We start from the raw sequence: 45,493 nt of genomic DNA, 5'->3' as shown, positions 1-45,493 counted from the left end.
CGGGGAAGCGATGCGGCGGATGATGGAGACGGTCACGAAGTACCTCTTGCGTTCGGGGATAGGGGATCGCCCGCATGGAGTGGGCCACGGGCGGTGGCCCGCATGCGTCGGCGCCGCGGCCCGCTGTGGGCTCGTGGCGCCTGGCGACGTCATCCAGATAAGCAGGCCCGGAAGATGCCCGCAATGACCCCCTTTACTAGTGGTGGCCGGATCCGTGAGGAACGCGAAGTATGTGGCGTGCGTCTCAATCCGCAGGTCAGGCGGGGTACGGGAGGGGGTGAATCGGGCAAAAGGTACTACGGTGTCGGGTCGTAGGTGACGTGGGTCATGTGGGGTCCTTCACCGACTCGCACACGACCCGTGCCCGGGTTCGCGCGCTGGGTCACTGTCCGGGGCCGTCGAATGTGACCGCGGTCTCGAACGCGGCACGCCTGGTGGCCCGGCGCGGCGCCCGCAGAAGGCGGCAGCCGATGTCGGCGCCCTGCTGCCGCGCGTCGGCATACTCTTCGCCGGCGTGGAGGAGGCCGCGATGCTGCCCGGCCGCGAGCCCGCGGCCCTCCGCCGCCGGCCGCGGACTCGCGCGTGCGCTGCGCGACGCGGGCCCGCTCACCGTCGTGGTCGCCCTGGGCTCCGACGGCGCGGTCGCGGTGTCCGCCGAGGGCACCAGCCGGACCGCCGCGCACCCCGTGCCGGAGACCGACCCGGTAGGTGCGGGCGACTCCTTCGTCGCGGGCTGTCTCGCCACCCGCCCTGAACGGCCAGGACACCACTGGCTGCCTTGCCCTGGCCGCCCGTGTCGCCGCCTGGTCGGTGGCCACCGACGGCGACTGGGAAGGACTGCCCGCACCCACCGGACTCGCCCTCGACGAGGCGCCGCCGGGGACTGTCACCCAGTGACGCCGGTCAAGGAAGGACGCCGGTCGAGGAAGTGACGGTCGCCGTTTTCCGCGGCTCAGCCGCCCGCCAGTTCGCCCAGCAGCGCGAAGGTCCGGTGCTGGTCGGCCTCCCCGCCCAGTTCGGTCGCCGTGAACACCACCTCCGTCGCTCCGGCCTCGCGATAGCGGCGTACCTCGGCGGCGACGGTCTCCTCGTCGCCGATGGCGGCGATGTCGGCGGCCCGGGTGCCGCCGGACAGCTCGATGACCCGCTGGTAGGACGGGAACCGGTCGTAGAAGGAGAGCGTCTCGGCAGCCGTCTGCCGCACCTTTTCGACATCGGAGGTGACCACGCCGGGCACGAAGGCCACGATCCGCGGGGCCGGCCGGCCCGCCGCCTCGGCCGCCGCGGTGACGGCGGGAACGATGTGCTCGGCCAGCGCGCGCGGCCCGGCCAGCAGCGGGAGGATGCCGTCCGCGAGGGCGCCGGACACACGCAGGGCCTGCGGTCCCATGGCGGCCACCAGGACGGGTACCGGCGGTTCGGCACCCGGCACGGTGGCCGGCAGCGGGGTGGTGGCGGTGAGCAGTTCGCCGTGGAAGTCGGTGCTGCCCGTCTCCAGCAGCGGTCGCAGAGCGGTCAGGAACTCTCGGAGCCGGGCGATGGGACGCTCGTACGGGATGCCGAAGCCGGTCTCGGTGAGGTGCTTGGTGCCGAGCGCGAGCCCGAGGTGGTAGCGGCCCCCGGTGGCGGCCTGGGCGGTCTGCGCCTGGCTCGCGACGATCAGCGGATGCCGGCCGAAGACCGGGATGGCCGAAGTGCCGACCTGGAGGCCGGGCACCTCGCGGCCGACGACCGCGGCCAGCGTCGGGGAATCGTAGGAGAACGTCTGCCCGAACCAGGCGGACGTCAGCCCGGCTTCATGGGCTTCCCGGGCGAGTCGCACGGTGGTGTCGATCGAGTGCAGATGAGAGAGCGCTACTCCGATGGTCATGTACAGGCAACCGGCCCACGCGTGACCGCCATTCCGGCCGCGTGTGTCGATCTCATGACAGTTCGGGTCCGCGGGCAGCGGCCGGGGGGCCGTCGGTGCGCAGGGGCGGGACGGCCGGCACCTCGGCCGCGTTCGCCAGGTCCTCCTCGGTCAGCCGGAACGCCTGCGGGTAGGCGGCGCGCCGTGTGCGCCGGTCCGGCTCGCTGGTCCGCCAGGTGTACAGGCAACGCGCGCACTGTACGACGTCCCAGACACCGGGGACGGGCGAGGAGTACAGGGTGCTTACGCTCTCGTGGGCGCAGCGGGGGCAGCAGTCGGTCATGGGGATGCCTTCCTTGGTACGAGCCTTGGTACAGCCGGATGGATGCCTCGGACGGGTCAGCCGCGGGCTTCGGACAGCAGGCGCTGGAGCCTCGCCGCCCAGTCCTTGGCCTCGGGGAGATCCTTGGTGGGCGTGGAGAAGTTGCCGCGTGTGTCGGGGTGCACGGGTGTGGTGGCGTCGATGATCATCTTGCTGGTCAGGCCCGCCGGCTGGGCGGCGGGTGCCAGTTCCACCACGGAGAGGTTGGGCAGCACCACGACGTCGTCGGCCGGGTTGACCTTCGACGACATCGCCCACATGACCTGCGGCAGGTCGAAGGGGTCCACGTCCTCGTCGACGACGATGACCGTGGTGATGTAGCCGAGGCCGTGCGGGGTCGTCATGGCGCGCATGGCCACGGCCTTGGCGAATCCGCCGTACCGCTTCCGGGTGGAGATGACGGCCAGCAACCCGTGCGTGTACATGGCGTTGACGGCCTGGACCTCGGGGAACTCGGCGCGCAACTGCTTCAGCAGCGGCACACAGGTGTTGGGGCCCACGAGGTAGTCGCACTCGGTCCACGGCATGCCCAGGTAGAGGGACTCGAAGACCGGGTTCGTGCGGTAGGAGACGCGGTCGATGCGGACGACCGGCATGCGGCGGCCGCCCGAGTAGTGCCCGGTGAACTCGCCGAACGGGCCCTCGATCTGCCGCTTGCGGCTCTCGATGACGCCTTCGATGACGACCTCGGACCCCCAGGGCACGTCGAAGCCGGTGAGAGGGGCGGTGGCGATCGGGGCGGGCGCGCCGCGCAGGGCGCCGGCCATCTCGTACTCGCTCTGGTCGTATCCCATGGGCATCCCGGCCACGATGGCCATCACCGGGTCGTTGCCGAGAGTGATGGCGATGGGAAGGTCCTCGCCCTTCTCCTCCGCCGCGCGCAGATGGAGCGCGATGTCGTGCACGGGGACGGGCTGTATCGCGAGCCGGTTCTTGCCGATGACCTGGAGGCGGTAGGTCCCGACGTTCTGCTTGCCGAAGTGACCGGGGTCATCGGGGTCGCGGGAGACGACGGCCGCCTTGTCGAGGTAGAAGCCGCCGTCACCGTCGTTGAGACGGAACAGGGGAAGGACCGAGAACAGGTCGACGTCGTCACCTTCCTGTGTGTTCTCCCGCCACGGGGCGTCCTCGCGCCGCTCGGGAGCGACGGGGAAGGCGTCCCAGCGCCGGGCGAACTCCTCCACCTGCTCCTTGACCGGGGTGTGCTTGGGCAGTCCGAGAGCGAGGGCGTGGTTGGCCCAGGAGCCGTGGACGTTCAGGGCTATACGGGCGTCGGTGAAGCCCTTGACGTTGTCGAACCACAGGGCGGGTGCGCCTTCGCCGATGCGGCCGGCGGCGTTGGCCGCCGCTGCCAGGTCGGGTTCGGGAAGGACTTCCTCGGTGATGCGCAGCAGCTGACCTTCCTTCTCCAGCGTGCTGAGGAAACCGCGCAGGTCGTCGTATGCCATGGGTACTCCGTGTGAGCCAAAAGAGGAGGGGGTGGGTTGGGTGGGGTGAAGGGGCGCCGGGGCACGCGGGTGCCGGCGGACATCAGGAAACGGGCCGCAATCAGGCCTGCGACCTCAGGAAGCGGGCCGCAGCAGGCGGGCGGCGCGCATGCCCTCCCACCTCTTGGCGGCGGGGGCGGGCAGGTCGAACTGGTCGAGGATCCGGGTCACGACGTGGTCGACGATGTCGTCCACCGACCGCGGGTGGTTGTAGAAGGCCGGCATGGGCGGCACCAGCTGCGCCCCCATCCGGCAGAGCGCGAGCATGTTCTCCAGATGGATCTCGCTCAGCGGTGTCTCGCGCGGGACGAGGACGAGCTTGCGGCGCTCCTTGAGGACCACGTCGGCGGCGCGAGCGACCAGGGTGTCGGCGTATCCGGCGCGGATGGCGGCCAGGGTCTTCATCGAGCAGGGCACGATCACCATGCCGTCGGTACGGAACGACCCGGAGGAGATGGCGGCGCCCTGGTCCTGCGGCTGGTGCACGACGTCGGCCAGGTCACCGACCTCGTTCACGGACAGGCCCGTCTCCAGCTCGATCGTCGTGCGCGCCCACCGGCTGAGGACCAGATGGCTCTCGACCTCCGGCAGCTGGGCCAGCACCTGGAGGAAGCGGACACCGAACACCGCTCCGGTGGCTCCGGTCATCCCCACGACCAGTCTCATACCGGCCTTCCTTCCCGCGCGCACCGCGCTGATCTGCCCTTACGCCTTCACGCTAGGAGCCCGGTCGCGGGGTGCGGCGGTACACTCGGGACTCGTCATGGGGAAAAACGGACAGGTTGCGCGGCGGTCGGTCATCCGGGACCTCGCCCTGCGGCGCACGGCCGGTTCCCCGCCGGGACTGGAGCTGGTCGAGCTGGCGGGACTGTCCGAGCGCGCCCGCCGGCACGGCAACGATCCGTACGCGTCGCTGCGCCCGGCCTTCCACCAGATCGTCACCGTACGGCCGGGCAGCCGTCTGACGGTGTGGGTGGATTTCACCCGCTACGAACTGTCCGGCGGTGCCTGGCTGTGGATCCGCCCCGGGCAGGTACAGCGCTGGGGCACGGATCTCCCACGGGCCCAGGGCCTGGTGATCGCCTTCCCTCCGGGCTTCCCCGACACCGGGACGGCCGCGGCCTCGGTCGCCGGCCTGGCGACGGCCCAGGCCCCCCTCCAGCCGGACGCCCCGCACGCGGAAGGCCTGCGCCGGGCACTTGAGCACCTGCGATACGAGTACCAGGCCATGGCCGAGCTGCCCCTGGAATCCCATGTGCAGGTGCTGCGGCATCTGCTGGCGGTACTGCTGGTGCGCCTGGCCAGGGCGTACGGGTCCGAGCCCGGCGGACCGTCCGCGAACGAGACGTTCCGCCGGTTTCACGCGGCCGTGGAGCGTGACTTCATGGTCACCCGCCGGGTGGAGGACTACGCGGCGGCACTGGGCTACAGCCGCCGCACCCTCACCCGGGCCACGCAAACCGCCACCGGTATGCCGGCCAAGCGCTACATCGACGAACGCGTGGTAATGGAGGCCAAACGGGAACTCGCCCACGGCCCGCTGACCATCACGGCCCTCGCCACCCGCCTCGGCTTCACCGACGCCAGTGACTTCACCACGTTCTTCCGGCAGCGCACGGGCATCACACCAACGGCTTTCCGGGCAACGGCTCGCGGCACATGACCATATGACCGCAGGACCGTGCGAGTATCGGCGTTCATGTGGTGGACGCGGACCTCAGGCGCATCGCGCGCCTCCAACGAGTAACGCAGCGGCGGCAGGTTGACGCCGACACACGCGGGGCCGCACCGGTAGCCTTCCCGCATTGGTGCATGGACACCCTCCGGATGCCGCGGCCGACCGTCCCGAACCGCCCGGCCACCGGACCGTACCCGGGTGGCCGATCCGCGAGCTGACGCGATTCCCCGGCTGCTGACCTGTGCCGGGCGGTGTCAGTCCCACCAAAGCACGACGAGGAGCTGCCGTCGGGATGCGTCACGGTAGAACTCGCGCATGGCGCTGAAGTGGCCCAGCAGGTACTTCTTCGGCCCGCCGACGATCCCGTCCGCGCCGTTGCCGATCAGAGAGGCCGCCGCCGTTTCATCTGCCGGCAGGGCGCCCAGGAGGGCCGGAAAGTCGATCTGCCCGAGCAGTTCCGCGACGCGGGCCACCTGAGCCGCCGAGAGGGCCGTGGGGTCAGGCCCGAAGGGGCCGATGGCATGCGGATGGGTGTTGAGGAAGGCAAGGTCGACGGCGGTGTCACCGTGGAGAGCCTGCTGGAGGGCATTCCGATGGACGTCATCGAGACCTCCCAGCTCACAGACCCGTTGCGGGCACATGCCGTTCTCCGTAGGGCCCGGCCTGTGGTTTTCCGCAGGGCGCGCCCTGCGGGGTTGTCCCTCCGCTCCCCCGCCGGCCCGTAGCATCTGGGGTGTCCGCTCGGCTGTCACAGATCCGGCCGCCGCCTTGTCCTGTCGATGTGCGCGTTGCCGCACCCGGTCGGGCGAGGTGTCGCCGGTGTCCGTCGGGAAGCCGGTTCAAAGAACGGAGACAGTGATGAGGATCGTGGTCGTCGGCGGTACGGGGCTCATCGGATCGCAGGTGGTCGCGCTGTTGCGCGACCGTGGTCACGAGGCCGTGGCGGCCTCCCCTTCCACGGGTGTGGACACCCTCACCGGTGAGGGTCTGGCCCAGGCTCTCACCGGCGCGGACGTGGTCGTGGACGTGCCGAACTCCCCCTCCTTCGATCCGGAGCCGGCGCTGGACTTCTTCACCCGCTCGGAGCGGAATCTGACCGGGGCCGAGAAGGAGGCGGGTGTCCGCCACCACGTCGTGCTCTCGATCGTCGGCGTCGACCAGGTGCCCGACTACGGTTACTACCGGGCCAAGGTCGCCCAGGAGGAGACCGTGCGGAACAGCGGCGTGCCCTACAGCATCGTGCGCGCCACCCAGTTCTTCGAGTTCGTCGCCCCGGTGATGGACATGACCACCGAGGGCACGGAGGTGCGCCTGCCGTCCCTGCGGCTGCGCCCGATGGCCTCCGCCGATGTCGCCGCCGCCCTTGCCGACGCGGCGCTGGGCGAGCCGTCGTACGGCGTCCGCGACATCGCGGGTCCCGAGGTCGAGCGGCTCGACCGGCTCGGTGAGATCACCCTGGCGGCGAAGCCCGACGGCCGTTCCGTCGTCACCGACGAGACCGCGGGCCCGTTCGCGGGCATGCCCGACGGCGTGCTCATCGGTGACGACACGGCCCACCTCGCGTCCACCCGCTACGAGGACTGGCTGAAGCGGAGCTGACCGGTCCCCCGCTCCTCGGAGCGGCTACGGGCCTCCCGTGGGTCCGCGAGCCGCCCTCTCGTAGGCCCTCGGCGTGTCGGGCGCCGGCACCCAGTACGACCCGTCGATGCCGTCCGGTCCCACGGTGACGCTCACCAGAGCGCCCGTGACCGACGCGTCAGCCGCTTCGCCGGGGCAGGCGCTGGTGGGCTGCTGTCGCTCGTCCATGGCGCCGATGCCTCCGCAGGGGCGGCCGTCGTCCCCCGGCGGGCGTACGCCCGGCGCGAGGACGGCCGCCCGCCGTTGATCCACGGCGGTGGACACCGTGTTCCGCGAAGTGCGCCCGGCACCGTGCCTGACCGAGTACGGGGACCGGCTGCGCCGGGCCGCGTGCGACCCCGGGGGTATCTCCGGGAGCACCCTCCATCCTGTGGACCACGCCCGGCTGTCCGGCGAGACAGGCACCGCCTGCCGTCTGGCCGTGGAGCGCCCGGCCCGGGAGTGGGAGCAGCCCTGGCCGTGGATGCGGCTCGGTCTCGCCCTGCTCAGACCGTCCACGACGGCAGCCGCCGAGGACGGCGTCCGGACGGCCGCCGGACGGGCGATCACCTACCGCCCGGAGGTCGTCAGGGCGCTCTACGCGCGGGTCACCGAGGCTACCGGCAAAGCGCCGGACCCCGTCCGGCTGGCTGCCTGGACCGGGGCTCCGGAGCACGCCGGTGACATTCCGCCGCTACCGCTCACGGGCACGATGTGAGCCACCCGGGCACCGTCCGGGCGGAGGGACGCGCATGGTGGGCGGGTCCGCACGGCCGAGAGACCGCGGTGGCGCGGCAGCGCGCCGGCTGTGGCATCCCGTCGGCCCGGCATCCCGGTCGACGCCCGCCGCGGCGGACGATGCCGAGCCCGTCCGGTCCGGACCGTCGCCCGACATACCGGTCGACGCCCGCCGCGGCGGACGGTGCCGACCGCGCCCGGCCCGGACCGTCCGCCCGGTCACCAGTCCAGCGGCACGGTGGCGAGGTACTGGTCGAGCAGTCCGGAGATGATCCGGTGGTCCTGAAGCGAGGGGTGCCAGTCGCAGCCGAGGTGGTCCAGGCCGGGATCGTCGTAGTACCAGTAGCCCACCCGGTCGTCGCCCCGCGCGTTGCGGTCCCTGACGATGCCCTGGGCGGTGTCGGCGAAGGCGGTGCCGGACACCGCGGTGGCGCTGACCACCAGGAAGGTCCTGCTGCCGTAGCGGGCCCGCAGCTTGTCGAGGAAGCCGTGGTAGGCACTGGCGTAGGCGGCGATCAACTCGCCCTGGGTGGCCCACGGTTCGCCCGGGCGCAGCGGGGTCGAGAAGTCGTTGATGCCGAGGCCGATGACGACGACCTGCGGCCGCCAGCCGCGCGGCTTGTGCCAGACGTCGCCGGCGACGTTCAGCAGGGCCCGGTCGTAGTAGGTGCGGTAATCGGTGCCGGGGTCGCCGCCGTTGTAGTTGCGGACCATGCCACGGCCGGAGAAGGCGTTCTGCTGGTGGTCGGCGCCGAGCTTCCGCGCGGTGAGGGCGCCGAAGGCGAGACCCGCGTTGCTGTTCCGGTCGACTCCCCCGTTGGCCGAGCAGTCACGCGTGCCGGAGACGTTGCCGTACCCGGCGGTGTAGGAGTCGCCGATGAACTCGATCTGCCTGCTGCGCGGCGCGGGGGCGGGGAGGATCCTTCCTCCCCGAGCGGCGACGAACCCGCCGAAGCGGCCGACGGCCCACGGGCACTCCGTCCGCTTGACGAGCCGCACGGTGTGCTCGGTGTCGGCGAGGTCCGTGACCCAGGACGTGGTGCGCCCGGGAGTCACCAGTGTGCTCACGGTCGTTCCGTCGATCTGGACGTCGTAGTCGTTGGCGGAGTCGTCGAGCGCGATCCCGACGCCCCTGCCGCGGAACCGGCCTTCGAAGACGATGCCGGGCCAGCTGTAGCGCACCCAGCCGTCGGCCGCCTCCTTGACCCGGCCCACCGTCCGGAACCCGGCGAAGGTGGGGGACGGCACGGAGCGGTGGGCGCCGGATGCCCGGGAGGGGGTGGCGGCCGCGGTGGTGAGGCCCGCGGCGGCGGCCGTGAGCAGTGCCCGCCGGGAGAGAGGGGGAGCGGTGCGCATGAGCGGTCCTTCCGGTGTCGGGAGATCTGCGCGTGCGATGAGTACGGGAGCGCTCCCATGATGGCGGTGCCGGTGCGACATGGGGAGTGGTCGGTTGGGACGGGTGTTTCGGATGAAGACCACGGCGACCAGCAGTGCGCGCGGGTGTTACTTCTCGGCCGTGTCGGGCTCCCCGCCAAGGGACTTCTGGTATGCGTCCGCGTAGGTGGGAGAGTCCTTGACCAAGTCGTCGCAGAACGCGGCGACATCGGTGCCGGTGAGTTCCAGGACTCCCTTGCCCGCGGCGACGCCCTCCTCGAAGAAGTCGAGGATGCCAGGGAGCAGGGGGCCGTCGGGCAGGTCGATCGGGCCGACCTTGAACAGGTACCTCTGCATCTCCTTGTAGACGATCTGGTAATCCTGCGGGAGGGCCTTGACCCGCGCCATGTGCGCCCGCCACTGTTTCTTGCCCTCGATGATGTCCTGGATGCTCACGTCAGCCTCCCAGCCGGCTCAATTTCCTGGCGACGTTCCTGTTCAACTGCTCGCGCCAGCGGTCGCGGCAGGTCCGGGCGCCGGCTCCGCCGGCCAACGCCGTGCAAAAGCCCCGGATGTCGTCGCCGAGCACCTCGTGGACGCTCTGTCCGTCCGCCGCCGCTTCTTCGAGCAGTGCCAGGGCGGCGTCGACGATCGGTGTCAGGTTGCGGCCGGTGAAGTCCCCGTAGGGGAAGAGGTGGCACTTGATCTGTGCCCACGCCGCCCGGTGGTCGTCCGGCAGGGTCGCGGCACGGACTTCGAATGCCTTCCAGTCCCTGGTGAGATCACTTCCTGTGACGGTCTCCCAGAAGTTCATCTTCCGCCGCTCTCCCTGAGCTTGTCGATGCGAGACGAGACGTACTGCCATTTCGCCCAGAACCTCGCGAGTTCCTCGCGTCCGGCGTCGTTGAGCGCGTAGAACTTCCGCGGCGGACCCACCGCGGAAGGCCGTTTCGCCACCTGGACGAGGCCGTTCCTCTCCAGTCGCAGCAGGACGGTGTACACCGTGCCCTCGACGACATCGGTGAAACCGAGCTCGTTCAGCTTGCGGGTGATGGCGTACCCGTAGGTTTCCTCGCTGTCGATGATTTCGAGCACGCACCCTTCGAGCGTGCCCTTCAGCATCTCCGTCAGGTCCTCCATCGCGGGTGCTCCTCAGTCCTGCCGCTCGGTACTTAGTGTTACCGAGTACCGCTACACAGTACCACTTAGTAGTGGGGCGGCAGGACTTCCGGGGACACCAGGTGGTCAGTCGTCCGACGGGACCTTCAGTCTGTCCCAGCTGGTCCGGCCGGGGACGCCGTCCGCGTCCTTGCCGCGGTAGCCGAGTTTCCGCTGCCAGGCCGCGTAGGACTCGCGGTCGGCCTCGGTCCACTCGGGGCCCGGGCCCTTCTCGTAGCGACCGCAGCCCTCGGCGACGAGGCGGCGGCCCATGGCCGTGATCAGGTGGGACTTCTGCCCTGTGTGGAAGAAACCGGCGCCGGGGAAGGGCGCGTACCTGGGCTTGGGTCCGGGCTTGGGGCCGCCCGGCTCCTTGCCGCCCTTGCCCGCGAGCCGGTCGGCTATGCGGCGCCGCATGCCGTCCATGGTGAAGCCCCGCGGGTCCTGCTTGCCGGGCTGCCACTCCTTGTGGCCGATGACGGAGCGCTCCGACCACCCGTGGTGCCGGCAGATCGCGGCGGACACCTTCTCGATGGCCTCCTTCTGCGCCTCGGGCCAGGGGTCCTTGCCGTCGCCCAGGTTGACGCACTCGAAGCCGTAGAAGTGCCGGTTGCCGTCGACGTCGGCCTGGTTGTCCGGCGGGAGCGCGGCCTCGTCGACCACCGCACGCAGTACGTCGCCGTCCCCGAGACCGGCGTGGTTGGCGCGGCCGTTGCCCACGAGGTGGACGTGCCCCTCCTTGTCGATGACCCCGTGGCAGAGGGGCCCGGGCAGGCCCGCGTAGCCGTCGTAGCAGATGTTCACGGAGTTCTCGGTGCCCGAGGTGACGGTGTGGTGGATCATCACGCCGTTCACCGGGCCCCAGGGCCCCTTGGTGTTGCGGTTGTGGTGGCGCCAGTCGCGTACCTCGTGCACCGTCAGGCCCTCCGCGCGCAGGACTTCCAGCAGCTTGGCCGCGCTCATCGGCTGTGCCATCACTCGTCTCCTTCCGCGGCGGCCCCCGCCGCCGCCGTGGTCTGGGAGGTGTCGGCCTCCGCGGTCCGTTCCTCGTGTGCGGCGCGGGCCTCGGCGTCCAGGGCCGCCCGGTCGGCCGGGGGGATGTCCGTGGCGAGCGCGCCGAAGGCCTGACGCAGGTCGGCGGTGCTGCCCTCGCCGGTGACCAGTGCCAGCGGGGCGAGGTGCCGGTCGATGCCCGCCGGGGCCTTCAGCAGCGGGCGGCGGGCGGCGTCCGTGTCCCACTCGACGCTTCCGGTGGCGGTGCGGGCGGGGATCAGCCAGTGGTCGCCGGTGCGGTAGGTGCCGTTCTCGGCGAAGTAGACCTCGACGCCGTCCTCCAGCGGCAGCCACCGGCCCTCGGCGAGCGGCACGGCGCCGCCCTTCAGGGAGTTGGCGCGGCCCTTGCGCCGGGGTGCCTCGCGGTGGTCCCAGCGGCGCAGGAAGGGGTGCAGGTGCGGCAGGCGTCCCACACGCGGGTCCGGCTCGGCGGAGAGGCGGACACGGCGGCCGGGCAGGTCCAGTTCCTCGACCCGCAGCAGGGGCAGCGCCTCCAGCCGGGAGGCGTACGCGGTGTCGGTGAGCTCGACGTGGTCGCCGACCTCCAGACCGAGCTTGGAGTCGAGGCCCAGGGTGGCCAACCGGACCCATGTGCCGTCGAGTTCGTCCACGGGGAAGACGGCCGAGCCGTTCTCCCGGGACCACTTGAAGGTGGCGTCGGCCGCCTCGCCGCCCGCGTGGATCTCCACCCGGTACAGCTGGTTCTCCGGGCCCCGGTAGCGGGCGTCGGGGCGGACCAGGCAGGGGTCGTCGTCGGCGTGCTCGGGCCGTTCGCTGCGGGCGGCGAGCCGGGCGGAGGGCGCCGCCTGGGCCTTGGCCCACTTCTCGAAGGCCTCGCGGACGGCTCCCGGGGAAGGTTGGGCGTCCTCGATGTCCAGCGCGGCCAGGGGCAGCGGCAGCACCTGCCAGACGACCTTGGTGCGGACGGCGGTGTCCGGCAGCGCGGCGCCGAGGGCGACCTCGCGCAGCGCCGGGTCCTCGGCCGCCGAGACCGCCCGCTCCCACACCTGGAGGTAGACGAGGAAGGGCGACCGGGCAGGCGAGGGCAGCCGGTCGCCGGGCCGTTCCGGGTCCCGGTAGCCGTCGGGCTGGTCCCAGTAGTCCCAGTGGGTGTCCGTCCCGGCGGGCGGCTGCTCTCCGGTGCCCTCGTCCGGTACGGGGACGCCGGGCGCGGGGCGGTCCGCCTCGCACAGGATGCCGTCCACGTAGTAGCGGCCGACGTGGATGTACAGGGTGTCGATGTCGTGCTTGCCGCCCACGTACTCGATGCGGAAGCCGCAGGCGCCGGCGGGTCCGCCGTGCCGGCCGATGAGGTCGGCGGCGAGGGTGCGGGCCTGGTGGAGCTGGATGGCGGTCAGTTCGTTGAGGTCGGCGTCCAGCTGTACCCGGCCCTGCTGGGCGAGGACCGCGGAGTAGTGCCGCTCGGGGCGGAAGGTGGCGCGGGACAGGTCGGCGTGCATGAAGGGGGTCCCCCTGGTTCGGAAGTCTGCGGGTGGGTCGTACGGCGGCACCGCTCACGTCACGAAGAAGATCCCGGCGTCCGCGATCGCGGGTGTGTACTCGGCGAGCCGCGCCCTGAGCGCGTCCTCCCGCTGGGGGCGGTACAGGTCGTGGAACGCGCCGGGTTCGCCGCCGTCGTCGGCGCCGCGCCGGATCTGTTCGGGGTTCTGGTCGGCCAACTGGCCGTACCAGGGCGTGCCGTAGCGGGTGGATACGAACAACGGCCGTACGGCGTGCGCCTGTTCGGCGCCGGCGATGTCGGGCTGGCAGCGGTGGCGACGCGGGGTGCGCGAGCCGGGCGGGACGTAGCAGTGGCGCAGACAGCCGATGCCGCGCCGGGCCACGTGCAGCCGGCCGGTGAACACGGAGTTCTCGGCGAACTCGACGGCGTGTGTGTGCACTTCCCCGATGACGGTGGTGCGGCGCAGGTGCAGCACGGCGTGCGCGTGGCGGCAGTCGGGGGCGGACAGGGCCGCGCGGTCGTCGCCGGTGGCGTCCAGGACGCTGTCGCGCAGCTGGATGTCGAGGGGGTCCTGGCTCACCTCGTCGCCGATGACCTCGATGGTGCCGAGGATGCTGTGCTCGATCCGGAGGCAGGCGGTGGTGCGTTCGAGGACGACGCTGGGTTCGTCGGGCGAGTGCGGCGCGCACCCGGGCTCCAGCGACCAGCCGGGCACGAGCGTGGAGTGCCGGATGACGACGGCGCCGACGGGGCCGGTGACGTTGATGCCGCGCCCGGCGACGAGGAGACCGTCCAGGACGATGCGCGGCCGCTCGTGCGGGGCGCAATCGGATTCCACGGCGCGGATGTTGAGGGCGTCGGGGCGGTTGCTGTACCAGTCGAGGAGCCGGATCACCGGCCGGGTGCCCTCGGCGGCGCGCAACTCGAGGCGGTCGCCGGGGTCGAGGTCGAAGTCCAGCTGCTCCTGGTAGGCGCCGCTGTGGGTGATCTCGATGATGCCGGTCCGGCCGGGGCCGCGGTGGTCCTGCCAGGCCCGGTAGGCGTCCATGATCCGCCGGTACGGCCCGCCGGGGCCGACCCGGTAGAGGTCGGCGTCGGGCCGGGCCGTACGGTCGGGGCGCTCGTACTGGCCGCCGCCCAGGTCGGCGGCGAAGGCCTGGTGGTAGTCGACCCAGACGCCCTGGCGGGGCGCGCGGCGGGCGCCGAACGCGATCCGGCCGAGCTCCGGGTCGACGGCGATCTGGCCGCGCCCGGGCCGGTAGCGCCAGTCGGACAGGTCGGCGACGACGATGTCCGCCGGCGGTACCGGCCGGTCCTCGCCGTCACGCCGGATGCACAGGCTCTTTCCGGGGCCGTAGTAGTCGGCGAGCCGGTCGTGCAGCAGCCGGCGGGTGATGAACGCGGGCACGTTGTCCACGGCGGCGATGTGCGCGGGCGAGGGTTCGGGCACCGGGCGGGTGAGCAGCGGGGTGTCGTTGCCGAGGATGGAGAAGGTGTAGAGGTTGCGGGCGCGGTCGACGCAGTAGGCCGGTGACGCGGTCAGCGCGTACGGCTTGAGCCGCCACACGAAGAGACCGACCCCGGCCGGTGTCCAGCCCCCTTGTTTTCTCGTGGAGTCGGCGCGGCGTACGTCGATGGTGCGGGACGTCGTGTCGAAGGGGCCGCCCGCGGTGGCGAGTGCCGAGCCGTCCCTGAGGTCGAGCAGCCGGCCGCGTTCGGTGCGCCGGCCGGTGCCGTGGAGTCTGACCGGCTGGGTGTGGGCCACGTGCCGGGACAGTTCCACGGCGCGGGCGGGCCAGTCGGCGACCCGGTCGGAGAGTTCCTCGAGCAGGTGCAGGGTGCCCTTGCGGCGCCGTTGGGCGACCGTGGCGGCCACGTCCCGGCGGGGGGCGACGGCCTCGGCGAGCGCCGCCCGGCCACCGTCGTGCAGCCCGGTGGTGAGGACGTGCTCGTAGCCGGGCAGGGTGCGGTAGCCGACGAGGTCGCCCAGGTAGGGCAGTACCCAGGGCGCGGCGGTCTCCACGAACAGGTCCTCGTAGCCCTGGCGCACGCCGTCGCGGACCCGGTCCAGTTGCTCGGCGATGACGGCGAGCAGGGCACGCAGCGGTTCGCCCTCCTCCGCGTCGCGCAACCGGTGCCGGCGGGGCAGCAGTTCGGCGAGTTCGTCGGGGTGCCGGTCGGCCGGCGTGCGCGGTGCGGCGTCGGGGGACATCACTTGACCTCCGTCAGGATCAGGGTGTCCGCGGCCCGCGCCGACAGCATGGCGAGCTGGGCCGGGCGGATGCCGCGGAAGACGACCACCGTCCGGCCCTTGGCCAGGCGCCGGGTGTCGGTGATGTCCGGGTTGAGGCGCAGCAGCCGGCCGAGCGGGATGCCGTGGCGGGCGCAGACCGACGACAGGGTCTCGCCGTCGGCGTCGCGGACCGTGTAGGTCTGCTCGTCGTAGGCCGCCGGGTGGGCGGGGACCGTGGGCCGCGGGGTGCCGGGGCCGGTGAGCAGGGCGGTGAGCCGGTCCGGGGTGGCGGAGGCGGGCACGCCCGTGAAGACGTCGACGTCGATGTGGTCGACGCCGGGCACGGTGTGGGCGGTGGCGAGCACCTCGGAGAGGCGGGCGGGCCGGCCGAGCTCCCGTCCCTCGTAGCCGAGGCGGCGCAGCAGCGCCTGGCGCAGCCGGGGTTCGACGGTGTCCCAGGCGTGGTCCGGGGCGAGCTTCACCTTGGCGGCGATCAGCAGCAGGACGAGTTCGCGCGCGTCGACCCGGACCGGCAGGTCCGGGTCGCCGTACTCGGTCAGGGCGCGGCGCAGCGGCCGGAGGTTGTCGTCGGCGAGGGGCACGTCGTCGGTGCCGGCGACCGTCACGTGGAGCACGCGCCGCCGTCCGTCGAACAGTTCGCGGGCGGCGGCCCGGCCGATACCGGCCCGGGAGCGGGCGAAGTCCTCGTAGTCGGCCGGGGAGACCAGCCGGTCCAGGGCGGAGACGGCGAGCGGGATCGTACGTCGGGTCAGGCCCGGCCCGTCCGCGTCCGAACCGCCGGTCGCCGGGAGCGGGTTGGTGACCGCGGTGACGCCGAGCGGGCGGGTGAGCGGCTGGGTGATCCGTTCGGCGGGGACGTCGGCGGCCTTGCCGGTGCCGAAGCGGTAGCGGGCGCGCACGTTCTCGTGTCCGCCGGGCAGCCGGGCGCCGTGGACGCCGTCGCCGAAGGTGACGGTGGTGCGGCCGTCGGCGGCGGTGCCGGTGATGTAGACGCGTTCGGTGGGGCCGCGTCCGGCGAGGCTGTCGACCTCGTGCCAGAGCAGGCCGTCCACGCGGATCTCCAGGACCGGGGTGGCGCCGAGCGGGTTGTCGGCGGCGAGCCAGGTCAGCGGGGACTGCCAGAGGGCGAAGGTCTGGTTGACGCGGTCGGAGTCGCCGCTGCCGATGGCTTCCTCGCGGCTCTCGCCGTGGGTGGCCTCGACGACATTGCCGAGGACGCGCACGCTCGCCCGGTGGTAGCGGTGGACCAGGTTCGTGGTCAGGGTGAGGCGGGTGTGGACGTGGTCCCCGGGTCGGTGGGGGTCGATGGCGGGGTCGGCGGCGGCGATGGTGACGACCTCGCTCGCGGTGACCCCGCTCGCGCCGGGTACGTCGGTGCGTTCGCCGCTCACGACGAGGGTGCGGCCGGGCCGTAACCCGTCGTAGAGCTCGGCGAGTTCGATCTCGTCGCCGTGTACGTCCTCGTCGAGCGGTTCGTCGGCCGGGCGCAGCGGCTCGCCCGCCGCGTGCACGGTGGTGTCGCGGATGTGGGAGAGCAGGACGTCGAACTCGTCCAGCCAGGGGTCGGCCAGGATGAGTTCGGTGCCGCGGCCGGTGATGCCGTAGTCGGAGTACGCCGCCGTCCGGACGGCGGCCACCTGGGTGGTGACGAAGGCGAGTGCGGCGTCGCCGGGGACGCCCGTGCCCTTGGCCGGGCGCTCGATCGCCACCCAGCTGCCGACGGTGATGGTGTCGTGGACGCTGTCCAGTCGCAGGATGCGGCGGTTGAGGGGGTCGGGCTCGCCGGCGATGACGATCTCGACGTTCGGTGCGGTGCTGCCGACCGTGTAGGTGACGCTCACCTGGTACGCGCCGTGGGTGAACTGCCTGCTGGCGCCCGGTTCCAGGGTGAACTGCTCGGTGGTGCCGTCGGTCAGGGCGATGTGTACGGTGCCGTCGTCCTCGGGCCGGGAGACGAACAGGCTGCCCTCGGGCAGGCCGGCGTGGAGGCGGGCGGTGACACCGGGTTCGCCGTCGGCGGCCGGGCGGATCGGCTGCCGGTCGCGGGCGGCCCGTGTGGACAGCTCGACCCGGCCGGGTCCCAGCGCGAAGGTGACCGGCTGGGTGACGGGCAGGTTCTCGGCGCGCTGGTCGGAGCTGCTGCCCTCGACGTACTGGAACTCGGCGCGTACCGGTGTCTTGCCCGTGGGGTCGTACACCACGCGCATGCTCGCCAGCGCGCCGCCGGTCAGCGGCCAGTCGGCGGTGCGGATGACGCGGCCGCGGGCGTCCTGGACGGGTTTGAGGGGGGCGTTCGCGCCGAAGGGGGCGGCGGTGACGCGCATGGCGAGGAGGGCGCGCAGCAGTGGGCCGGCGCCCGGGGCGGTGGCGGTGCGCCAGGCCGGGTAGAGGCCGGCCAGGTCCGGGTCGAGGGCGGTCAGCAGGTGGGCGGTGTCGGTGCCGGGGCGGTGGAGGCTGGTTTCCGGCCGGGGCGCGGGGGCCGTGGTGCGCAGGGCGGGGAGGACCCTGTTCAGCGCGTGGAGGGCGGCTTCGCGGGGGTCGGGCCGGATCCCGTGCCGTGCGGTGGCGAGGACGCTCGCCCCTTCCCCCGGGGTGTCGTCGCCCTGGGTGGCGGGCCGGGCGGGTGCCAGCGCCAGCGCCCGCCCGGCCAGTTCCGCGAGGACCGCCTCCAGCTGTGCGAACCACGCCGCGACGTCCTCGTACGGCTCCGCCAGGACCTCGGCCTCGCGCAGGCGGGCCACCGGCTCACCGAGGCGGGTGGCGAGCCTCTCCGGGGTGCCGATGGTGTCGAGGTCGGTGCGCAGGGGGGCGAGGACCTGGTCGTCGAAGTCCTCGATCAGCCGGCTGACCGGGCGCGGGTTGGGGACCTCGGGGGTCGGCGGCTCGTCACCGGGTTCGCCGGGGGTGGCCGGCTCGGCGGTCCAGCGGCGCACCTCGGCCACCAGCTCCCCCAGCGTGGGCGGGGCGGACTGGGGCAGGGTGAGCGCGGTGATCTCTTCCCCGGGGTCGGTGCGGACGCCGGCGATCGTGATCAACTTCCTTACTCCGCCCGCCTGTTCACCGAAGACGAAGAGGAGCTTGTCGCCGGTCCGCAGGGAGGCGGCCGTGCCCTCCACGAACAGTTCGGAGCGGCGGGCGAGGTCGTCGGGGGTGAGGAGGGAGGGCCGGCGGCGCCGTACCGTCAGTTCGTTCCAGTCCCAGCGGGCGGTGAGGTCCCGGGAGGTCTCGAAGGTCAGCGAGCGCTCGTCGGCGGAGGCGGGCACGCTGTGGCTGCGGGCCCCGCGCGGGATGGACACCGGCAGGGTCTCGGCGCGCGGGTCGCGTTCGAGGGTGTACGCCAGATGGGTGGTGGCGGCCACTCCGGGGCGCGGCCGGTGCCCGACGAGCCGGCCCAGCAGGACCAGGGAGCGGTGTTCGCGGGCGGTGCGGAGGTATGCCTCGTCGGCGATCCGCTCGGAGTGGAAGGTGAGCAGGTCGCCGAGGACGGCGGCGGCGTCGAGGAGTCCCACGGCCGGGTCGTCGGGGGTGCGTACGGTGAGCCGGCCGAGGGCCGGGTACGCGGGTGAGGCGAGCCGGTCGAGGAGGGCGGCGAGGAAGGTGCCGTACTCGCCGACGCGGTAGTCGAGGGCGGTGCGGCCGGGCGGATTGTGGAGGGGGGCGGGCGCGTGGCGCTCGTCGTGGCCGCCGCACGCGCCGCCGCAGGAGCAGGGGCGGTTCATCGGGCTCCTCCCAGGGTGATCTCCAGCCGGCCCTGTTCGGGCCGGTCGGGGTCGTTGTCGCAGGTGGCGATCTCCAGCGGGCCGAGCCGCAGCACGCCGTCCTCCCGCTCAGCCCGGTCCGGTTCGAACAGCCGTCGCAGCCGGGTTACTTCGACGCTTTCCACGCCGGGGACGGCCGCGGCGACCGCTACCAGGCGGCTGAGCCGTACGGGCTCGCCGAAGGTCAGGGCGTCGGGGTGGAAGAAGCCGAGCCGGCCGCCGGGCAGCCGGCCGCGGCCGAGGACGCGGTACAGGTCGGCGAGGATCCGCCCGTGCTGGTGACCGGGCAGGGCGCACACCCGCAGCGCGATGTCGACCGGCACCAGCCGGGCGGGGCCGACCACCAGGTCGTGACCGATGCGCCGGTATGTCTCCAGGGCCTGGGTCACCGTGTCGAGCAGGCGCGGCGACGGGGTGCCGCCGTACGCGTCGACGGCGATGTGGGCCTCCTGCGCGCTGCCGGTCCAGCGGAGGTCGGCGGCGGCCCGCTGGACGCCGGGCACGGTGGAGGCGAGCGCCGCGTAGTCGGCGGCGGTGACGGCGCGCAGCCGGGTGCGGCGCAGCTCCAGGGGTGCCGACTGGCGTACTTGTTCCAGGGGTTCGGGTTCGGTGCCGCCGGTGGCCGGCAGCGGGTTGCGGACGGTGGCGGCGGGTACCGGCCCGCCGGGCTCGCCCGCCGCCACGACGAGATGGTTGATGGCCTCGGCGCCCACGTTGCCCGCGCTGCCGCCGCCGAGGCGGTAGCGCACGGTCAGGCGGGTTCCGGGGTCCGGCCGGGCGCCGTGCCGTCCGTCGCCGAAGCGCAGGGCGAGCCGTCCGTCGTCCTCCGGTTCGCCGACGAAGTGCCGGTCGCGGGGCGCGCTGTCGAGCAGGTCACGGCGCGGCTCCCACACCGCCTCGCCGTCGGTGAGGCGTACGGCGGGCAGGGCCCGGCGCGGGTCCTGGGCGAGCGCGGCTCCGGCCGGGCCGTGCAGCACGGGCTCGTCGGGGTGGAGTCCGGTGGCGTACGACGGGCCCCAGCTGTGCGCGATCTCCCAGGCGATGTGGGCGTCGAGGACGGTGCCGGCGCGGGCCCGCGCGGTGAGAACGGCGATGCGCCGCCGCTTGGCGTCGAGCAGTTCGTCACCGCGGTGCAGCAGTTCGCGCAGGGCGCGGACGGGGTGGCGGCGCAGTTCCAGCCGTTCCAGCAGCTTCAGGCCGAAGAGCACGGCGAGTTCGCTGATCTCGTCCTCGGCGAGTCCGTCGGCGTCCCGGGCACTGCGCCACAGCTCGGTCAGCCGGTGCCGGGCCCGGTCCGGAACGGCGGCGATCCGCTCGGCCTGCGCGGCGGCGACGGCCGCCGGGTCGGGGAAGGGTACGGCCTGGGTGACGGGGGCGCGGCCGAGGACGGGGCGGGGGCGCGGCCGGATGCCTGGGTAGACGCTCTGGCCGAGCAGCGTCCGCAGGGCCGCGGCCTGCGCGTACGCCGTACCGGGCACCACGTGCTCGTGGCGTTGTCCGGCCCCTTCCAGACCGATGCCGGCGCGCCGGACGGCCCCCTCCCCCACGACGTCGAACAGTTCGCGGACGTCGTCGGGGCGCAGCGCCCGGCCGCTTTCGGCGCGGTCCGTCAGCGAGGCGATGAGCCGTGCCGGCGCGTTGCCCCGGGTATGCTCCGCGCAGCCGGGGCCGGGCGGGCCGCAGGGCGCCACGACGGCCGGGTCCGGCGGTACGGTGACCGTCTCGACGGTGCCGGAGCGGCCGTGGTCCACGAGGACGGCGTTGCCGCGGGCGAGGGTGACGTCCTCGACGGGCAGGCAGTCGCGTCCGCCCCGGGTGGTCAGGCACAACGGGATGCGCAGGGCGTCCTCGGCGGCCCAGGTGACCTCCAGCACCGGCTGGTCCTCGACCCGGTCCAGGCCGGGGGTGACGGAGGTGAGGCGGACGGCCTGCCGGTGGGCGGGGGCGGCGTCGCCCGGGGTGCCGGTGCGCGGGCCCTTGACCTCCTCCAGGATCAGCACGTCGCCCGGTTTCAGGGCGAGCCTGCGCTCCCGGCGGGCCGCGGGGTCCGCCCACTCGTCGCGCAGGGTGGCGGCGGTGGCTCCCACGGGCAGCGCGGACACCTCGCCGTCCCAGGTCCACAACCGGATCGCGTTGTGCGCGACCCGCAGTTCCAGCGGTTCGGTGGCGAGGAGGGGTTCGAAGACCTCCACGGAGCCGCGCTCGTCCAGGTCGCCGAGGTCGTTGTCGTCGATGACCGTGCCGGGTCCGGGGCGGTCGTGCGGGTCGAGGGTGCGTACGTCGACCGCCGCGAAGCGGTAGGTGCCGGGCGCCAGGGTGCGGTCGGCGGCGGTCTGGACGGTCACGTAGGTGCGGGCGTTGCAGCCGTCGTGCATCGCGTAGTCGATGAGCCGGACGTGCCGGCGTACGGAGACGCGGCGGCGGGCGGTGTCGAGGTAGGCCTCGGTGGCGACGGCGTCCTGCTGGTAGCTGATCTGATCGCCGGTGTAGGCGAGCAGTTCCACCAGGGTGGTGCCCAGGTCGGCGGGGTTGCGCTCGACCCAGTCGGGGGTGGTCAGCGTGAGCCGGTCGAGCAGGAGCCTGCGCAGGGAGTCGTAGTCGCGGGCCGTGTAGTCGGTCACGGGCGCGGCCGGGAGGGCGGCGTCGTCCTCGTCCGCGTCCGCGCGGTCGAAGGGGCTCGGGCAGTCGGGCCAGAAGCCGAACTCCGCGCCGGCGTACCGCTGGTCGAAGCCGTGGTACGGCTCGGTGCCCGGCCTGCCGTAGGGGTCGGCCTCCACCAGCGACAGCCGGTAGCGGGAGGTGTCGCCGGCCCGGTCGAGGGTGACGTAGAGCCGGTCGTCCAGCTCGGGATCCTCCTCGCGTTCGACGCTGACGTCCACGGCGGTGAGGCCGGTGACGCGCCGGCCGCCGTCGATGCGGACGTTCTTTGGGCCGAGGCCGCCGGGCGCCTTGCCGAGGAAGGTGACGGTGAGCAGCAGCCCGTCGTCGCTGACCTCCACGGCGTCGATCCCGTTGAGGTGGGCGGCGCGCACCCTGGCCCGCCGGGTGGCCCCCGCGCTCATGCCGCCCTCCCCTCGAAGAGGTCCTCCTGGACGGTGCCCGTGGCGCGGAGCAGGTAGGACAGCTGGACGCGTACGGTGTCGTCGCCGGCGGTGATGTCAAGGGAGACCACCTCGATCAGGTCGCCCAGCCAGCGCTGGAGGGCGGCCTGGACGGAGAGTTCGAGGGTGCTGACCACTTCGGGGCCGGCCGGTGCGAAGACCAGGTCGAGCAGTCCGCAGCCGAAGTCGGGGCGCATGACGCGCTCGCCGGGGCTGGTGAACAGCAGCTGTTCGACGAGGTCGTGGACGTGCTCGGCGGGGCGGGCGTGCGCGGTGCGGCCACGGCGGTCGGCGTGGAACGGGAAGGCGATGTCGCTGCGCGGGCGGGTGTGCGGGCTCGGCGGTCTCATCGGACGGTGACCTTTCGCTGCGCGGCCTGGACGACGGGTGGTCCCTGCGGGACGAGGGCCGCGCTGAGGCACTGGGCGGCACCGGTGTCGAGCAGCACGGGCGCGCCGTCGACCGTGACGCCGGTGCCGGCGGCGGTCCAGCGGACGGACACGCACGGCGAGGGCACGCCGTCCACGGTGTGCGGGCAGCCGGTGACGACGTAGGCGTGGGCGGTCGTGGCCACGGTGACGCCGTCGACGCGGACGCCGCCGGAGGGTGTGGTGGCGGGTGCGGCACGGCCGCCGTGCGGGCAGCCGATCACGGTGCCCGCGTGGAGCAGACTCCCGGACAACTCTCTTCCCCCGTTTGTCTATCGCTGGGACTGGGCGGTCAACTGCCCCTGGTTGATGGTGACTTCGCGGCCGCGCAAGGTGATCTCGGCGCCCGCGCCGGTGGCGATGACCACGGCTTCCTTGGTGATGCGGATGTAGGCGCCGCCCTGGGCCTGAAGGAGGATTCCCTGTTCGGCCCCGGCCGTGTCGTTGAGGACGATCTTGTGGTCGCCCGGGGTCTGTACGACGACGGGTTTGCTCGCCGCGTTCGCCCGCAGTTCACGCCGGGCGTCGGGCGGCAGTTCGCTCGCGTCGCCGTACCAGCATCCGGTCCACACCGGGAAGCTGGGGTCCCCCTGTTCGAACTCCACCCAGACTCCGGCGCCGGGCGGCGGCACCACGAACTGTCCGGACCCGGGCCCGGTGAACGGCAGGCAGGGCAGCGCCCAGGTGGACGGCTCGTCGCCGAGGACGTCCGGGACCTCGGCCGTGATCCTGCCGAGCCGCAACGGGTCGTCGTTGCTGACCACCCGGCCGCGGAACTTGCCGAGGTAGCGATTGCTGGGTGCCGCCATGGTCGGGGTGCTCTCCTCGTCGGTGGGTCGGGTGGGTCACGGCCGGACGGTGTCGCCGCGCGCTTCCAGGCCCTCCCGGGAGAGGGTGAAGTTCTGCTGGAAGGAGCCCGGGCGGAGATTGTGGGTGACGGACTTGACGAAGTAGTCGCCGTCGTACGCCCGTCCGGCACCGCGGACGCCGACGAGCCGGCGTGGCTGGAGGAGGTAGCCGTGCCGGCTGACGTCGAGCGAGCCGGAGCCGGAGATGACGTCGGCGGAGACGGCGGCGCGGGCGAGGAGTTCGGCCTCGGCCTGCTCGCGCTGCTGTTTGGCGGTGCCGGAGAGGGTCTTGCGTTTGAGCGCGGGGGTGGGCCGGCGGCCGAGCGGCGGGCGCAGGGGGCTGACCGGCGGCTGGGGCAGCAGGGTGGACTGGCGGGTGCCGGGGTCCTGCCAGCGCGCCTGGGGCTCCTCGCGGGCGGTGCCGTCGTAGGCGAAGGTCAGCTGGTCCACGGTGGACAGGGCGTCCATGTTGACGTTGAGGGCGTGCTGGCGCAGTCCGATCCGTGCCTCGGGGCCCCAGCGGGCCGAGGAATAGCCGGGGTTCGGGCCGGGCTCCAGGTAGAAGGTGTAGCCGTTGGCGCGGGCCAGTTCGGTGACGTACTGCAGGTCGGTGCCGGTCTGGTAGTGGACGCGGAGGTCCTGGTGCGGGGGCTGGGCGATCTTCTCCTGGTAGACGTCGGGGCGGATGCCGTAGTCGGAGTACCGGCGCAGGATCGCCAGTACCCGCTGGGACGGCGGCAGGTTGGGGTAGCGCGCGGTGCGCTCCTCCAGGTCCATCAGGAGCGTCAGGTCCTCACCGGTGACGGTCAGGGTGGAGTGGCCGGGGAGGTTGCTGGCGCCGACCTCCTGGCGGACGATCAGCCCGTCGAAGAGCACTTCCGGGGTGCCGCGGACGCTGACGGTGAGGATGACGCGGGTCTTGGGGTCGAAGAAGCCCTCGGGCAGCAGCCGTCTGCCGAGGAGCCCGTTCTTCGTGAGGTCGAAGGCGAACTGGAACCCGCTTCGCTCCCCCGCCGTGGTGGTGATCTGCGCGGACAGCAGCGCCTCGGCGACCTCCAGGGGGACCGGGCGGGCGAGCTTGGGTCCCATGAGGAGCTGGATGTGGACGGGGCCGTGCCCCACGGGCTGTTCAGACACGCCGCTCCCCCCGTGGGAACCCGCCGGCGAGCGGAATGCCGATGACCCGTCCCGGCTCGTCCGTCAGCTCCCTCGGGTCCAGGACGGGGTTGGCGTCGGCGATCCGCCACCACTGGCCGGGGTCGCCGAGGAACCGCTGCCCGAGGAGGTCGGGCCGCTCGCCGGCGCCGACGGTGTGCGGTTCGGTCTCCTCGTCCAGCGGCGGCAGCAACCGCCGCTTGGTGTACCGGACTTCGGTGCCGTCGGCGCGCCGGTGAACGCCGATCTCGGCGTCGTGGTACCGGCTGGTGCGCGGGTAGGGGTGGGCGCCCGGGATCGAGTCCAGCGCGCTCTCGTACGGCTCGGTCTCCGCCATTGTGTCCCTCATCCCCTTCCGGTCACGAGGCCGGCGCCGCCGAGGCCCGGTGCGCCGAGGCCACCGCCGCGCGCGGCGGCCGCGAGCCGCTCCTTCTGCGCCAGGTGGGCCATGTACAGATCCGCGCCCCTGTGTCCGGCGGGCAGATCGCTGACGGTCAGGATCTTCATCCCGATGCTCAGCGAGGCCCGGATCGGGTTGAGGTGCACGTCGAACGCCGACTCGTTGACGGACAGTTCGGTGAGCCGCACCGGCATCACGCGCTTGCTCCCCCAGGTGAACAGTGTCAACGGCATCTCGATCGGGCTGATCTCGATACTGCCCTTCTGCGTCAGCCTGGTCGCGGCGCGTAATTGCGCGGTGGTCGGCTGCACCAGCATCTCCAGCACGGCGAGCTGGGGATGGATCCCGTCCGGCGCGGCGATCTCCAGCTGATCGGTGGCGTCGATCTCGGCGGTGAACTTCCACGTCTCCTGTGCGGGCCCCTTCAGCCGCAACGCCTCGTTCCGGTCCCCACTGCCGGTCCCCCCACCACCGGCGTCCCCGCTGTCCCCGGCGGACTGGGGCGCGATGCTGCGTTCCAGGGTGTCGGGGTTGAACTGGAGAACGATGACGCGTTGCGGCGTGCCGTGGTCGGGGTCGACCACGACGAGGCCGGAGCGGATGGGTTTGGGGATGTCGGGGTAGCGGGTCATTCGTCACCCACCTCCGCCTCGTCGAACGCTACGGACATACGCTTGGCCAGACTTCTCACACTGCCGTCCGGATCCTGCTGGGAGATGGCGTCCAAGAGCTCTTGGAAGGGCGGCCATTCGGTGTACCCGATGGCCGTGATCGCGGATTTCCGGACATCCGGTGAGGCATCATTCACCGATTCGATGAACGCTCGGGAGTATCGATTGTCCGGGTTCAATGGTGCGCCGATACCGGCGCGGACAAGCGCCCGGCACTTCTCCTTGGGATTATCACTTCCCTCAACCGCACGAATAAGGTCCGCATCGGTACAGAATGACAGCCCGCTAGCAGTGATCCATGTTTCATAAGAATCCAGCCCACCAGTCATCCGACTGGTGACCAGAAGATACGAGGTGTGCAGCTTACGATCCCTGACGCACGTAAGAAAGATACCCGGAGACATCTCCCAGCTCACTCGCCCGGGCTCCGACCCAAATCGCTTGGCCGGAATATCGACTACCTTTTCCCAGCCCTGGGAACCGGCGAGTCGGACCACCATTTCATCGCCATCAGGATCCCGCAGCAGATACCGTCGGGATCGATGCGTGACTGGATGACGCGCCACCACTTGATTACCTTCCGTCAAGACGATCGCCTGATATAGGGGAAACGTTGCTCGAAGCGCTCCCTTATCTTAGCCTTCAGCTCCTCCCGAAGGCGCTCTTCACTCACCGAATCCGAGGTGTCCAGGTCGCGCGCCTGCACCTTGACCCACTCCTCGATCAGCCTGATTTCACGCTCGGCGAGCAAATTCCCATGATGAAGGTTCTCCAGCTTTACGAGATCCCTGTTCCTCTTCTCGACTCTGTTCCTCGCCCCCCGCTGCTCCTTCTTGTTTTCCCGCTGTTCCTCGGGAAGCTTGGAAATCTCGTCCTGGATCTGCCTGTCGAGTTCAGCACGGATCAGATGAGGATCGGACAGCAGGTTCTCATCGATCCCCCTGTTCATGGCCTTCCGAGTGTATTCCGCGACCTCCTTCTCGATGACTCCGATATCCTTGAGGTACTTCTTCCTCTTGAGCAGGGTGCCTCCCTTCGGGGCGCCCTGCGGCGACATCGAGTTCAGACCGAACACATAGCGGAACCACTTGCCCCGCTCGTCATGACTCATGCGTCGAGCCTGCGCGAAAAGGTCGGCCTGCATGGCGGCAATTACCATGTTCCCCGGATTTCGGTCACGCTCGACCAAATAGGATAGCGAGTTGTGCAGCGCGATGTCATCGGCTATCGAAGACGACCCCAGCGTCCGGCCCACTCCGGGAGCGCTTGCGAGTGCCTCACTGGCCTCCCCCTCGGCGCCGGCCGCATAGATCCTCTTCGCGATGTCCGCGTAGGTGGTCGTACCCTCTCCTTCCTCGGCCAGAGTCTGCCCGTTCCGGAACTTTCGCAGATACCATCCGCCCAGTCTCGTGCGGTGAATCTGCGATGCGCCCCAGTTCCAGATCTGGGTGAGGGTACGTTCCCGCTTCTGCAAAGCGATGACACGAGCGATGTCGAGATTCGTCGGAATGTCGAGGTGCCTTCTGTCCGAACCCGATGGCCCCTGGTCCGTCCTACCGTTCAGCTCGGTCCCCTTGACCTGCTCCGGCTCCCCCGCCCTGGCGAGAACCTCCCGCTCCAGATCCCGCACGTATCGAAGAATGGGTTCCGAGTCGATCGCCCGCCCGCGCACGACGAGTCGACGCGGGTTGAGAAGCGCCTCGTCCTCGAATTCATCTGCCCCCTGAACGGCCAGCGAGGTGAGCCTGTACCAGAGGCGCATCGAGGTCAGTGTGGCCTTGTGAATCGAACCGTCGACGCCTCTGGTGAGCATCCCATGGAGGCTGGGCCGGATTTTCGCCACAATTTTGTCGAGGCGTGCGTCCTTCGAATCCTTGGAATTCTCTTCCTTTTTACTGCGGTCCTTCTTCTCCTGCTTCTCCTTGTGCGGATCCTTGCCCTTCGGCCTGTCCCGCTCTTTTTCGGCCGATGATTTACGCGGACCCTTCTTCTCCTGCTTCGGCTTCGACTTTTCACGGTCGCTGCCCTTGTTGTGCTTCTCTCTCGGCTTCCCGCCGTCACCGTCCCGGTCTTTCGGGCGTCCGGGCCGGTCGCCGTCCTTGCCGGCTTCGGGCCTCGGCTGGGCGTCCTTCTCCTTGGGTTTCTTCGGGTCGTCGTCCCTGGTCCTGTTCGGCTCCGTGCCCTCGCCCTCGGGCTGCTTCGGGGCATTGCCGCCGCCCTTGAGCCTGGAGTCCTTGTCCCGGTCCCTCGAGGCAGCGGCATCCTTCTCGGACTCCGGCCTGCCCGCCGGTTCCGGCTCGTTCTTCGGCCTCGGGCGCGGCTCCGGCGCGGGTTTCGGCTTCGTGGACGGGGTGGGCCTGGTGTCCGGCTTTTCGGTGGGGTCCTTGGGGTGGCCGTTCCTGTCCTTGGCGGTGGGCTTCTCGGGATGGTCGTCCTTGGGCCGAGGGGTCTTGGGGGCACCGGGTGTCCTGGCGTCCGAGTCGGGCTTTCGGGCGGGAGGCTGTCGGTCCTTCGGCTTCTTCGGGCCCCGGCCCCCCGGGTCCTCCGCTCCCGCGCGCCCCCGGTCCCCCGGCTTGCCCGGCTTGTCGTTGGTGAGTTTCGCCGCGACGCCCCGCAGGCGGCGGCCCACCTTGGCGACGTACTTGCCGATCCCGCTGAGGAGGGCCTGGTAGAGGACCTCCAGGAGGGCGACCACGCCCGCGGCGACGGCCTTGGCGAAGAGGATGCCGGCGCCGCCCGTACGGACGGCCTTGAGCCAGGTGAGGACCGCGTCGAGGGAGCTGAGGATGGCGCTGAGGGCACCCCAGGCGGTGCGGATCGCGTCGATGACCGCCATCACCCAGCCGGCGCCGGGAATGAGCTTCGCGACGACCTTGGTGATCACCAACTCGCCGATGATCAACGGGAGTTGCGGAACTACCGCGTCCCACGCCTCCTTGACGATCCGGTCGAGGGAGAAGCCACCCTTGACGAGCTTGTCGATGATCGCCTTCGGGACGCCGATGATCTCCTGGATCTTCTCCTGGAACCATGCCTTGACGGCCGTGGACACCTCGCGGAAGAGGTGGTTCTTCGCGCCGTCCACCGCGGAGTTCTTCGCGCCGCCGAGCCAGCCGCCCGGGTCGGAGAGGAAGTCGACCGCGATCATCATCCAGGCGCCGAGCGCGTTCAGGAGCTTCGTGGCGAACTCCAGGACGGACTTCACCGCCTCGACGACCGCCTTCACCGCCGCCTGGAGCGCCTTCCTCAGGTTGTCCAGGAGGCTGCTGAGCAGCTTGCCGATGGCGTCGAGGAGGTCGGAGACCGCCTGCTTCAGCGCCTGGGCGAGCCGGTTGACCAGGGCGATCGCCGCCGAGATCAGGTCGGTGACGAACTTGCGGATCCTCGCGGCAAGTTCGATCACCGCCCGCACCATCGCCACCGCGAACTCGATCAGATCCTTGATGAGGTTCTTGATCGCGTCGACGATGTTCTTGCGGGCCTCGTTGATCCAGCGCTCGACCGTGTCCTTGAAGTTCTTGATGAAGCCGACGACCGCGTCGCGGGCCGCCCGGATGACCCGGACGATCGCGTTCTTGATCTCGATGACCTTCTGCTTGATCCAGTCGAAGGCCTTGCTGACCCAGTTGCCGGACTCCTGGACGGCGCCGTCGCGCTTCTGGTCCGCTTCGCGTTCGGCCTTGTCGCTCTCGTCCTGGATCTTCTTGTCGCTGTCCTTCTTCTCGTGGTCGACGTCGTCGTCGGTCTTCTTCTCCTTGTCCGCGACGTCCTTTCGGACCTTGTCGTGCCGCTCGCTCTTCTTGTCGCCCAGGGACTCGAGCTGCTCGTCCTGCTCCTTGCGCCAGTCCTCCCGCTGGGCGGTGACGTCGCCCATGGCCTTCTCGCGCTCGGCGGCCTGCGCCTTGGTGTTCGCCGCGATCTCGGCGTCGACCCTCTGCCGGTGCCTGTCCTGGGCGTCGCGGACGTCGCGGTCCTTGGCCTGCCGGCCCTCGGACATGCTCTTGGCGCCCTCGGTGAACGCCGCCTGGAACTGCGGGCCCCGCTCGTGCTCCGCCACCTCGGAGGCCGCCTCCGGGGGTACGGCGCCGGTCGCCCCGCCGCCGGCGGCCGCCGCGCCCCGACCGCCCCGTGCGCCGGGGACCTCGGCGGTCATCGTCTCCTTGGGCGCGTCCGGGTAGACCTGGTCCTCGCCCATCCGCCGGCCGGCGTCGTCCCGGGCGGTGCCGATCGTCTGTTGGCCCTTGGCGTCGACATGGCCGTCCTGCTCGCCGGCGGACCGCTCGGCCGCGCCGGTCATGCCGACACCCGGCGCGTCGCCCGCCCGGGCCTGCTTGAGGGCCTCGTCCTTGGTCGGCAGCCCCGCGAACTTAGCGGCCAGCGCCTGCGGATCCACCACCGGCTTGTCGGCGCCGAAGAGACTCGCGACACCGTTCACGATCTTGGCGCCGACGAAGCCGAGGGCCATCTTGAAGGTGTCCCACCCGCCGGGCTCCTCGGCCTTCTCCGCCTCGATCTGACCCTCGGGTTTCCGGGCTCCGGTGACCTCGGCGTCCTTCTGCTCCGGCGCCTGGGCTTCCTGGGGCTTGTCCTCAGAGTACTCCGCCGGGGCGTCCGTCCTCGGCTTGCCCCGCAGGGTCTGCGGGGCGCCTGCCGGGCGCTGCATCGAGGGCGGCGCGGCGGCCAGGGCCTGGTGCTCGTCGCCGACCGAGCGGTCCACCGCGCCGCCGACCCCGCCCATGGCCTGAAGTGCCTTGTGCGGCTTGAGTTTCGAGGCCGTCGCCAGGCCCGCCTCGGGGGACGCCCCGGAGAGGTCGGGCACCGGCGCGCTGTCCTTCTTGCCCTTGGGCCGGGCCGGGACGGCACCCGCGCCCCCACCGCCACCCCCACCGCCACCGCCACCGCCACCGCCACCGCCACCGCCACCGCCACCGCCCCGGGAGCCTCCCCCTCCGGCCGCCTCCGGCTCCGGTTCCGGCCTCGGCGCGGACTCCGGCTCGGCGGGCGATTCCGTGGCCGTCCTCGCCGGCGCCGGCGCGGCCTTCGCGGTGGGCGCGGGCCGCGGCGCCGCCGTCGCCGCGCGGGACCTCGGTGCCGTACGGGGCTCGGGGGCCGGTGTCTCGCCCGCCCCGTGCGCGTGCGCCGCGGGGGCTCCGGACGGCGTGCCCGGCGCCGTGGGCCCGGCGGGCGCGGCCGGCACGGAGTCCGGGGACCCGGCGCCCTGCGCGCCCGCTGTCCGCGGTCCGGCGGTCCCGGTCGAACCGGCGCCCGCGCCCGCATCCTCGGTCTCGGCGTCCTTCTGCGCCGACTGGCCGCCGGTCGCCTTCGGGGACTCCTTCTCCTGGCCGCCGGTCCCCTTGTCGCCCGCGGCGGCGGTGCCCTTCTCCTCCTTCGCGGCCGTCTCCCCCGCCGCTCCGCCGCCCTCGGAGGCCCCGTCGGCCCGGCCCGGCGCCTGCTGCACCGTGGTCTGCGCGGCGACCGGGCCCGCCTTGGGGTCGTCACCGCTCTTGGGGTCACGGGTCCCGGGGGCGGGCGGGGCCGCGGTGGCCTGTTCCAGCGCGGGTCCGGACGGTCCCGCGCCGTCCGGACCGCCCTCGGTCTCCCGCGCGGACGGTCCGGACTCGTCCGCCGGGCCGGGCACGGCCGTCTCCTCCTCCGGGCCGTCCTGTTCCTCCTCCGCGTCCTCCGCGTCGCGCTCGGCCTGTACCTGGTCCGCCCTGGTGGGCGGCGGGGCGGGGAAGGACGGGACCGACGACGACGCGGACGCGCCGGGGTCGAGGGTGTCCGCCGTCGGTACGGCGGACACGTCGAGGTCCTGCGCCGGCAGGAAGTCCTCGGGCCGGAGTTTGACGTCCCAGGCGCTCGGCTCCCCGCCCCCGACGTCGACCTCGGACTCGCTGCCGGAGCCGAAGGGGTCTTCGTCGGTGTTCTCCTCCGGGCCGTCGATGTCCTGGTCGCGTCTGCCCTCAAGGGTGCTGAACGGCCCCGGGAGCCGGGGGTCCGTGCCCGGAACCGCCGGCGAGCCGGTGGGCTGCTTCTGCCCGCCCTTGTCCTGCTGCCGCAGCTGCTGTCCGGCGACGGCGGCCTCGGCCGCACCCGGGCGGTTCCGCGCCGCGGACTCCTCCTTGCTCGCGGCGGGAGTCCGCGTCTCCTCGGTCTGTTCCCGACCGTCCGCGCCAGCCTTCCCGCTCTCTTCCCGCTCCGCCGCGGACGTCGTCTCCGTGTCACTTCGCCGTCCACCGCCCGGTGCCGCTCCGGAGGCGGCGGGCGGCGCGGCCTGCGCCTGTACGTCAGTGGACGCCGTCGTGCCCGCCGGTGCCTGACCCTGCGCCGGTCCACGTGGCCCGGGCGGCGTCTGCTTCCGCCTCCCGTGCGGCGCGTCCCCGCCCTGCGGCGTGCTCCCGTGCTCGGGCGTGCCGCCGTTCTGGGGGGTGCTGCCGGCCGCGCCCTGGTCGTCGGCCCGTTCCTTCTCCGGCCCTGGTGCGATGTCCGGCCGTTCCGCCTCGGCGCGCCGCTGTTCTTCTGCCCGAAGGGCCTTCTCCCGCTCGGTACGCACCTGTTCGGCGACGTCCGGTTCGATCCCGGGCGCGTCGTGCGCGTTGACCTCCAGGTCCTGGGCGTGGTCGTCGTACGCCCCGGTCTCCTCGACGAGGTCGAGCACCCGGTCGTGCTCCGGGGCCAGCAGACGGTTCTCCAGGCGGACCAGAACGCCGTCGAGCAACTCCTCGGGCAGGCGGGCCAGTTGCTTGCGGGTGCGCCCGGACAGGTCCTCCGGGTCGCCCCGCAGGGACCGTACGACCGAGTTGGCGAGCCGGTCGAGCAGGGTCGCGGGGTCCATGGCCTCGGCCCGGCCGCGGTCGGCGTGCACGGTGGCGTAGCGCAGCCAGCCGGGTGTGGACTGGTTCTCGGTGACCTGGGGCGCGGATGGCCCGGTCGGGGGGCGTACGAGGTCCTGGGCGGCGGACTCGGCCTCGCGTTCGATGGACTGCTGGGGCAGACTGACGGCGCCCGGTTCGCGACCGGCCCGCAAGGCGCCCAGGCCGTGCGGGTTCTGGACGGAGTGCAGCAGTTCGTGGGCGAGGAGGCGGCGGCCGTCGTCGGTGCCGGGCCGGAAGGCGCCCGCGCGGAAGAGGATGTCCTGGCCGACGGCCACGGCGTCGGCGCCGAGCAGCTCGGTGAGACGGCCGGCGTCACGGTCGGTGTGCAGGCGGACGCGGCTGAGGTCGTGGCCGAGCTGTTCCTCCAACTCCCTGCGCAGGCCGGGGTCGAGGGGCTGTCCGGCGCCGCTGACGATGTTCTTCGGTTCGGGCGTGCGGGACTTGGCGGCGCGTTCCCGGCGTTTGCGGCGACGCTGTTCGGCCGTCTCCCGGGCGGCCGCGTCCTGGGCCCTGGCGGTCATGGGGTCACCTCCCCGTGGCCGCTGAGCCCTTCGTGGACCGCGCGGGCCAGCTCCTGGCCGAGGCGGCGGGCCGACAGTCCGGCAGGCAGCGGGGGCAGGCCGGTGAGCGCCGCCACGGTCACGGCGCCGTTCGCCGCCAGCGGCACGCCGTGCTGCCGTACGAGGCGGGCGAGTTCGCGTTCGAAGGCGGCCGAGACGCGGGCCGGGTCGGCGTGGAAGCCGTCGAGGACCAGTTCGCCGATCTCCACGCGGATCGCCGAGGGCCGCCGGTTCACACCCATCCGCGCACCTCCGCGGGGGTCAGTGAGCGCTCCAGCTTGAGGTATTCGGTGCGGGCGGCGGCGAGCATGTGCCGCATCTGCAGCCGGTCGCCCTCCTCGGCGGCGAGGAACGCCCCGGACAGGGCGATGTTGCGGATGGAGCCCCCCGCGACGGTGAGCCGGGCCAGCAGGTCCGGGTCGATGTCCTTGAGCGGGGCCTGCGGCGGCAGCACGCGGCGCCAGATCTCGGCGCGCTCGTGCTCGGCGGGGAAGGGGAAGTCGACCACGAAGCGGATGCGGCGCAAGAAGGCCGTGTCGAGGGCCTGCTTCATGTTGGTGGTGAGGATGGCGAGGCCCCGGTATGCCTCCATCCGCATCAGCAGGTAGCTGACCTCCAGGTTGGCGTACCGGTCGTGGCTGTCCTTGACCTCGCTGCGCTTGCCGAACAGGGCGTCGGCCTCGTCGAACAGCAGCAGGGCGCCGCCGCGTTCGGCTGCGTCGAAGACGCGGCGCAGGTTCTTCTCGGTCTCGCCGATGTACTTGCTCACCACCTGGGAGAGGTCCACGACGAACAGGTCCAGGCCGAGTTCGTTGGCGATGACCTCGGCGGCGAGTGTCTTGCCCGTGCCGGAGCCGCCCGCGAACAGCGCGGTGACACCGAGCCCCCGGCGCAGGGTGGCGGCGAATCCCCATTCCTGCAGCACGGTCGGCCGCCGGCGCACATGCGCGACGATCTCACGGAGCACAGCGGTCTGACGGTCGTGCAGCACGAGGTCGTGCCAGCCGGCCCGGGGTTCTGTCCGGCGGCCGAGTTCGTCCATGCCGACGCGGGCCTCCTCCAGTCCGGCGCGCCAGGCGAGTCCGGCGGCGTCCGCCTCGTCCTCGTACGGCAGCCGGCGGCCCACGGCGGCCGCGGTGGAGCGGATCACGTGCGGTGGCAGCTGGAACTGGGCGACCAGGGAGCGCAGTTCGCCGTCGGCCAGATCGGCCACGCCTGTGAAAGCGTCGGCCCAGAGGGCGAGTTGTTCGTCGTCGCCCAGGCGCGGCACGGCCACGCGGGTGCCGGGCGGACGCCCGGCGGGCAGCGGGTCCTGGCTGGAGACGACGACGGGGACGGCGGCCCCGGCGAGGAACGCCTCGGTGGCCGCGCACTGTTCGCGGTCCAGGTCGCCGGCCTCCACCAGCAGGGCGGCGGGCAGCAGGATGGCCTCGCGCTGCCACAGCCGGGCCAGCCGGTCACGCTCGGCGGGGTCGGCCGGCAGGTCCTCGGCGCTCATCGCGTACAGCCCCAGCCCGCAGCGGGCGGCCGCGGTGGCCGCGAGCTCGGCGCGGCCGCGCGGGTCGCCGCCGGTCACCTCGACCACGGGTGGCGCGTCGGGGCCTCGGCCGTCGTCCCGCCAGCCCTCGGCGAGCCGGTTCGCGGCCAGGTCGTACGACGGCGGGAGCGTGGCCGGTGGGGTGGTGCGGCGGAGTCTGCCGTGCAGCCGGGCGTCGAGGTAGGGCGAGTCGAGCAGGAAGTGCAGGACGCGTTCGTCCAGCCGGATCCGGGAGACGGTCAGCCGGGTCTCGTCGTCCAGTTCCACGATCCGCCAGCGGCGCAGCGGTGCCACGGGGGTGAGGGCGCTCCAGTGCGGTTCGCCGAGGGCGGCCAGGGCGAGGGAGAAGGTGGGGTACGCGCGCCGGGGGTCGCCCGCGGCCGCGGCGCACCGTGCGCCGGTGGTGGGGTCGAGTTCGTCGGCGGCGGTGAGCAGGACCAGGTCGCGTTCGAAGGGGGTGAGTCCGAAGAGGGCAACGAGGGCGTCGAGCGGGGTGGCGAGGGCGGAAGTCGGGGCCGGCTCGGGGGCCGGGGCGGGCTCGGGGGTGAGGGTGGTGCCGGGGCCGTCCTGTTCCTCGGTGGAGTGGCCCTGGCCGGTGCGGGCGGCGTGGGCGTCTACGCGGGCCAGGACACGCCTGATCCCGGCGGTCAGCGTGGTGCCGCCGCCCGTCGTCGGCTCCTTGTCGTCTCCCATGTGTTCACCTGCCCCCGTCGGGTCGTCCGTGCCGGATCAGTCGTGGTCGGTGTGCTCGGTGCCGTCCGCGTCGCGGTTCGTCCCGCGCGCGGGCGGCCGCGCCGCCTTGGCCGCTCCAGACGTGCCCTTGCGGGCGCGCGTGGACGTCTTGGCGACGGCCTTGGGAGGGGCCTTGGCGGGGGCCTTGGCGACGGCCTTCGCCGGGCTTTTCGCCCCGGTCTCGGCCGTCTTCGCCGGCGCGGCGGCGCCCTGCGTCGCGGTCCGGTCCCCGTTCGCCGGCCGGGTGTCCGCCGCTCCTGCCCGGTCCTCCCCGGGACCGCCACCCGTCCCCGTCCCGGGCGGCACCGGCGCCCCCGGCGCGCCGTACGGCAGCACGCGTACCTCCGTCCGCTCGACCGGCTTGGCCGGCACCGGGGTCTCCTGGCCGTCGATGAAGATCAGGGATGCCTGGTAGACGACGGAGAGGGCGTAGGGGGTCTGGTAGAGCATCCCCCACAGCTTGGAGGTCTCGTCGACGTCCATCACGTTCGGTGTGAACCGCACGCGCTGCGCCGCCTCCGCGAGGTCGCTGCCCGCCAAGTAGGGCTTTTCTCCCGCGAGTTCGATGATGTCCTTGGGCAGGACCGGGATCTCGTGCAGGGTGCGCACGACCGAGCCGAGCAGCCGTTGCCCGACGAGTTCGGTCTCGTCGCCGTACGCGCTGATCACGTAGTTGAGGTCGAGCGCCGCCCGCGCCCGGCGCGTGAGCGTGCCGTCGGGTGCGCGGGTGGGCAGGTCGTCGTTGCGTCGCGAGGAGTTGGGGGTGACCTGGTAGAGGAAGACGGAGATGGTGGGTTCGGCCGGCGGTTCGGTGGGCGGCTTGCGCGGCTCCACCTTGACGGCCATGTCGATCTCCGGCTGGAGGTGGGACTCGATCAGCAGGGCGAGGGCCTGGCTGACATGGGCGATGGCGAGTGCGTTGCTCATGACGTCCGTTCCCCGTCCCTGTCGTCGTACGACTCCCTCGCGTCCCGGGGTTCACCGGCGACACCGCTCACCGGCACTCCTTTGTCCACCGATGTCCCCTGGTCCGCTGTCGGCCGCTCCCTGCCCCGGCCGGTGCTCACTCGCGCTCCCGGGCCAGGTAGTCGGCGAGGCTGAGGGTCGTGCGGGGCCGTTCGGCGGGGCGGGTGCCCGGCCGGGGACCGGTGCGGGCGGACGGCTGGGCGGCCGTCACCTCGAGCCGGCCGATCTGTACCCGCACGACCTGCTCGGGCGTCCGGCCGGCGCGACGCCCGGCGGACCGCCGTGCCGCCGTTCGGGCCGCCGTCGTGTCCGCCGCGCCGGGGCGCGCCGCCATGGGCACGACGGCGGCGGGAGCGGCGCCCGTCCCGAGGGGGGCGGGGGCGGATGCCACGGTCCGGTCCGCGTCCGTCTGCGGGTCCGGTCGTCCGGTGCCGCGCGCGGTGGTGCGGGGTGCCGGGCGGGGTCCGGTCGTCAGGGGGCCGGCGGGGCGCAGCAGCCGCGTCTCGGGCCGGGCGGCCGCGGTTGCCCGGCCCGGCTCGGTTCCCGTGCGGGCAGGTTCGGTGCGGACGACGGTCCGTCGGTGTTCCGTGTGGTGGTGGATCTCGGTGGTGGGCCGGGGGTCGTCCCGCCCGGGCGCGGCCGAGGAGGGGGTGGCCGGCCACACGGTGTCTGCGGGGTCCGGCTCCGGGGTGCGGGGCCGGACGGCCTCGACGCGTTCGAACGGGCCGGGCAGCCGCGGCCGTACCCGGACCGTGTCCGGTGCGGTGGCGGTGTGCCGGGCGATCAGCCGGTCGAGGAAGTCGGGCGCCCCGGCGGGGTCGGTCACGGAGGAGTCAGACATCCGCACACAGCTCCAGGTAGTAACGGCGGCGCAGCGGGCTCAGGGCCAGGATCTCCGGCTCGCTCCAGCCGTAGGCGGTGGCCAGCAGATGGACATCGAGGAGTGTGTCCCTCGCCCAGGAGTCGAGTTCGGTCCACAGGTAGGAGGCGATGTCGAGTTCGGCCCGGGTGGTGGTGCCGCACTCGGGGCAGCCGACGTTGAGCGTGATGTCGGCGCCGGGGTCGGCGGCCTCGACGGCCTCGGCGATCCGCCGCTGTAGCGGCGGCGGGAGGAAGCCGGCGGTGCGGGGCGCCCCGTCGTGGGCCGCCGAGACCAGGCAGCGTGCGAGCAGCGCGGTGCGCGGGTCGGCGGCGCGGGCGGCGGCCGTGAGGTCGGCCGCGGCGGGCAGCCGGAAGGCGACGTCCCAGCCGTCCTCCGTCAGCCGCACGACCTGCCGCGCGGGCCGGCCCAGGGACCGGGCGAACTCCCCGGCGTCCAGGTCGAACTCCATGTCCGCGCCGCACGCGCGGCAGTCCAGCCGCACCTGCATCCGCTCCCCGAACAGGGCACGGCGCAGGGCGAGCAGGTCGCCCTCGCGCTCGCCGAGCGGTACGGCGGGCAGCGCCGTGGCGTCGAGGTCCGGGCGTGCCGTGCCGTGCAGCAGCAGGGCGCGCCCGGCGGGCGCCTCGGCGAGGCCCGCCTCCCAGGTGGCCAGCAGCGCGGATGCCCCGGTGTCCGCCATCCGTTCCCCCCGCATCCTCTCGTCTCACCGCGCCTTGCGTCAGGCCGGGTTCACGAAGGAGGGTTCCTCGGGTTCGGGCACCTCGTAGTCCCGTTCCCAGCCCTCGCATTCGAGTTTCAGCGACTGGATGGCCACCGCGTTGGCGTTGGCGTCGAGTTCGCCGAGGACCTGGTACTCGCTGGGCCAGGTCCGGTACAGCTTGTGCGAGACGGCGACCTGCCCGGCCTCGTTGAGGACCTGGATGACGATGTCCTTGCGGAAGTCGGCCAGGGAGACCTCCGAGCCGAGGCCCGCCCCGACCTGCCAGACCTTGTTGGCCCAGCGGTCGAACTCGGGGTCGTGGGTGACACCCCGCTCCAGGGTGATGCCGTCGAACTCGGAGCGTCCCGGCGACTTGCGCGGGGAGCTGGGGTCGCCGCCGTGACGGTGCTTGACGACCTCGGTGGTGCGCTTGAGCGGGCTGATCTTGCTGATGCCGGCGACCGTACGACCGTCCCACAGGACCAGGAACTTGAAGTTCTTGTAGGGGTCGAAACGATGGGCGTTGACGGTGAACTCTGCCATCGGATTCCTTCGGCTCTCCGGAATTCCCGCGGGACTACAGCTCGAACTGGCCGGACGTCTGCTGGATCTTCACGATCACGAACTCGGCGGGGCGGACCGGTGCGATGCCGACCAGGACGTTCACGACGCCGTTCGCGATGTCCTCGTCGGTGGTGGTGTCGCTGTCGCACTTGACGAAGTAGGCCTCGCGCGGGGTGCCGCCCTTGAACGCGCCCTGCCGGAAGAGGGTGTGCAGGTACGAGGAGGCGGCGAGCCGGACCTGCTGCCACAGGTTCTCGTCGTTGGGCTCGAACACCACCCATTGCAGGCCGCGTCGGAGGCTCTCCTCGACGTGCAGGGCGAGCCGTCGTACGGGCACGTACTTCCACTCGCCGTCCAGCGCGTCGGTTCCCTCCAGGGTGCGGGCGCCCCAGACGGTCGGGCCGGTCAGCGGGAACGAGCGCAGGCAGTTGACGCCGAGCGGGTTGAGCAGACCGGTCTCCCGGTCGGTGAGGTCGACGGTGAGGGAGTGCACCCCGGCCAGCCGTGCCTCGGTGCCGGCCGGGGCCTTCCACACGCCGCGCTCGGCGTCGGTGCGCGCGATGACGCCGGCGACCGCGCCGGAGGGCGGGAAGGCGCGCAGCCGTCCGGTGAGCGGGTCGGTGAGCCGGAGGTGCGGGAAGTACAGGGCGGCGTGGTTGCCGCGGACCGCGTCGAAGGCGGCGGCGCCGGCGCGTGCCGTGTCGGCGCTGCCCCAGGTGGAGGGGGCGTCGACCAGCAGGAAGATCCGTCGCTCGGCGCACAGTCGCTGGGCGGCCGAGACGACGGTGAGGATGTCCTCGGTCTTCTCGTACGAGGCGAGTTCGGGCAGCACGAGGAGGTTGACGTCGGCCACCTGGCGGAGCGCCTGGATGCCGGTCTTGGCGGCCTCGGAGCCGATCAGGTCGCCCGGGCCGGGCGCCTTGCCGTCCTCACCGCCGGTCAGTGGGAAGACGGGCGGGTTGACGGACGCCTCCAGGCCGAGATCGTTGGCGCATTCGCCGACGAAGCGGACGACGTCCTCGGGGTCGGCGGAGCCGGCGACGACCTGGAGGCGGCGGCCGAGGACGGTGACCTCGGTGCCGGCGAAGGCGTGCTTGCCGGGGGCGTCGGGCAGGGCGCGCAGCTTGCGTTCGAGCAGCAGCGCCAGCTCGGCGACGGAGCACGGCGCCTCGCCGTCGCAGTCGGGGTCGTAGAGGGTGAACTCGCGCTGCACCTCGCCGATCTTGACGGTCAGGTCGACGGCGAGGTCGGGCAGGCGGTGGCCGAACGGCTTGGAGACGGTGCCGGAGGGGTCGGGGCGGCCCTCGCCGACCGCGTGGACGCGGATCAGCCGGGAGCCGGCGTTGACGACGGTGGGGGCGTGGCGACCGCTGGCCGGGTCCATGGACAGCCCGGTGAAGCTCTCGCGGGCCTGGCCCCGGGCGTCGTGGACGCTCAGGTTGAAGGTGTCGTCGGGGTGGGGGGTGTCGTGGTCGACGGCCAGGCGCAGGCCGTTGCCCCATACGCCGGGCTCCTTGGCGTGCACCTCCAGGACGTCGCTGTCGCTGTGTCCCTCGGTGGACTTCAGGGTGACGCGGGCGGCCTTTCCGCTGCGGGCCTTGGCGACACGGACGACGACGGCGACGGTGCCGCCGTTGCCGAAGAACTGGTGGACCGCGTAGCCGACCGCGCTGCGCGCGCTGAGGCCGCCGAAGCGGCGCTCGTATTCCGCGAAGCTGGTGACGCGCACCGGCTCGTTGAGCGGACCGCGCCGGGTGTGGCCGACGAACGCGGTCACCGACGTGGTCAGGGTCGAGATGGTGCGGGTGCTGCTGGGAAGCTCTTCGACGTAGACGCCGGGATAGGTCGGCCTGGCGGCGCTCACCGAGCTCATCGGCTTTCCCCCTCCTGCCCCTGTCTCGGGCACCGGGCAATGGCACCAAGAGGCAGGCGGCAAAGAGAAAGGGTCCGTTCCGGCGCGCGGACGACCTCACGTAACCGGCCGGTCAACGCTGGGCGTGCACACGCATCGATTTCCCCCGCCAGTTCCCCGTCGGCGGCCGGCCGGCCGGGGCAAGCAACGCTTGTGGCTCCTGATGCTCGTAGACGAATCAACCTTGGGGCACGGACAGTTCGGGCATCAAGGCGCGTTCCGGCCACCCCAAAGGAAAGTTTCGTGAACGTAAATGCCCGGTATTCTCGCACTACGCCCGCATGTCATCGACAACAGGCTCGAAGGATCTTCACAGACAATGCCGAGGGGATATGAAGATCATATTCCGGTGTGCTTCGAACCGCGCGCGGAAAGATCCGTAATTCCGCCACGCGCGCATTCTGTGGTGGCGGGTTCCGATGTTTACAGCGGCACGGACGAAAGACCCGCCGAGCCGGGGCGCGGGCGCCGGGGGCCGGGGCCGCGGTGCGGGGAGGTCGCCGGGCGGGCGGTGCCGGCCGTCATCGCGCCCGCCACGCCTCCCCACGGATCACCGGCGACCCGGATCCCGGCGCCCGGCGGCTTCGTGACGGAGGGGATCAACGCCCGCCAGGCTGGTAGAGGCGGGTCGTGGTCTCCCTCTCGTAGGACATTCCCGGAGGCATTTTGATGAGTTCGAGCTGCATCCCCCAGGGAGAGAGGAAATAGACCCAGCTGTCGCCTCTGGTCGACCCGGCCTCCAAGGGCTGCGGCTCGCCCAGTATCCGCACACCGGGCTGAGCCCGCAGATAGGCCACCGCCTCGTCCATGTCCTCGACGTGGAGGGCCAGATGGTGGCCGCCCCAGTCGCTGTTGCGCGGCATCTCCCTTCGCTGGCCGGGAGCGGAGTACTGGAACAGCTCCAGGTTGGTCACCGGGCCGAGCCTGAGCATGGCCAGGTCCATCGCCGCCTTCCGGTCGACGCCGAGGTATCTCTCCATCCAGTCGCTGTCCGGGAATTCCACCGGCCCGAGACGGTAGGCGAGTTCCGCGCCGAGCACGTCGACGAAGAACGCGACGGCCTGGTCCAGGTCTGGAACGGTGTAGGCGACGTGGTGCACGCCTGACGATCCGGGAATTCCTCGGGTCTTGCCGTACACGGTTTCCTCCGTTGTGCTGTCCGGCCGGCGGGTGGCCGTCGAAGCGAGAGCGGGTGGGTGTGGTCAGGCCAGGGCGGAGAGCTCCGCGGGCTGCCGGTAGCGGTCGCCCCACAGGCGGGTCGCGGAGGGGGCCGGTACGTCGATGTGCTCGTCCGCGGTCGCGGCCGTGGCGAAGCGGAGGCTGACGTCGAGGATGTGGAGCGAGAACTCCGCGCCGAGCAGCGGCTGGTCTCCCGTCAGCACCGCCCGGGCGAGGTCGGCGACGCCCGCGCCGACCGTCAGGTCGTGCGCCTCGTCGTCGTATCCGTGCTCCAGCGCGGGCAGGACGAAGGGAAGCCGCTCGGGCTCGGCCAGGTACCCGGTGTCCCTGCCGGTCGTCCGTACCCGGCGGCGCAGCGTGACCGGGCTCGACGCCTGCCACACGTCGTCGACGGACAGCACGCCCTCGTCGCCCACGACGAGCAGGGACTTGTCGGCGGGCGCCGCCCAGCCGATCGTGAGGCGGCACGCGGTCCCGTCGGCGAAGCGCAGCGCGCCGAACGAGGTCTCGGGCGCCACATCGGCGACGACGCCCTCCCACTGGTCCGCGAAGGGGGTGACGGTCTGGCCGGACATGCGCACCACGGGGCCGAACATGGCCGTCAGCCAGGTGAGGAGGTAACCGGCGTGTTCCAGCACGCAGCCGTTGGCCACCTCCTCACGGTACGGCCAGGGGACTCCGCGCTTGCTGCGCCAGTCGCGGTAGGCCATGAACGCGAGCGGTCCCATGTCGAGGGAGGCGTAGGCGAGCCGCGGTGTGCCCACCACTCCGTCGTGGACGGCCCGGATGAGGGTCTGCGCCGACCGGCTGAACACCGTGGCCGGCGCGCTGCACAGCAGAAGCCCGCGCTCCGCGGCGAGCGACGCGAGTTCCCTCGCCTCCGCCATGTTCGTGGTCATGGGCTTCTCGCAGTACACGTGCTTTCCGGCCGACAGGGCGGCCCGGTTCACCGTGTAGTGCTGGGCGGTCGGGGTGAGGTTCACGACGATCTGCACCTCGGGATCGGCGAGCACCTCCTCCATGCTGCCGAATAACCGCCCGCCGTACTCAGCGACGAAAGTTTTCGCTCGCTCCCCTTCGGGGTCATAGGCGCCTATGAGGCTGATTTCAGGATAGTTGGGCAGCGTGGGGCCGTAGAAGTCGGCGGCATAACCGCAACCGAGGAAGGCCACGCCTACCCGCTTGCCCCCGCCCGTGGAAGTGGGCATTGCTCCTCCATGTTCCTTGGAATGACGTGCGGAGAGTCCCCGTAGAGGACATCCGGAAGACAGCCAACACGTCCTCCGTCCGCCAACTCAAGGATCGAAAGAGTTTCGGCTGATTCCGCGCTTCTGGCCAAAAACAAGGCAGTTCACCGCCGTTTACGGGGTGTTTACAGAAATTCGCTTGCACGAGCCACGGGATCATGCATTCATTGACGCCGCCCGGCCTTGTTTCCGGGATCCCTCCCCGGCCTCCCCGAGTGCCGGATGAACCAGACAGGAAAGGCAGTGACAGTGCCCCTCACCGGAACGGGAACGCCCATACGCACCTCGACCGCCGTGGTCGTGGTGGTCGCGCTGGCGCTGGCGCTGTTCTCCCTGAGCACCGTGGAGACCCTGCCGGTCGGTCTGCTTCCGCTGATCGCCGACGATCTGGGGGTGTCCAGAGCCTCGGCGGGCCGCCTGGTGACCGGATACGGGATGGTGGTGGCCGTCGCCTCGGTGCCGTTGACCCGCCTGGTCCGCCGTGTGCCGCGCCGTACGCTGCTCTGCGCGTTGCTGGCCTTGTTCGTCATGGCGAATCTCGTCTCCGCCGCGGCCCCGGGCTACTGGGTGCTGCTCGCCGCCCGTGTCACGGTGGCGCTCACCCACTCGGTGTTCTGGTCGGTCATCGCGTCGACCGCCACCGCCCTCTTCGCTCCCGAGGTGCGGGGCCGGGTGGTCGCCGGGCTCTTCTCCGGTCTGTCCCTGGCCTCCGTGGTGGGTGTCCCGGCCGGAACGTGGCTGGGCCAGCAGACCGGTTGGCGGATCCCGTTCGTGGTGATGAGCGGGTTCGGATTCCTCGCCCTCGTCGCGGTCGCCGTCCTCCTGCCGTCCGGGGCCGGCGAGGAGGGTGACGGCGCGGCCGGCGCCGAACCCAGCCGCCGCCGGTTCCTGGTCCTGATGGCGGCGACGGCCCTGGTCATCTGTGGTGTCTTCACCGGCTACACGTACATCACCGTGTTCCTCACCGACGTGACCGGCCTCCCCCAGTCAGCCGTGGCGCCCCTGCTCCTCGGCTCGGGCGTCGCCGGGATCGCGGGCACCGCCCTGGCGGGTGCGCGTGTGGACCGCCGCCCTCGCGGCACCATGGTGCTGGCCGTGGCCCTGCTGACGGCGACGATGTTCGGGCTGCGCCTGCTGGGCGACCGGTCCGTCGCCGCCGTCTGCCTGGTCGCGCTGCTCGGATTCGCCATGTCCGCCATGACGACCGCGCTGCAGAGCAGGATTCTCCACGTGGCCCCCGGGAGCACCGAGATCGCCTCGGCCGTCGGCTCGTCGGTGTTCAACGTCGGCATCGCCGGCGGCTCCCTCGTCGGCGGCCTGCTGCTGCCCACCGGTCTCGGGGTGCGGGGCGCGGTGCTCGTCGGCGGTGTGCTCGCGGTCGGCGGCCTGGCCGTCCTGCTGTCCGAGTCATGGGTGGTGCGCCAGGGGGAACGACGGGCCGCCGTCCGCGGCGGAGTGCCGGACCTGTCGGCGTAGCCGCCGGCGAGTTCCTCGTCGGCGGTACGACGCCGCCGGGTGGTCGCCCTGCCCGGCGGGACTGGGGCACGATCGCTCAGGAGGGTGACAGCCGGAGTGGTGTCACGAGGTCAGCGTGACGTGCCGGGCGGTGTCGGTCGTGTCCACACACTCCTGGTACGGATTCGGGTCGCCCTGCTGTTCCTGGCAGCGCCAGACGGTGCCGTCCGAGGACACCACGGTGACCGCTCCGCCCTCCCGCAGCCCGGCCTTGGTGTAGGCCCCCGCCACCCGCAGGGCGGCTCCGCAGTCCCCGGCGCTGCCGGCGGACACCGCCAGCCCCGTGGTCCCGTCCGTTCCGCAGACGACGCGCGGTGCCTCGGGACCGCCGGCCTCGGCGAAGGCCGCCGTCGGGGCCGAAAGCCCCAGCACGACCAGGCTCACCAGTGTCGCTGCCCCCGCTGTTCCCATTCGGCTCATACGAGTTCCCATGATTTCGGTAGTGATCCGCACGACGCTGCGACCGGCCCCAGGAGTGGGCCGTGAAACCCACGGTCAAGGACCGGGCACGGACCACGATGAGCCCGCCCGTCGAACATCGCCACTCGAACACCCATATGGCCTACAGCCGGTGTCAGGCCGCGGAAGACGATCCCGCGGCGCTCGACGGCGGAGGCGTTCCGCGGCGGCTCGGCCGTACGACCCGGACGGGGGTCGTACGGCCGAGGGGAGGCCGGCGCGGCTCAGGAGACCGTGCACGCCCCGATGACCGGGGCCGTGGAGCTGCCGTTCTTCATCACGGTGAAGCCGAAGCTCGTCGACGTGCCCGCGGCGAGGCTGCCGTTGCCGTTGGGGCGCATGGTCATGACGTTGCCGCTGCCGTCCCAGGTGGGTGTGCCGTTCCAGGTCGCGGAGATCTTTTGCGGCGAGGTGACGGTGACCGTCGTGGACCAGCCGCTGATCGGGGAACTGCCCGCGGTGATGGTCACCTTGCCGTTGAAGCGGTCGCTCCACTCCTCCTGCTTGCTGTAGGTGGCGGTGCAGGTGGCGCCGCCCGGGGTGGGCGTGCCGCCGCCGGAGGAGCCGCCGAGTGTGGTCAGGACGGCGGTGTACGCGGGCTTCTTGTTGTAGTTGGAGTCGAAGAGCAGCGGGGTGCCGCTGGCACGCCAGGAGTATGTGTCGGTGATGCCCCAGACGGTGATGCCGGTGCAGCGGGTGACCGCGAGGCAGGCCTTGACGACGTTGGTGTAACTGTTGGCCTGTGCGGTGCCGGAGCCTTCGATGTCGAGTTCGGTGATCTGGACGTCGACGCCGAGGTCGGCGAAGCGCTGGAGGTTGGCCTGGTAGTCGGAGGGGACCGGGGAGTCGCTGTTGAAGTGGGACTGGAAGCCGACGCAGTCGATCGGTACGCCGCGGGACTTGAAGTCCTTGACCATGTTGTAGACGGCGTTGCTCTTGGCGTTGACGCCG

At 72.1% G+C, this 45,493-nt stretch carries 39 protein-coding genes and 1 pseudogene; 6 read left to right on the top strand and 34 right to left on the bottom strand.

From position 1 onward, the window contains the following. Nucleotides 1–470: 470 nt before the first annotated feature. Both IE251_RS41535 and IE251_RS41530 read left to right on the top strand, forming a co-directional pair. Nucleotides 471–689 (top strand): annotated as a pseudogene (locus IE251_RS41535) (hypothetical protein); the annotation flags it as partial. Between the two features lie 19 nt (nucleotides 690–708). Further along, on the top strand, nucleotides 709–897 hold the full coding sequence (locus IE251_RS41530) for a hypothetical protein (protein WP_229897140.1): 189 nt from the start codon (nucleotides 709–711) through the stop codon (nucleotides 895–897). Nucleotides 898–952: 55 nt separating this feature from the next. Here IE251_RS41530 and IE251_RS39065 read toward each other — a convergent pair whose 3' ends face one another. From IE251_RS39065 to IE251_RS39050, 4 genes are all read right to left on the bottom strand, one after another. After that, the gene (locus tag IE251_RS39065; protein ID WP_189757702.1) at nucleotides 953–1,870 is read right to left on the bottom strand and encodes a TIGR03564 family F420-dependent LLM class oxidoreductase; all 918 of its coding nucleotides are present in this window, start codon (nucleotides 1,868–1,870) and stop codon (nucleotides 953–955) included. 52 nt (nucleotides 1,871–1,922) lie between these two features. Beyond that, nucleotides 1,923–2,192: a non-oxidative hydroxyarylic acid decarboxylases subunit D gene (locus IE251_RS39060; protein ID WP_189757701.1), complete on the bottom strand. Its 270-nt coding sequence runs from the start codon at nucleotides 2,190–2,192 to the stop codon at nucleotides 1,923–1,925. A gap of 56 nt (nucleotides 2,193–2,248) precedes the next feature. Continuing rightward, a complete protein-coding gene (locus IE251_RS39055) occupies nucleotides 2,249–3,679 on the bottom strand; it encodes a non-oxidative hydroxyarylic acid decarboxylases subunit C (protein ID WP_189757700.1) in 1,431 nt (476 codons plus the stop codon). 114 nt (nucleotides 3,680–3,793) lie between these two features. Beyond that, complete coding sequence (locus IE251_RS39050) at nucleotides 3,794–4,384, bottom strand: non-oxidative hydroxyarylic acid decarboxylases subunit B (protein ID WP_189757699.1); 591 nt, start codon at nucleotides 4,382–4,384, stop codon at nucleotides 3,794–3,796. A 97-nt stretch (nucleotides 4,385–4,481) separates the two neighbouring features. On the opposite strand from IE251_RS39050, the gene IE251_RS39045 reads away from it, so the two are divergent. After that, a complete protein-coding gene (locus tag IE251_RS39045; protein WP_189757698.1) occupies nucleotides 4,482–5,381 on the top strand; it encodes a helix-turn-helix transcriptional regulator in 900 nt (299 codons plus the stop codon). A gap of 269 nt (nucleotides 5,382–5,650) precedes the next feature. Here the strand turns inward: IE251_RS39045 and IE251_RS39040 are convergent, their stop codons facing one another. Next, the gene (locus tag IE251_RS39040) at nucleotides 5,651–6,037 is read right to left on the bottom strand and encodes a DUF1877 family protein (protein ID WP_229897139.1); all 387 of its coding nucleotides are present in this window, start codon (nucleotides 6,035–6,037) and stop codon (nucleotides 5,651–5,653) included. Nucleotides 6,038–6,254: 217 nt separating this feature from the next. On the opposite strand from IE251_RS39040, the gene IE251_RS39035 reads away from it, so the two are divergent. After that, nucleotides 6,255–6,995, top strand: a complete 741-nt coding sequence (locus IE251_RS39035; RefSeq protein WP_189757697.1) for an SDR family oxidoreductase — start codon at nucleotides 6,255–6,257, stop codon at nucleotides 6,993–6,995. Nucleotides 6,996–7,019: 24 nt separating this feature from the next. On the opposite strand, the gene IE251_RS41525 is transcribed toward IE251_RS39035, so the two are convergent. Next, entirely contained in the window at nucleotides 7,020–7,286 is a 267-nt protein-coding gene (locus IE251_RS41525; protein WP_229897138.1) for a hypothetical protein, read from the bottom strand. 13 nt (nucleotides 7,287–7,299) lie between these two features. On the opposite strand from IE251_RS41525, the gene IE251_RS39025 reads away from it, so the two are divergent. Beyond that, nucleotides 7,300–7,731 (top strand): hypothetical protein, encoded by a 432-nt coding sequence (locus tag IE251_RS39025; RefSeq protein ID WP_189757696.1) that lies wholly within the window; start codon nucleotides 7,300–7,302, stop codon nucleotides 7,729–7,731. Nucleotides 7,732–7,970: 239 nt separating this feature from the next. Here IE251_RS39025 and IE251_RS39020 read toward each other — a convergent pair whose 3' ends face one another. From IE251_RS39020 to IE251_RS38895, 26 genes are all read right to left on the bottom strand, one after another. Further along, nucleotides 7,971–9,107, bottom strand: coding sequence for an SGNH/GDSL hydrolase family protein (locus IE251_RS39020; protein WP_189757695.1), 1,137 nt, complete (start codon nucleotides 9,105–9,107; stop codon nucleotides 7,971–7,973). Nucleotides 9,108–9,254: 147 nt separating this feature from the next. Next, on the bottom strand, nucleotides 9,255–9,581 hold the full coding sequence (locus tag IE251_RS39015; RefSeq protein ID WP_189757694.1) for a DUF1048 domain-containing protein: 327 nt from the start codon (nucleotides 9,579–9,581) through the stop codon (nucleotides 9,255–9,257). A 1-nt stretch (nucleotide 9,582) separates the two neighbouring features. Continuing rightward, nucleotides 9,583–9,939 carry a DUF1048 domain-containing protein gene (locus IE251_RS39010; RefSeq protein ID WP_189757693.1) on the bottom strand — a complete coding sequence of 119 codons (357 nt, stop codon included), beginning with the start codon at nucleotides 9,937–9,939 and terminating at the stop codon, nucleotides 9,583–9,585. Next, entirely contained in the window at nucleotides 9,936–10,265 is a 330-nt protein-coding gene (locus IE251_RS39005) for a PadR family transcriptional regulator (protein ID WP_189757692.1), read from the bottom strand. Before IE251_RS39005 ends, IE251_RS39010 begins: the two co-directional genes overlap by 4 nt. A 105-nt stretch (nucleotides 10,266–10,370) precedes the next feature. Beyond that, complete coding sequence (locus IE251_RS39000; protein WP_189757691.1) at nucleotides 10,371–11,258, bottom strand: peptidoglycan-binding protein; 888 nt, start codon at nucleotides 11,256–11,258, stop codon at nucleotides 10,371–10,373. Continuing rightward, nucleotides 11,258–12,796 carry a DUF6519 domain-containing protein gene (locus IE251_RS38995; protein ID WP_189757690.1) on the bottom strand — a complete coding sequence of 513 codons (1,539 nt, stop codon included), beginning with the start codon at nucleotides 12,794–12,796 and terminating at the stop codon, nucleotides 11,258–11,260. The genes IE251_RS39000 and IE251_RS38995 overlap by 1 nt, the downstream gene beginning before the upstream one ends. Nucleotides 12,797–12,850: 54 nt before the next feature. Continuing rightward, a complete protein-coding gene (locus tag IE251_RS38990; protein WP_189757689.1) occupies nucleotides 12,851–15,010 on the bottom strand; it encodes a hypothetical protein in 2,160 nt (719 codons plus the stop codon). Then, entirely contained in the window at nucleotides 15,010–18,771 is a 3,762-nt protein-coding gene (locus IE251_RS38985) for a putative baseplate assembly protein (RefSeq protein WP_189757688.1), read from the bottom strand. The genes IE251_RS38990 and IE251_RS38985 overlap by 1 nt, the downstream gene beginning before the upstream one ends. Beyond that, nucleotides 18,768–21,872: a putative baseplate assembly protein gene (locus IE251_RS38980; RefSeq protein ID WP_189757687.1), complete on the bottom strand. Its 3,105-nt coding sequence runs from the start codon at nucleotides 21,870–21,872 to the stop codon at nucleotides 18,768–18,770. The genes IE251_RS38985 and IE251_RS38980 overlap by 4 nt, the downstream gene beginning before the upstream one ends. Further along, on the bottom strand, nucleotides 21,869–22,261 hold the full coding sequence (locus tag IE251_RS38975; RefSeq protein WP_189757686.1) for a GPW/gp25 family protein: 393 nt from the start codon (nucleotides 22,259–22,261) through the stop codon (nucleotides 21,869–21,871). Before IE251_RS38975 ends, IE251_RS38980 begins: the two co-directional genes overlap by 4 nt. Continuing rightward, nucleotides 22,258–22,593 carry a hypothetical protein gene (locus tag IE251_RS38970; protein WP_189757685.1) on the bottom strand — a complete coding sequence of 112 codons (336 nt, stop codon included), beginning with the start codon at nucleotides 22,591–22,593 and terminating at the stop codon, nucleotides 22,258–22,260. The genes IE251_RS38975 and IE251_RS38970 overlap by 4 nt, the downstream gene beginning before the upstream one ends. 18 nt (nucleotides 22,594–22,611) lie before the next feature. Continuing rightward, complete coding sequence (locus IE251_RS38965; RefSeq protein ID WP_189757684.1) at nucleotides 22,612–23,148, bottom strand: phage baseplate assembly protein V; 537 nt, start codon at nucleotides 23,146–23,148, stop codon at nucleotides 22,612–22,614. Nucleotides 23,149–23,184: 36 nt separating this feature from the next. After that, nucleotides 23,185–24,324 carry a hypothetical protein gene (locus tag IE251_RS38960; protein ID WP_189757683.1) on the bottom strand — a complete coding sequence of 380 codons (1,140 nt, stop codon included), beginning with the start codon at nucleotides 24,322–24,324 and terminating at the stop codon, nucleotides 23,185–23,187. Then, entirely contained in the window at nucleotides 24,317–24,679 is a 363-nt protein-coding gene (locus IE251_RS38955; RefSeq protein ID WP_189757682.1) for a LysM peptidoglycan-binding domain-containing protein, read from the bottom strand. Before IE251_RS38955 ends, IE251_RS38960 begins: the two co-directional genes overlap by 8 nt. Before the next feature lie 8 nt (nucleotides 24,680–24,687). Continuing rightward, on the bottom strand, nucleotides 24,688–25,374 hold the full coding sequence (locus tag IE251_RS38950) for a hypothetical protein (RefSeq protein ID WP_189757681.1): 687 nt from the start codon (nucleotides 25,372–25,374) through the stop codon (nucleotides 24,688–24,690). After that, complete coding sequence (locus IE251_RS38945; protein WP_189757680.1) at nucleotides 25,371–25,979, bottom strand: hypothetical protein; 609 nt, start codon at nucleotides 25,977–25,979, stop codon at nucleotides 25,371–25,373. The genes IE251_RS38950 and IE251_RS38945 overlap by 4 nt, the downstream gene beginning before the upstream one ends. 17 nt (nucleotides 25,980–25,996) lie before the next feature. Next, entirely contained in the window at nucleotides 25,997–32,809 is a 6,813-nt protein-coding gene (locus tag IE251_RS38940) for an eCIS core domain-containing protein (RefSeq protein ID WP_189757679.1), read from the bottom strand. Beyond that, entirely contained in the window at nucleotides 32,806–33,090 is a 285-nt protein-coding gene (locus IE251_RS38935; RefSeq protein ID WP_189757678.1) for a hypothetical protein, read from the bottom strand. Before IE251_RS38935 ends, IE251_RS38940 begins: the two co-directional genes overlap by 4 nt. Next, the gene (locus tag IE251_RS38930; protein WP_189757677.1) at nucleotides 33,081–35,078 is read right to left on the bottom strand and encodes an ATP-binding protein; all 1,998 of its coding nucleotides are present in this window, start codon (nucleotides 35,076–35,078) and stop codon (nucleotides 33,081–33,083) included. Before IE251_RS38930 ends, IE251_RS38935 begins: the two co-directional genes overlap by 10 nt. A 36-nt stretch (nucleotides 35,079–35,114) precedes the next feature. Then, a complete protein-coding gene (locus IE251_RS38925) occupies nucleotides 35,115–36,044 on the bottom strand; it encodes a Pvc16 family protein (RefSeq protein WP_189757676.1) in 930 nt (309 codons plus the stop codon). 136 nt (nucleotides 36,045–36,180) lie between these two features. Continuing rightward, complete coding sequence (locus IE251_RS38920; RefSeq protein WP_189757675.1) at nucleotides 36,181–36,924, bottom strand: hypothetical protein; 744 nt, start codon at nucleotides 36,922–36,924, stop codon at nucleotides 36,181–36,183. Further along, nucleotides 36,917–37,645 (bottom strand): T4 family baseplate hub assembly chaperone, encoded by a 729-nt coding sequence (locus tag IE251_RS38915; protein ID WP_189757674.1) that lies wholly within the window; start codon nucleotides 37,643–37,645, stop codon nucleotides 36,917–36,919. The genes IE251_RS38920 and IE251_RS38915 overlap by 8 nt, the downstream gene beginning before the upstream one ends. A gap of 39 nt (nucleotides 37,646–37,684) precedes the next feature. After that, on the bottom strand, nucleotides 37,685–38,209 hold the full coding sequence (locus IE251_RS38910) for a phage tail protein (RefSeq protein ID WP_189757673.1): 525 nt from the start codon (nucleotides 38,207–38,209) through the stop codon (nucleotides 37,685–37,687). Nucleotides 38,210–38,243: 34 nt separating this feature from the next. Then, complete coding sequence (locus IE251_RS38905) at nucleotides 38,244–40,103, bottom strand: phage tail sheath family protein (protein WP_189757672.1); 1,860 nt, start codon at nucleotides 40,101–40,103, stop codon at nucleotides 38,244–38,246. A 638-nt stretch (nucleotides 40,104–40,741) separates the two neighbouring features. Continuing rightward, nucleotides 40,742–41,281: a VOC family protein gene (locus tag IE251_RS38900; protein ID WP_189757671.1), complete on the bottom strand. Its 540-nt coding sequence runs from the start codon at nucleotides 41,279–41,281 to the stop codon at nucleotides 40,742–40,744. 63 nt (nucleotides 41,282–41,344) lie between these two features. Further along, nucleotides 41,345–42,529 (bottom strand): Gfo/Idh/MocA family protein, encoded by a 1,185-nt coding sequence (locus tag IE251_RS38895; RefSeq protein WP_189757670.1) that lies wholly within the window; start codon nucleotides 42,527–42,529, stop codon nucleotides 41,345–41,347. Between the two features lie 282 nt (nucleotides 42,530–42,811). Here IE251_RS38895 and IE251_RS38890 point away from each other — a divergent pair, with 282 nt between their 5' ends. After that, nucleotides 42,812–44,044, top strand: a complete 1,233-nt coding sequence (locus IE251_RS38890) for an MFS transporter (RefSeq protein WP_189757669.1) — start codon at nucleotides 42,812–42,814, stop codon at nucleotides 44,042–44,044. Nucleotides 44,045–44,146: 102 nt separating this feature from the next. Here IE251_RS38890 and IE251_RS38885 read toward each other — a convergent pair whose 3' ends face one another. Both IE251_RS38885 and IE251_RS38880 read right to left on the bottom strand, forming a co-directional pair. Further along, on the bottom strand, nucleotides 44,147–44,494 hold the full coding sequence (locus IE251_RS38885) for a hypothetical protein (RefSeq protein ID WP_189757668.1): 348 nt from the start codon (nucleotides 44,492–44,494) through the stop codon (nucleotides 44,147–44,149). Nucleotides 44,495–44,766: 272 nt separating this feature from the next. After that, a partial coding sequence (locus IE251_RS38880; RefSeq protein ID WP_189757667.1) for an endo-1,4-beta-xylanase occupies nucleotides 44,767–45,493 on the bottom strand: 727 nt, incomplete at its 5' end.

It is taken from the genome of Streptomyces eurythermus (genome assembly GCF_014649115.1).
GTDB lineage: Bacteria > Actinomycetota > Actinomycetes > Streptomycetales > Streptomycetaceae > Streptomyces > Streptomyces eurythermus.
Note: the sequence above shows the minus strand (reverse complement) of the source record. Positions and strands in the feature narration are given on the sequence as shown.

What these genes read in the sequence shown, in the direction of transcription:
- IE251_RS38975 (WP_189757686.1), bottom strand. Translation starts at nt 22,261, where the DNA reads ATGAGACCGCCGAGCCCGCACACCCGCCCGCGCAGCGACATCGCCTTC.
- IE251_RS38910 (WP_189757673.1), bottom strand. Translation starts at nt 38,209, where the DNA reads ATGGCAGAGTTCACCGTCAACGCCCATCGTTTCGACCCCTACAAGAAC.
- IE251_RS38935 (WP_189757678.1), bottom strand. Translation starts at nt 33,090, where the DNA reads ATGGGTGTGAACCGGCGGCCCTCGGCGATCCGCGTGGAGATCGGCGAA.
- IE251_RS39000 (WP_189757691.1), bottom strand. Translation starts at nt 11,258, where the DNA reads ATGGCACAGCCGATGAGCGCGGCCAAGCTGCTGGAAGTCCTGCGCGCG.
- IE251_RS38885 (WP_189757668.1), bottom strand. Translation starts at nt 44,494, where the DNA reads ATGGGAACAGCGGGGGCAGCGACACTGGTGAGCCTGGTCGTGCTGGGG.
- IE251_RS38955 (WP_189757682.1), bottom strand. Translation starts at nt 24,679, where the DNA reads ATGGCGGAGACCGAGCCGTACGAGAGCGCGCTGGACTCGATCCCGGGC.
- IE251_RS39060 (WP_189757701.1), bottom strand. Translation starts at nt 2,192, where the DNA reads ATGACCGACTGCTGCCCCCGCTGCGCCCACGAGAGCGTAAGCACCCTG.
- IE251_RS39055 (WP_189757700.1), bottom strand. Translation starts at nt 3,679, where the DNA reads ATGGCATACGACGACCTGCGCGGTTTCCTCAGCACGCTGGAGAAGGAA.
- IE251_RS38925 (WP_189757676.1), bottom strand. Translation starts at nt 36,044, where the DNA reads ATGAGCAACGCACTCGCCATCGCCCATGTCAGCCAGGCCCTCGCCCTG.
- IE251_RS38965 (WP_189757684.1), bottom strand. Translation starts at nt 23,148, where the DNA reads ATGGCGGCACCCAGCAATCGCTACCTCGGCAAGTTCCGCGGCCGGGTG.
- IE251_RS39010 (WP_189757693.1), bottom strand. Translation starts at nt 9,939, where the DNA reads ATGAACTTCTGGGAGACCGTCACAGGAAGTGATCTCACCAGGGACTGG.
- IE251_RS38990 (WP_189757689.1), bottom strand. Translation starts at nt 15,010, where the DNA reads ATGTCCCCCGACGCCGCACCGCGCACGCCGGCCGACCGGCACCCCGAC.
- IE251_RS39020 (WP_189757695.1), bottom strand. Translation starts at nt 9,107, where the DNA reads ATGCGCACCGCTCCCCCTCTCTCCCGGCGGGCACTGCTCACGGCCGCC.
- IE251_RS39045 (WP_189757698.1), top strand. Translation starts at nt 4,482, where the DNA reads ATGGGGAAAAACGGACAGGTTGCGCGGCGGTCGGTCATCCGGGACCTC.
- IE251_RS39040 (WP_229897139.1), bottom strand. Translation starts at nt 6,037, where the DNA reads ATGTGCCCGCAACGGGTCTGTGAGCTGGGAGGTCTCGATGACGTCCAT.
- IE251_RS38950 (WP_189757681.1), bottom strand. Translation starts at nt 25,374, where the DNA reads ATGACCCGCTACCCCGACATCCCCAAACCCATCCGCTCCGGCCTCGTC.
- IE251_RS39065 (WP_189757702.1), bottom strand. Translation starts at nt 1,870, where the DNA reads ATGACCATCGGAGTAGCGCTCTCTCATCTGCACTCGATCGACACCACC.
- IE251_RS38985 (WP_189757688.1), bottom strand. Translation starts at nt 18,771, where the DNA reads ATGAACCGCCCCTGCTCCTGCGGCGGCGCGTGCGGCGGCCACGACGAG.
- IE251_RS38930 (WP_189757677.1), bottom strand. Translation starts at nt 35,078, where the DNA reads ATGGGAGACGACAAGGAGCCGACGACGGGCGGCGGCACCACGCTGACC.
- IE251_RS38940 (WP_189757679.1), bottom strand. Translation starts at nt 32,809, where the DNA reads ATGACCGCCAGGGCCCAGGACGCGGCCGCCCGGGAGACGGCCGAACAG.
- IE251_RS38920 (WP_189757675.1), bottom strand. Translation starts at nt 36,924, where the DNA reads ATGTCTGACTCCTCCGTGACCGACCCCGCCGGGGCGCCCGACTTCCTC.
- IE251_RS38915 (WP_189757674.1), bottom strand. Translation starts at nt 37,645, where the DNA reads ATGGCGGACACCGGGGCATCCGCGCTGCTGGCCACCTGGGAGGCGGGC.
- IE251_RS39005 (WP_189757692.1), bottom strand. Translation starts at nt 10,265, where the DNA reads ATGGAGGACCTGACGGAGATGCTGAAGGGCACGCTCGAAGGGTGCGTG.
- IE251_RS39050 (WP_189757699.1), bottom strand. Translation starts at nt 4,384, where the DNA reads ATGAGACTGGTCGTGGGGATGACCGGAGCCACCGGAGCGGTGTTCGGT.
- IE251_RS38980 (WP_189757687.1), bottom strand. Translation starts at nt 21,872, where the DNA reads ATGAGCGCGGGGGCCACCCGGCGGGCCAGGGTGCGCGCCGCCCACCTC.
- IE251_RS38905 (WP_189757672.1), bottom strand. Translation starts at nt 40,103, where the DNA reads ATGAGCTCGGTGAGCGCCGCCAGGCCGACCTATCCCGGCGTCTACGTC.
- IE251_RS38895 (WP_189757670.1), bottom strand. Translation starts at nt 42,529, where the DNA reads ATGCCCACTTCCACGGGCGGGGGCAAGCGGGTAGGCGTGGCCTTCCTC.
- IE251_RS38995 (WP_189757690.1), bottom strand. Translation starts at nt 12,796, where the DNA reads ATGCACGCCGACCTGTCCCGCGCCACCTTCCGCCCCGAGCGGCACTAC.
- IE251_RS39035 (WP_189757697.1), top strand. Translation starts at nt 6,255, where the DNA reads ATGAGGATCGTGGTCGTCGGCGGTACGGGGCTCATCGGATCGCAGGTG.